47 protein-coding genes are annotated in these 57058 nt (G+C 61.2%); 26 read left to right on the top strand and 21 right to left on the bottom strand.

Going from position 1 to position 57058, the window contains the following annotated elements:
• Window positions 1-236 precede the first annotated feature (236 nt).
• The 3 genes from G494_RS23365 to G494_RS27935 all read right to left on the bottom strand — a co-directional run bounded on the left by G494_RS23365 (window position 237) and on the right by G494_RS27935 (window position 3042).
• Window positions 237-1706 carry an MFS transporter gene (locus tag G494_RS23365; protein WP_035246444.1) on the bottom strand — a complete coding sequence of 490 codons (1470 nt, stop codon included), beginning with the start codon at window positions 1704-1706 and terminating at the stop codon, window positions 237-239.
• Between the two features lie 437 nt (window positions 1707-2143).
• Complete coding sequence (locus tag G494_RS0112980; protein WP_028584892.1) at window positions 2144-2782, bottom strand: hypothetical protein; 639 nt, start codon at window positions 2780-2782, stop codon at window positions 2144-2146.
• A 128-nt stretch (window positions 2783-2910) separates the two neighbouring features.
• Window positions 2911-3042 carry a hypothetical protein gene (locus tag G494_RS27935; RefSeq protein ID WP_269746586.1) on the bottom strand — a complete coding sequence of 44 codons (132 nt, stop codon included), beginning with the start codon at window positions 3040-3042 and terminating at the stop codon, window positions 2911-2913.
• 273 nt (window positions 3043-3315) lie between these two features.
• On the opposite strand from G494_RS27935, the gene ppnN reads away from it, so the two are divergent.
• Window positions 3316-4686: a nucleotide 5'-monophosphate nucleosidase PpnN gene (ppnN, locus tag G494_RS0112970; protein WP_028584891.1), complete on the top strand. Its 1371-nt coding sequence runs from the start codon at window positions 3316-3318 to the stop codon at window positions 4684-4686.
• Window positions 4687-4820: 134 nt separating this feature from the next.
• Window positions 4821-5066 (top strand): hypothetical protein, encoded by a 246-nt coding sequence (locus tag G494_RS0112965; protein ID WP_028584890.1) that lies wholly within the window; start codon window positions 4821-4823, stop codon window positions 5064-5066.
• 71 nt (window positions 5067-5137) lie between these two features.
• Here the strand turns inward: G494_RS0112965 and G494_RS0112960 are convergent, their stop codons facing one another.
• The 4 genes from G494_RS0112960 to G494_RS0112945 form a co-directional block, all read right to left on the bottom strand.
• A complete protein-coding gene (locus G494_RS0112960) occupies window positions 5138-5611 on the bottom strand; it encodes a hypothetical protein (protein ID WP_028584889.1) in 474 nt (157 codons plus the stop codon).
• Between the two features lie 222 nt (window positions 5612-5833).
• The gene (locus tag G494_RS0112955) at window positions 5834-6646 is read right to left on the bottom strand and encodes a DUF547 domain-containing protein (RefSeq protein WP_028584888.1); all 813 of its coding nucleotides are present in this window, start codon (window positions 6644-6646) and stop codon (window positions 5834-5836) included.
• A gap of 380 nt (window positions 6647-7026) precedes the next feature.
• A complete protein-coding gene (locus G494_RS0112950) occupies window positions 7027-8028 on the bottom strand; it encodes a YhdH/YhfP family quinone oxidoreductase (RefSeq protein WP_028584887.1) in 1002 nt (333 codons plus the stop codon).
• Window positions 8029-8175: 147 nt separating this feature from the next.
• The gene (locus G494_RS0112945; protein ID WP_028584886.1) at window positions 8176-8766 is read right to left on the bottom strand and encodes a TetR/AcrR family transcriptional regulator; all 591 of its coding nucleotides are present in this window, start codon (window positions 8764-8766) and stop codon (window positions 8176-8178) included.
• Window positions 8767-9499: 733 nt separating this feature from the next.
• Here G494_RS0112945 and G494_RS23360 point away from each other — a divergent pair.
• Window positions 9500-10681 (top strand): MFS transporter, encoded by a 1182-nt coding sequence (locus tag G494_RS23360; RefSeq protein WP_161629992.1) that lies wholly within the window; start codon window positions 9500-9502, stop codon window positions 10679-10681.
• A 24-nt stretch (window positions 10682-10705) separates the two neighbouring features.
• Here the strand turns inward: G494_RS23360 and G494_RS0112935 are convergent, their stop codons facing one another.
• Complete coding sequence (locus G494_RS0112935; RefSeq protein WP_051305677.1) at window positions 10706-11557, bottom strand: SIR2 family NAD-dependent protein deacylase; 852 nt, start codon at window positions 11555-11557, stop codon at window positions 10706-10708.
• A gap of 197 nt (window positions 11558-11754) precedes the next feature.
• Here G494_RS0112935 and ilvA point away from each other — a divergent pair, with 197 nt between their 5' ends.
• Window positions 11755-13251 (top strand): threonine ammonia-lyase, biosynthetic, encoded by a 1497-nt coding sequence (gene ilvA, locus G494_RS0112930; RefSeq protein WP_035246442.1) that lies wholly within the window; start codon window positions 11755-11757, stop codon window positions 13249-13251.
• Here the strand turns inward: ilvA and G494_RS0112925 are convergent.
• The 3 genes from G494_RS0112925 to G494_RS0112915 all read right to left on the bottom strand — a co-directional run bounded on the left by G494_RS0112925 (window position 13248) and on the right by G494_RS0112915 (window position 15661).
• On the bottom strand, window positions 13248-13997 hold the full coding sequence (locus G494_RS0112925) for a UPF0280 family protein (protein WP_028584883.1): 750 nt from the start codon (window positions 13995-13997) through the stop codon (window positions 13248-13250). The two genes, ilvA and G494_RS0112925, sit on opposite strands and share 4 nt — an antisense overlap.
• Before the next feature lie 63 nt (window positions 13998-14060).
• Window positions 14061-14471, bottom strand: a complete 411-nt coding sequence (locus tag G494_RS0112920; RefSeq protein WP_028584882.1) for an NIL domain-containing protein — start codon at window positions 14469-14471, stop codon at window positions 14061-14063.
• On the bottom strand, window positions 14468-15661 hold the full coding sequence (locus G494_RS0112915; protein ID WP_028584881.1) for a homocysteine biosynthesis protein: 1194 nt from the start codon (window positions 15659-15661) through the stop codon (window positions 14468-14470). Before G494_RS0112915 ends, G494_RS0112920 begins: the two co-directional genes overlap by 4 nt.
• 317 nt (window positions 15662-15978) lie before the next feature.
• Between G494_RS0112915 and G494_RS0112905 the strand changes: the two genes are divergently transcribed.
• Window positions 15979-17247 carry a lytic murein transglycosylase gene (locus G494_RS0112905; RefSeq protein ID WP_028584879.1) on the top strand — a complete coding sequence of 423 codons (1269 nt, stop codon included), beginning with the start codon at window positions 15979-15981 and terminating at the stop codon, window positions 17245-17247.
• A 13-nt stretch (window positions 17248-17260) separates the two neighbouring features.
• On the top strand, window positions 17261-20095 hold the full coding sequence (locus G494_RS25550; RefSeq protein WP_051305676.1) for a PAS domain-containing hybrid sensor histidine kinase/response regulator: 2835 nt from the start codon (window positions 17261-17263) through the stop codon (window positions 20093-20095).
• Window positions 20096-20367: 272 nt separating this feature from the next.
• On the opposite strand, the gene G494_RS23350 is transcribed toward G494_RS25550, so the two are convergent.
• Window positions 20368-21297, bottom strand: coding sequence for a DMT family transporter (locus tag G494_RS23350; RefSeq protein WP_035246439.1), 930 nt, complete (start codon window positions 21295-21297; stop codon window positions 20368-20370).
• Window positions 21298-21351: 54 nt separating this feature from the next.
• Entirely contained in the window at window positions 21352-22785 is a 1434-nt protein-coding gene (locus tag G494_RS0112890) for an aminotransferase-like domain-containing protein (RefSeq protein ID WP_028584878.1), read from the bottom strand.
• A 313-nt stretch (window positions 22786-23098) separates the two neighbouring features.
• On the opposite strand from G494_RS0112890, the gene G494_RS23345 reads away from it, so the two are divergent.
• Window positions 23099-23860 (top strand): DUF2848 family protein, encoded by a 762-nt coding sequence (locus G494_RS23345; protein ID WP_208597677.1) that lies wholly within the window; start codon window positions 23099-23101, stop codon window positions 23858-23860.
• A 7-nt stretch (window positions 23861-23867) separates the two neighbouring features.
• Complete coding sequence (locus G494_RS0112880; RefSeq protein WP_028584877.1) at window positions 23868-24650, top strand: nitrilase-related carbon-nitrogen hydrolase; 783 nt, start codon at window positions 23868-23870, stop codon at window positions 24648-24650.
• 242 nt (window positions 24651-24892) lie between these two features.
• On the opposite strand, the gene G494_RS25545 is transcribed toward G494_RS0112880, so the two are convergent.
• Window positions 24893-25777 (bottom strand): hypothetical protein, encoded by an 885-nt coding sequence (locus G494_RS25545; protein ID WP_028584876.1) that lies wholly within the window; start codon window positions 25775-25777, stop codon window positions 24893-24895.
• 379 nt (window positions 25778-26156) lie between these two features.
• Window positions 26157-26693 (bottom strand): winged helix DNA-binding protein, encoded by a 537-nt coding sequence (locus G494_RS0112870; RefSeq protein WP_028584875.1) that lies wholly within the window; start codon window positions 26691-26693, stop codon window positions 26157-26159.
• 229 nt (window positions 26694-26922) lie between these two features.
• Here G494_RS0112870 and G494_RS0112865 point away from each other — a divergent pair, with 229 nt between their 5' ends.
• From G494_RS0112865 to G494_RS0112850, 4 genes are all read left to right on the top strand, one after another.
• Complete coding sequence (locus G494_RS0112865) at window positions 26923-28338, top strand: MBOAT family O-acyltransferase (RefSeq protein WP_028584874.1); 1416 nt, start codon at window positions 26923-26925, stop codon at window positions 28336-28338.
• The gene (locus G494_RS0112860) at window positions 28313-29383 is read left to right on the top strand and encodes a hypothetical protein (RefSeq protein ID WP_153305874.1); all 1071 of its coding nucleotides are present in this window, start codon (window positions 28313-28315) and stop codon (window positions 29381-29383) included. Before G494_RS0112865 ends, G494_RS0112860 begins: the two co-directional genes overlap by 26 nt.
• Entirely contained in the window at window positions 29380-29985 is a 606-nt protein-coding gene (locus G494_RS0112855; RefSeq protein ID WP_084456790.1) for a class I SAM-dependent methyltransferase, read from the top strand. The genes G494_RS0112860 and G494_RS0112855 overlap by 4 nt, the downstream gene beginning before the upstream one ends.
• Window positions 29986-30176: 191 nt before the next feature.
• Window positions 30177-30662 carry a DUF1269 domain-containing protein gene (locus G494_RS0112850; protein WP_028584871.1) on the top strand — a complete coding sequence of 162 codons (486 nt, stop codon included), beginning with the start codon at window positions 30177-30179 and terminating at the stop codon, window positions 30660-30662.
• Between the two features lie 73 nt (window positions 30663-30735).
• Here G494_RS0112850 and G494_RS0112845 read toward each other — a convergent pair whose 3' ends face one another.
• The 4 genes from G494_RS0112845 to G494_RS0112830 all read right to left on the bottom strand — a co-directional run bounded on the left by G494_RS0112845 (window position 30736) and on the right by G494_RS0112830 (window position 36872).
• Complete coding sequence (locus tag G494_RS0112845) at window positions 30736-32169, bottom strand: TolC family protein (RefSeq protein WP_028584870.1); 1434 nt, start codon at window positions 32167-32169, stop codon at window positions 30736-30738.
• A complete protein-coding gene (locus tag G494_RS0112840) occupies window positions 32159-35257 on the bottom strand; it encodes an efflux RND transporter permease subunit (RefSeq protein WP_028584869.1) in 3099 nt (1032 codons plus the stop codon). The genes G494_RS0112845 and G494_RS0112840 overlap by 11 nt, the downstream gene beginning before the upstream one ends.
• Complete coding sequence (locus G494_RS0112835) at window positions 35254-36321, bottom strand: efflux RND transporter periplasmic adaptor subunit (protein WP_028584868.1); 1068 nt, start codon at window positions 36319-36321, stop codon at window positions 35254-35256. The genes G494_RS0112840 and G494_RS0112835 overlap by 4 nt, the downstream gene beginning before the upstream one ends.
• 119 nt (window positions 36322-36440) lie before the next feature.
• Window positions 36441-36872 (bottom strand): DUF3617 domain-containing protein, encoded by a 432-nt coding sequence (locus G494_RS0112830; RefSeq protein WP_028584867.1) that lies wholly within the window; start codon window positions 36870-36872, stop codon window positions 36441-36443.
• Between the two features lie 746 nt (window positions 36873-37618).
• Between G494_RS0112830 and G494_RS0112820 the strand changes: the two genes are divergently transcribed.
• From G494_RS0112820 to G494_RS25540, 6 genes are all read left to right on the top strand, one after another.
• On the top strand, window positions 37619-38617 hold the full coding sequence (locus G494_RS0112820) for a phospholipase A (RefSeq protein ID WP_028584865.1): 999 nt from the start codon (window positions 37619-37621) through the stop codon (window positions 38615-38617).
• A gap of 106 nt (window positions 38618-38723) precedes the next feature.
• Window positions 38724-38960, top strand: coding sequence for a hypothetical protein (locus G494_RS23335; RefSeq protein ID WP_035246436.1), 237 nt, complete (start codon window positions 38724-38726; stop codon window positions 38958-38960).
• Between the two features lie 134 nt (window positions 38961-39094).
• Window positions 39095-39430 carry a DUF883 family protein gene (locus tag G494_RS0112810; protein ID WP_028584864.1) on the top strand — a complete coding sequence of 112 codons (336 nt, stop codon included), beginning with the start codon at window positions 39095-39097 and terminating at the stop codon, window positions 39428-39430.
• A complete protein-coding gene (locus G494_RS0112805; RefSeq protein WP_028584863.1) occupies window positions 39427-39756 on the top strand; it encodes a hypothetical protein in 330 nt (109 codons plus the stop codon). Before G494_RS0112810 ends, G494_RS0112805 begins: the two co-directional genes overlap by 4 nt.
• A complete protein-coding gene (locus G494_RS0112800) occupies window positions 39749-40039 on the top strand; it encodes a hypothetical protein (RefSeq protein ID WP_028584862.1) in 291 nt (96 codons plus the stop codon). Before G494_RS0112805 ends, G494_RS0112800 begins: the two co-directional genes overlap by 8 nt.
• Window positions 40040-40313: 274 nt before the next feature.
• Window positions 40314-42188 (top strand): mechanosensitive ion channel family protein, encoded by a 1875-nt coding sequence (locus tag G494_RS25540; RefSeq protein ID WP_051305672.1) that lies wholly within the window; start codon window positions 40314-40316, stop codon window positions 42186-42188.
• A gap of 9 nt (window positions 42189-42197) precedes the next feature.
• On the opposite strand, the gene G494_RS0112790 is transcribed toward G494_RS25540, so the two are convergent.
• Entirely contained in the window at window positions 42198-42599 is a 402-nt protein-coding gene (locus G494_RS0112790; protein ID WP_028584861.1) for a nuclear transport factor 2 family protein, read from the bottom strand.
• Between the two features lie 319 nt (window positions 42600-42918).
• Here G494_RS0112790 and G494_RS27930 point away from each other — a divergent pair, with 319 nt between their 5' ends.
• The 3 genes from G494_RS27930 to pbpC all read left to right on the top strand — a co-directional run bounded on the left by G494_RS27930 (window position 42919) and on the right by pbpC (window position 50544).
• The gene (locus G494_RS27930) at window positions 42919-43047 is read left to right on the top strand and encodes a hypothetical protein (protein ID WP_269746584.1); all 129 of its coding nucleotides are present in this window, start codon (window positions 42919-42921) and stop codon (window positions 43045-43047) included.
• Window positions 43048-43169: 122 nt separating this feature from the next.
• Complete coding sequence (locus G494_RS23325; RefSeq protein WP_035246433.1) at window positions 43170-48422, top strand: alpha-2-macroglobulin family protein; 5253 nt, start codon at window positions 43170-43172, stop codon at window positions 48420-48422.
• On the top strand, window positions 48412-50544 hold the full coding sequence (pbpC, locus tag G494_RS0112770; protein WP_051305671.1) for a penicillin-binding protein 1C: 2133 nt from the start codon (window positions 48412-48414) through the stop codon (window positions 50542-50544). Before G494_RS23325 ends, pbpC begins: the two co-directional genes overlap by 11 nt.
• Before the next feature lie 64 nt (window positions 50545-50608).
• Here the strand turns inward: pbpC and G494_RS0112765 are convergent, their stop codons facing one another.
• A complete protein-coding gene (locus G494_RS0112765; protein WP_161629991.1) occupies window positions 50609-51076 on the bottom strand; it encodes an Lrp/AsnC family transcriptional regulator in 468 nt (155 codons plus the stop codon).
• Between the two features lie 399 nt (window positions 51077-51475).
• On the opposite strand from G494_RS0112765, the gene G494_RS0112760 reads away from it, so the two are divergent.
• The 5 genes from G494_RS0112760 to G494_RS0112740 all read left to right on the top strand — a co-directional run bounded on the left by G494_RS0112760 (window position 51476) and on the right by G494_RS0112740 (window position 56843).
• Complete coding sequence (locus tag G494_RS0112760) at window positions 51476-52894, top strand: aminotransferase family protein (protein ID WP_208597676.1); 1419 nt, start codon at window positions 51476-51478, stop codon at window positions 52892-52894.
• Between the two features lie 97 nt (window positions 52895-52991).
• Window positions 52992-54446 carry a CoA-acylating methylmalonate-semialdehyde dehydrogenase gene (locus G494_RS0112755; RefSeq protein WP_035246445.1) on the top strand — a complete coding sequence of 485 codons (1455 nt, stop codon included), beginning with the start codon at window positions 52992-52994 and terminating at the stop codon, window positions 54444-54446.
• Window positions 54447-54592: 146 nt separating this feature from the next.
• Window positions 54593-55027 carry a hypothetical protein gene (locus G494_RS0112750; protein WP_028584856.1) on the top strand — a complete coding sequence of 145 codons (435 nt, stop codon included), beginning with the start codon at window positions 54593-54595 and terminating at the stop codon, window positions 55025-55027.
• A gap of 288 nt (window positions 55028-55315) precedes the next feature.
• Window positions 55316-56266 carry a hypothetical protein gene (locus G494_RS0112745; protein ID WP_028584855.1) on the top strand — a complete coding sequence of 317 codons (951 nt, stop codon included), beginning with the start codon at window positions 55316-55318 and terminating at the stop codon, window positions 56264-56266.
• A 169-nt stretch (window positions 56267-56435) separates the two neighbouring features.
• Window positions 56436-56843: a hypothetical protein gene (locus G494_RS0112740; RefSeq protein ID WP_028584854.1), complete on the top strand. Its 408-nt coding sequence runs from the start codon at window positions 56436-56438 to the stop codon at window positions 56841-56843.
• Window positions 56844-57058 lie beyond the last annotated feature (215 nt).

The following is a 57058-nucleotide window of genomic DNA, read 5'->3' as shown; positions in this document are numbered from 1 at the left end:
CCCTCCGTGCCTTCCACCCTTTTTTTGTCTGTAGCTCTTCCTGCTCCTGACCTGTGATAATGCTATGTTTGAGGTGCCGATTCCGGGGCGTCTCTGCAACTGGTGCGTGATCATGGCTGCTGTGGCGGTCTTGATCGGGCCCTGTCGTCAGGCTTGCCTGACCATGTCGTCTTGTCACGCTTGTCCGGAAAATATCCTTGCCTATGGAGTTCTTCTCCCTTGAGCGTCCCCTCCCCCTACCGGTCCTCCCCGGAGGAGACGGACTCCAGGTTTATGCCGCCGGTTTCCTGTCGAAAGAGCCAGGTGACCAGCGCACCGAGGAGTGAGGTGGTGATCAGGATGGCGAGGATGGCGGCCACCGACCACTTGGCCAGGAGCACTGGAAAGAGCAGGGCCGTGGTCACGGCCCCGACCTTGGCTGCAGAGGCGGCAAAACCGGCCCCCTTGCCGCGTATGGCTGTGGGAAAGACCTCGCCGGCGATCAGGTAGGTCATGGCATTGGGCCCCAGGTTGGTCATCAGGTTGAAGAGCATCAAGCCGGCAAAGAGCAGGAGCAGGCGCGGCTGGCCGGTGCAGCTGAGCGAGAGCGCTGCCAACAGCAGGCCGAGGCCGCAACCCAGGAAGCCGAAGATCTGGAGTCTGATGCGGCCCACCCGGTCGGCAAGCACGATGGCCAGGAGGATACCCAGCAGGAGCAACAGATCAATGCAGGCTGTCCCCCTGGCAGCCAGCAGGTCACTGTGGATGATATCTGCCAGGTTGCGGGCATGAACGGCCCTGGTGCCGAGCTCGGAGGCGAGAATGGTCGGGGTGAATATGCCGATCCCGTAGGTGCTCAGGTCCTGGAGAAACCAGGGCACGGCGGCCAGGAGAGTAGAGCGGCGATGGTCGGCGGAGAGGAGGGTGAGCAGACCCGTCTCTGAGGCTTGTTCATGATTCCTGGGGGAGGGGGCTGCTGTCAGGACCACCCGCCCCGGATAGGGTGGCTCACGTCTGAGCAGCCGTTCAGCGGCACGCTCGGCCTCCTGGATCCGGCCCTGGGAGACCAGCCAGGGAGCGGATTCGGTGACTGCAAAGCGTGCCAGGGCGACGATCACGGCAGGGGCAATGGCGGTGGCGTACATCCAGCGCCAGGCCGCGAGCGCATTGATCTCCATCAGGATCAGGGTGCCGATGGCAGCGCCGGCCAGGGCGCCCAGGGCCTGGAAGGCAAAGGCGGAGAGCACCAGTCGGCCCCGTTTGGAACTGGGGATGGACTCGCTGATGATCAGGTGGGCGGCAGGGTAGTCCCCGCCCAGGGAGAGACCGACCCCAAAGAGGGCTGCCAGGAGAAAGAGGTAGCTGGAGCTGAAGACCAGCAGGGTGAGAGCGAAGACCAGCAGGAGCATCTCGACAATAAAGACCATCTTCCGGCCATAGCGATCGGCAAGATTACCCAGGCTTGCGGCGCCGATGAGGATCCCGAAGAGGGGCATCCCGCCGACCGTTCCCTTGGCCAGGGCATCCAGACTGAACTCCTGCACCATCAGCGGCAGGGCCACGCCGGTCATGAAGACCACCAGCCCCTCAAAGAACTTGCCTGCCGAGGCCAGGGCCCAGATATACCACTGCATGCCGGTCATGGGGGTGGATGGGGCAGGGGTCCCGTCCGGCCAGGATGGCGGTTCGTCGATATAGTCCTGAACGCTTTTGCCGGGTACCGTCATCTCCGCCTCCCTCTCTGCCTGGTTCTTGTCCCCTTTTCCTGGCCGCTGTCCAGTTGCCTGGATGGGCAGGAAGGGAACCTACCACCATGGTATCAGCTTGTGGCTGTCCCTAAAAGCTTCTTTCCTTAAATTTCAGCGTCCTACTCAAAAAACATCCCCGAAATATCAACTAAATGTCAGCGGGATGTTTTTTCGCAATCCAGGAGCTTGGGGGAGATGCTTCAGTTAGGGACAGGCCAGGGGTAACTTTGGCTGCGCCAAGGGGCAAGGCAGCCTCCAGGTAGAGCAAGGAGTGTGCAGGGGGGGCAGGCCGGGAAACCGGCGGAGGCTGGGGCAGGGAAACCGGACCCAGGCGGCCGCGGCCTGGAGGGAGTGCCCGTAAGGGGCAGCCGCCGTCAGTCTTTGCTGCCGGAGTCGGGGATTTTGGGGCAAAGGCTTCAGGCCGCGGCCTGTCTGCGCAGCTCCTGGGTGAGCAGGTCGAAATCAACGTCCACAAAGGGACGATGCTCAACAATTTCCAGACAGAACGATCGCGCCACGGCGTACCGTTGGCTCAGGTGTTCGATCTTGCGTGCAATCCCTGGTGAGAGCCCGGACATCCGCCAGAAATCCCTGCCGACTCCGAACATCATGATCAGCATCAGCAGGACTATGGACCAGATCAGTCTGGAGTCAGAGCCGGTGGAGGGGTGCAGCTCGGAGAAGGAGATCAGCATGCCTGCGGTGAATCCACAGACCACCCCCAACCAACGGACACAGTCCAGATGTCGTTTCAGATCATATTTCGGATTATCCGACTGGAGGACTTCCAGGTACTTTGGGATCTGTTCCAGGGTGATGAAGAAGTGGAGCATGGTCAGGATATAGCCAAAGGTGATCCAACTGCGTACAAATTTCACGGTCTCTTCTGAGAAGCTTTCCAGCAGGAAAAAGGCTGTTCCGGTTTGCCAGGATTGAAGGAGGATGGTGAGAAAGGAGCCATAGACAATGGCCTGCACACAGCTGGTCAGGTAGGAGTTGCGGCAGACTTTGGTCAGTGTTTCCAGTTGGGGCTGACGGCTAAAGAGTCGGGTCATGGGCTCGTACCTGGTAGAGGGGAGGAGGTCAGCGCTTCGCCAGCCTCCTGGGAAAACAGCTACAGAGCAGTTCAGGTGGATTCTTCATAACTACAAGTGTAATCATCATTTTTTGTTCTTGTCTGTAATTACTTGATATAGGGTTCTTTGTCGGATTCGGGGTTGATCGTCCTTACCAAGATGCCGATATCCTTGATCATGTTATTTTTCAACCTGGCAGAGGCCGCTGGCAGGCGTAGGGCTCGACTGGTTGCGGTCATTGTCTTTCCCGGTGTAGCTGTTCCTGTGAATATAGGGTATGACTGGAGGATATTCTGCTAAATGAGATTTTTCGAACAAGATCAGGTAAGCAGCCTGGATGTGGCACGCTCCTGATTCGCCTGCCGGCTGGATAGGGCTCCTGGTCTGAGCCGTTCAAGCAAGAGGGGAGATGCTTCCTGGGCGAATCCCGGGTCTCTTGCCTGGCTTAACCGTGATCCGGCGGAATGCTCCGGGAAAGAAGAACAAGCGTCTGGACCCTGAGAGGAGGGAGAATGAAACAAGCCGTACGAGATGCCTTAATTGCACCCAATGGTCATCTGGATGTGCTCTCGCGTTTAGAGATCAGTAAACTGCTCAACACCAGCCAGGGGACCCTGTCTGCGCTCTTTCGCAACTGCTCGCTGGCCGTGCTCAATTATGGTGAATACCTGGACGATGCCAAGGTGCTGCTGGAACGCTTTCAGGACTTTTCCATCAGCGTGGTCCAGGAGGAGCGGGGCATCAAGTTGGATCTGCGCAATGCCCCGGAAGTTGCCTTTGTGGACGGCGAGATGATCCGGGGGATCAGGGAGCATCTCTTTGCTGTGTTGCGGGACATCATCTACGTGGATGACGAGATCAACAACAATCCCAAGTTCGATCTGGCCGGCAGTAGCGGGATCACCAACGCGGTCTTCCACATCCTCAGAAACGCCAAGATCATGCGTCCCCGGACCAACCCCAGGATGGTGGTCTGCTGGGGCGGTCATTCCATCCCCGAGTATGAGTATGACTACACCAAGGAGGTCGGCTACCAGCTGGGTCTCAGGGGCATGGATATCTGTACCGGCTGCGGACCTGGCGCCATGAAGGGGCCGATGAAGGGGGCAGCCATCGGTCATGCCAAGCAGCGCAACTACCATGGTCAGTACCTGGGGATCACCGAACCGGGCATCATTGCCGCAGAATCTCCCAACCCCATTGTCAATGCCCTGGTCATTCTTCCGGATATCGAAAAACGGTTGGAGGCCTTTGTCCGCACCGGTCAGGCGATCATCGTTTTTCCAGGCGGGGTGGGCACTGCCGAGGAGATCCTTTATCTCCTGGGGGTGCTGATGGCCCCCCAGAACAAACACCTGCCTTTTCCGGTGATCTTTACCGGACCAAAGAAGTCGGCCGACTATTTTCAGCAGATCGATACCTTTATCGGGGCCACCCTCGGGCCTGAGGCCCAGGAGCGTTATACGATCCTGATAGATGATCCGGTGGCTGTGGCCAAGACGGTTAAGGAGGGGATGGAGCGGGTTCGTCAATTTCGCAAGCTCAACGATGATGCCTACTACTATAACTGGCTGCTCCATATCGATTACTCCTTCCAGCAGCCCTTTGAGCCGAGCCATGAAAATATGGGCCAGCTCAAGCTGCACCTGGATCAGGAAAAACATCTGCTGGCCGCGGATCTGCGTCGGGCCTTTTCCGGGATCGTGGCCGGCAATGTCAAGGAGAGCGGCATCCGGGCCATCGAGGAGCAGGGCTTGTTTGAGATCCACGGTGATTGTGCGGTCATGGAGCCCCTGGACACCCTGCTCAGCGACTTTATCGCTGCCGGAAGGATGAAGCTGGCCACCACCACCTATAACCCCTGTTACCGCCTGGAGTCGTGAGTGGGGATGCCGTGGCGCAACAGTCATTCATGGGAAGAGCGCAACTGATGCACCCCGTGGAGGGGAGAACAGGATAACTGCAGGGTCAAAGCGGTTTGAGATGTCTTGACCCTCCAGCACAAGGGAGGAGTTCGATGTTATCTGAAAAGTTTGTCCAGCAGGACCCGGCAGCGCAGGAGGCCTATGTCCGTGCCCACTTCAGCTACCGGCCGGACCAGGGCTGGTTCAGTCGGGAGGATGAGTTCTGCGGCACCAGCGTGGCAGAGGTGATCCGGGCCCTGATTGACCTGGAAGATGCCGAGATCAACTCCATCGGTGACTGTATGAGCGGCTACTGCGTGACCCCTCCCAAGCTCAGCGATTTTGTCCGTAAACCATGATCTGCTTCTGCGGCTAGCCTTCGGGCTGTGTGGGGGGAAGGTCAGCGGCCGACGGCGGGGAACAGGGCTCCCTACTGCTGGTGGTGAACGGCGGCATCCTGGATAATGGAGACCAGTTTGGAATCCGGGGCATAGGCCTTCTGGCTAAACTCTTCCTGAAATCCGGGCAGGCCCTGGAGCAGCAGGGTGTAGAAGGCCTGGCTGTCCTCCTCGGTGAGCCGGCTGTCCTCCACCGGGACCACGGCCACGGGGCGGACCTCGATCTGGCCGTCAAGCAGTCGCAGGGCGGTGATGATAACGCAGTAGCCCTCCTTATCCTGCTGCTGGTAGCCCTCCCAGCGCCGGACCACCTCATGAATCACCGAGGTCAGCACCTCCTGCGGTCCTGGAAAGAATTCACCCTTGGCAAAGACGTTACCCAGGACCATCAGCAGTTCTTCTGATTCGATCCCTCCCATGTTGTCCCCCACAAACTGGATGACCTCTTTGTTTTCCGGAAGAATGGCTGACTGGTTTTCACCGACGATATAAAAAAAGTTACCCATGGCTGCTCCTCTGTTGCTCTACTCGTTTGGGGGTGGCTGGCAGGGCCGTTGTCCTGGATCGGCTCCCTCCCTTATCGCTGGACGCTGGACGCTGGACTGCGGCAGCCTGCCGCAGCTGGGAACGATCATGGCTGAAAACTTCCCTGGACATAGCAGATATTTGCCGTTCGCACAAGCAGAGATGATCACCCCGTGGGCCAGGGAGGGCAGGATGGGCGGCTTTCAGGGGGTATCGTTGAGGTGCCAGTCATAGTCGAGAAAACGGAGGGGGAGCTCACCGGCTGCCAGCCTGCTCTGTTCCCCAGGGGAGAGGCCCAACTCCGAAGCATAGAGGGCCAGGAACTGCCCCAGGCTGTCGGCTCCCCGCCAACCCTGCTCGAAATCGCTCCGGTACCACCTGAAGATGGCCGAGAGTTCAAGGATCCCCTGGCGGAACCGGTTTCTGCTGCGGTCCTGGAGAAAGAGCCGGGTGGACTCCTCCAGCTGCTCCTCCAGCCGTGCCCCCTGGTAGGCTGCCGCCTGCAGGGCCGGACACCCGATGCTGGCGCAGTTGACGGCAAAGTGGATCCTGGGCTCCCGGTAACGACCGTTGCCGCGGATCAGCTCGTGTTCGATCTCGTCCAGGCTCCGTTTTTTGCCCAGCAGGGGGATGAACGCCTTTTTCCAGGGAGACTGGAAAAAAGAGCCCAGCTCCCTGATGGAGCGCAGGTCCGGGTAGCGGCTCAGGATCAGCTCCACGGTCCAGGCGTTGTAGGCGTTGATCAGGAAGGCCAGTTGCTCTGGAGCAGAAAGGTGTTCAAATGCCTCCCGGCTCAACCCCTGGAGCTGGTGGAGGTAGGCGGTGAGTTGCTGCCGGTCCCTGGAAAAGCCGCTGTAATCCACCTGGGTGGCCCGGCCCTGGTCAAGCACTCGTACATGCGTGTTGAGGAGCCTATCCCAGGGGCTGTGGTCCACTGCGGCCGTGGCCTGGCTGACGAGGCTGTGGAGGGTGAAGAGGGTGAAGAGGCTGACGAGGGTGAAGAAGATGGTGCGCATGGCTGCCTCCGGCTTGCTGCAGGGAAGAGAGGGCGGCCGGGCTGCTGACCCGGACGGTCTCCAGCGTTCTTCTTAGGCCACCTTGAAAAATTGCTTTTTCTTCCAATCTCAGCGTTGCACTCAAAAATTTATCCTCGGAATATCAGATATATGCCTGCGGTGAAATTTATCGCGCGCCTTGACCTTGATCGAAAAATCTAATTTTTCAAGGTACCCTTAGTATAAGCAGCCTCTGGACCAGGGCCAAGGGGGAGAAAGGGGGGAAGCGGGCAACTGCCGGGGAGCAGCGCAGCAGCGGGAGAAGCCCTGGGTCAGGGGAGAAGAGGGGCGATCCCGGGCTGGAGAGTCCAGCCCGGGATCGTTTCGGTCAGGGACTTTTCTCAGCCGATCTTGACGATGGCCCGGCCCCGATTTTTTCCCTGGAGGATCAGGCTGATCCGTTCATCCAGGGCCTCCAGGCCGTCGAGTTCGGTGGTAATCGCCTCCAGATGGTCGAGCTTCCAGTCCGAGGCAATTCGGTTCCAGACCGCCATTCGGGTGTCCACCGGGCAGTTGACCGAGTCGATTCCCAGGAGGCTTACCCCGTTGATGATAAAGGGATAGATGGACGAGGAGAGTTCGGCTGAACCCACGTTGCCGCAACAGGTAACCGAACCGCCATACTTGGTGGTCTTGATGGCCGTGGAGAGGATGTTGCCGGCCACGGTATCGATGGCCCCGGCCCAACGGGGACGCAGCAGCGGACGACCGCTCTGGTCGTCGGCCTCTTCGATGGAGATCACCTCCTTGGCGCCGAGTTTGAGCAGGTAGTCGGTCTCATCGACGATGCCGTTGACCGCCACCACCTCGTAGCCTGCTTTCACCAGGATGGAGAGGGCGATACTGCCCACCCCGCCGGTGGCACCGGTGACCAGAACCGGGCCGTCCCCGGGGGTGACCCCGTTACCGATCATCTTGTAGCAGGAGAGGGCTGCGGTGAAGCCGGCGGTGCCGTAGATCATGGCCTCGCGCAGGCTGAGGTTCTCGGGTAGTTTCACCACCCAGTTCTCGGGTACCCGGATATATTCCTGGTAGCCGCCTGAGGTGTTCATGCCCAGGTCATAGCCGGTGATCAGCACCTCTTCTCCCACCGTAAAGCGGTCGCAGTTGCTCTCGGCCACGGTTCCTGCGGCATCAATTCCCGGGGTGTGGGGGTAGTTTCGACTGACGCCCTTGTTGCCGGTGGCCGAGAGGGCATCTTTGTAGTTGAGTGAAGAGTACTCCACCTTGATCACGACATCGCCTTCCGGCAGGTCGCTGATCCGTTTTTCGCCGATCTCCCGGCTAAAGGTCTTGTCTGCGTTTTCAGTGACAATCATTGCCTTGAAGGTGCTGTTTTCCATGTTCGTTACCTCGTCTTTTGGGTGTTTGGTCAAATATGACCAGTCGTCTTAAATTGGGGTACACTCTTATCCATCGATTGGCGGCTGGACAGGTGCTCCTGTCCGCCCTTGGTACAAGCCGCCAGCTGGTCGCTGTCTGCTGGCTCCTCAGCGGAGAATTACCTGCCTGAGCGTCTCTTGAAAGCGGAGCAACGGCTCCTGGTTTTTGTTGGCCTTCATCATCACCAGGGTGCCCAGCCAGGCGGTGCGGAGGAGCTCGGTGATCTGCTCGAGGTCTCTGTCCGCAGCAAGATCGCCCTGCTGCCGGGCCTCTTCAAGACAGGCCCTAATGGGCTGGTACTCACGCTCAAAGGCTGCCGCAGCCTCCTGGGCAATGGTCGCACTGGCATCGGCCATCTCCAGGGTAATGTTGCCCAGGAAACAGCCAAAGGAAAATTGGCCTCTGGCGATGAACTGTTTGATCTTGAGTTGGTAGAGATTTTCGATCCGTTTCAGCGGCGGGGTGGCCGCGTCAGCCAGGATATCCTTCATTACCGTAAGCTCCAGCTCGGTAAAGTAACGCATAGCCGCAACCGCAAAGTCCTCCTTGGAGCTGAAGTAGTTGTAGAAACTCCCCTTGGGAATAGCCGCGGCATCGGTAATCTCCTTTACCCCGGTTCCGTTGTAGCCCTTGGCGTAGAGAATTTTCAACCCTTCGCGGATGATCAGCTCTTTTTTCTCCTCTTGTTGTAGGTTCATGGGGTAACAATATGACCAGTCGTCTTAAAGGGCAAGGGAAATCTCGACCAGGGAGGGATCTTTTTTGAAAAGTGTCGATTCTACAGGGGCTTGTCTCGACCGACAGCGGCCGCAGACGATGACCAGGGTGGCCAAGAGGGCAGCCAGGGCCCCATGGTGCTGAACAAGGCCTTGGAGCTGATCTGCAGCAGGGGGCCGAGCAGGGAGTCGACCGTGGCCAACAGGCGGAAGCGGCCCGGTCTCCTGCGCAGAAAGTCCGTATTTCCTGGAGAAAACCGGCGGCAGCGCCTATATATCCGGGAAACACGGTCATGGCACCGCTGGCGTGGGCACTGATCAGGGCAAGCCTGGCATAGACCAGGACCGGAAAGGGGAGAAAACTACCGGTTTCGGCTATGAAGGGTATCTTGAATAATTAGATTTTTCGATCAAGGTCAAGGCGCGAGATAAAATTTTAGTGGAGGCATATAGCTGATATTCCGAGACTAAAGTTTTGATCGCAACGCTGAGATTGGAAGAAAAAGCCATTGTTCAAGGTAGCCTGGAGTTGGGTAGAGCTGCCAGAAAGGCGGCAGCGTCAGGGCGATCCATGCTATCATGGCTGTTCTTTGGCCCTGGTCGGGCTGTTGCATTCGCCGCCCTCTTCCTCTGAAGCAGGGCGGCCTGGGCGAGGATGCCGCATCCTCGCCCTCAAGAGGGGGGTGCCGAAATCAACCAGGGAGATGAGGGAATCATGAGCCGTGAACACGCCACAGCTCTTCCGTTTTTGGGACTGTGTAGCATAACCTTTGTCCTGGTCTGTACCAGCGCGGTTTTATCCGACCTCCACTGGTATCTGCAGAGTCTCCGGTTTTCTCCCAGGGAGGCAGGGTTGTTGATCGGGCTCTTTCCCCTGACCTCGATCTGCATGTATGCCGGGGGGAGTCGCTATATCACCGCGGATAGAGGGAGCGTTCTGATGCCCCTGGGGCTGGTGCTGACCAGTTGCTCAATGCTGGCCTATCTCTCTGCCGACTCCCTGGTGACCCTGGCCCTGATCAGGATTCTCGGCGGGATCGGCTCCTTTCTGGTGATGGCCTCCTGCATGGCCATCATGGTTACCCTGATTCCAGCCAAGAGGAGCGGCCTGGCCTTCAGCCTCTACTCGGTCGCCATGCTGCTGCCCTATGCGCTGATGCCGGCTATCAGCGAAGCTACCCGGGGCTGGTTCCCCCAGCCGGCACTCCTCTACGCCCTGAGCGGCGTCCTGCTGCTGCCTGCCGCCGGTCTGGCGGCCCTGGGGAGGCGGTGGTGGAGTCGGTCCCATCCTTCCCCGGCGGCTGAGCCGGACACAGAGGGGGAGCCCGTTTCCCCCCGGCGTAACCTCCGCCACCGGCCAGTGTACCTCATCCTATGGCTGAACAGCAGTTACTTTTTTCTCTTTTCCTCCCTGTTCTATCTCCTCAAGGGCTATGCCGCAGCTCAAGCTACCCAGGGTTCCGGCTACTTCTTCACCATCCAGATGAGCATCATGGTCCTGCTCCGTTTCTTTGGGAGCAGCATCTTCGACCGTTTTGCCAAGGAGGCCCTGATTCAGCTGGCCGTGGTGATCACCTCCCTGGGATTCGCTTGCCTGGCCCTGGGGGTGAGCGGTGCCGGCCTCTTTGCCAGCGCCCTGTTGTTTGGTCTGGGCATGGGGCTCTGGGTGCCGCCCTTGAACGCCCTGATGTACCTCCACACCCCACCCCAATATCGAGGGTATAACGCCAACATGATGCTGCAGGTGATGCACATCGGTTCCTTTGCCGGCGTCTATGGCGGCTCCTGGCTGATCACCCTAGGCGGCTATACCACCCTCTGGCTGACCATCCTGGCGCTGCTGGCCCTGAATCTTGGGCTCAGCCGGGTCCTGAGGCAATACCCGCTGCCGGGATAACAGCGTTGATGTGGCAGGGGCGGTTCAACCGTCCTGTCGGGGCATGGTTCCGTCCCCGTCACCGGTCAGGACCTCCAGCAGGGCGGGCAGGGCAATGCCGCTGTACTCCTGGAGGAAAAAACCCCGGCCGCTGCGCAGGGCCAGGTCGGAGAAGGTGTTTTCCTCGATGTTGACATCGATGATGGTCCCGCCCTGCTGAAAGACCATCATGGCCACCTGGTTGGGCAGGTTGGTGGCTCCCGAGGTGCCGACGATGATCAGCAGGTCGGTCTGTTGGGCTGCCTCAAGGGCCGAGTTGAAGTGGTAATGATGCTCGTTGTAGGACTCGTCAAAGAGGAGGATGTGGGGTCTGCTCATGGCATCGCAGTGGGGGCAGCGCAGGTGCTGACGGTCGTTCTCGTTGAAGGGCTCCTCCTTGGCCTTGCCCGGCACCTCAGGCGGGATGGGGTAGACCCGGGGGCTGCACTCCCGGGAACAACGCATGTACATGGCGTTGCCGTGGATCTGCATGGTCTTTTCCGGGCTGTTGCCTGCGCGCAGGTGGAGGCCGTCCACGTTTTGGGTGATCAGGGTAAAGCGATCGCCCAGGGCGGCCTCCATGTCCACCAGGGCCAGGTGGCCGGGGTTGGGCTCTGCCTGGAGACAGACCCCCATGCGGTAGAGGTACCAGCGCCAGACCTCCTCGGGGTAACGGCAGAACATGCTGTAGGTGGCCATCTCCTGGGGATGGTACTCCCTGGCACCAAAGGTCCAGTACCCCTCTGGGCCGCGAAAGGTGGGGATGCCGCTCTCCGCGGAGATGCCTGCCCCGGTCATTACCGTGATCTTTCCCTGGTGGCCGAATTTCTGTACAGCATCGATCAAGCTCTGGTCCATACGCTTCCCCCGAATGGTTGAGGCAATTGAGAAGGTGAGGGATATTGGCCGTGGTATCTCTGCCTGATCCCTGGTAGGTTGTGGCTGCCTGGAGCCGCATCAGCTCGGCTGGCTGCCGCCAATCCTGCTCTTTTCTCATATAGAACCACGAATCAGGGGTATAGACAATTGGAGATCATCCGCTCGTGAAAAAAATAATGAAACAAATCCTGACCTCCAGGGTCTACGAGGCCGCCATCGAGACCTCCCTGGATGAGGCCGAGGCCCTGTCCCAGCAGCTGGGCAACCGTATCCTGCTCAAGCGGGAGGATCAGCAACCGGTCTTCTCCTTCAAGCTCAGGGGGGCCTACAACCGGATCTCCCAGCTTTCCCTGGCCGAGCGGCGCAAGGGGGTGATCACGGCCTCGGCCGGCAACCATGCCCAGGGGGTGGTCTTTGCCGCCAACCAGCTGGGCATCCGGGCCGTGGTGGTGATGCCGGTGACCACCCCCCTGATCAAGATCAAGGCGGTCAAACGCTATGGCGGCGAGGTCACCCTCCATGGCAACAACTTTTCCGAGGCCGCCGAAAAGGCTGCCCGGCTCACCCGGGAGAGCGGCATGGTCTTTATCCATCCCTTTGACGATGAGCTGGTCATCGCCGGCCAGGGGACCATCGGAGATGAGCTGCTCCGCCAGAATCCGGGGCCCCTGGACGCGGTCTTCATCCCGGTGGGCGGCGGCGGCCTCATCGCCGGGGTCGCGGCCTATATCAAGGAGCTGCGGCCCGAGGTCCGGATCATCGGGGTGGAGCCCAGAGACAGCGATGCCATGGCCCGTTCCCTGGAGGCGGGCAAACGGCTGCTCCTCCCTGAGGTGGGGGTCTTTGCCGACGGGGTGGCGGTCAAGCAGGTGGGCAGGCTGACCTTTACACTCTGCCGCCGCTACGTGGATGATATCATCCGGGTGAGCACCGATGAGCTCTGCAGCGGGATCAAGGCCATCTACCAGGCCACCCGCTCCATCGTCGAGCCGGCCGGAGCCCTGGGCATGACCGGCCTGCTCAAGTATATCCGCGAGTCCGGCTGCAGCGACCAGACCCTGATCGCCATCAACTCCGGGGCCAACATGAACTTTGAGCGGCTTCGCTATGTGGCCGAACGCACCCTGATCGGGGAGCAGCAGGAGGCCCTGTTTGCGGTGACCATCCCCGAAACCAGGGGCAGCCTCAAGCGCTTTTGCCATGACCTGGTGGGAGACCGCAACATCACCGAGTTCAATTACCGTCTCTCCTCCAGGGAGCAGGCCTATATCTTTGTGGGGATCTCCATCAGCCACGCAGCGGAGCGGGCCGAGTTTGGCCGTCGACTGAACGCAGCCGGCTACCATAACCTGGATCTCACCGACAACGATCTGGCCAAGAACCATATCCGCTACATGGTCGGGGGCCGCTCCACCGAGGTGGGGGGGGAACGACTCTTCCGCTTCTGGTTCCCCGAGACCCCGGGAGCCCTGGTCCGTTTTCTCGATGGGGTCGGCGGGGAACGCAACATCTCCCTGTTTCATTACCGGATGCAGGGGGGGGATTTCGGCCGGGTACTGATCGGCCTGGAGGGTGGCGGTCGGGGTGAGGGGGAGTTGGAAGGTCGTCTGGATCGACTGGGCTACCGCTATCAGGAGGAGACCGCTAACCCGGCCTACCGCCTCTTTCTTTAAGGCTGGCCGCTGAAGTCGGAGCGTCGATCACGGGTGATCTTGGCGACCAGGGCCGGGTCGCTGCTGCGGACCAGTCGGGGCAGGCTGCCCCAGATGCCGATCTTGCCGCTCTTGACCGCCAGGATGCCCTGGACCCCGGCAATGGCTCCGGCCCGGTTGAGCACGCTTTCCAGGTCCTTGGCCGCACTGATGGAGTTGGCCACCAGGGTGGCCACCGAGTCGGCCAGGGCCGCCTCCCTGGCCGTAACCGTGGCCAGGTCGCAGTCGCCCAGGCTGAGGGAGTGGCCCATGGTGGAGGAGGAGGAACAGATGGCCAGGGGGAGTTCTTCGGGGCGCAGGGCAAAGGCCAGCCCGCCGGCCAGAACGCTGCCTGGGTAGATGCCGATGGTGATCGCTTCCCGGGAAAAGAGGGCGATATCGCCTCCGTTCTCGACGATGGCCTCCCCGCAGCCGGCCGCCATGGCCGCCTCGACTCCGAGCTGGGCCAGGGTACCGGCCACCGAGGCCATGGGGCCCAGCCCGGTCAGCTCGGCAGCGCGGCCCATTCGCCGGGCAATGGCAGGGGCCTGCTCCAGCAGGGGGATGGGGCTGAGGGCGGACTGAAAGGCCGGCTGCTGCCTGATGTAGGCCTCCAGTTCCCGGCGCTGGGCCATGATGGTGGCAGTGATCAGTTCAAACTGATCACTGCTGATCCGCAGGTTGGTGTCTTTCCAGGAAAAGCTGCGAAAGGTGCGGGGTGTGCGCATGGGGAGCTCGCCGGCGGCGGACCTGCGGCACCAGCTGCAGAGAGCGGCTGGTGCCGGGCCTCCTTAAAAGGCGGAGGTGCAGACCCCAAAGGGGCAGTTGGTGATACAGGAGAGGCACTCGATGCATTTCTCCTCGGTAAAGGCGACCGTCCGGGTGGCCTGGTCGGCCAAGTGGAGCGCCCCGGTGGGACAGTGGGTCAGGCAGTTGCCGCAGTGGGTGCAGCGCTCGCTGTCCCAGTGGACCGCCTTGCTGCCTGCGTGGATGACCACATCAAAGCCCTTGAGGAACTCGTAGGCCTGCTCCAGGTGTTCTTCGGTACCGGTGATCTCCAGGGAGAGGTAGCCCTCCTCCTCGGGGGTGACCTTGGCCCGGAAGATATTGATGGTCAGATCAAAGTTTCTGATCAGCTCACAGACAATGGGTTTTTCGGTCTCACTCTTGGGGAAGTAGAGGTATACTTTTTTGGTGATCATTTGTTCGGTCCTGTAATCTCTAAGCTGTTCATACCCTGGTGCAGGGGGAGGCGCTGGCTGGGTTCGGAGAGCAAAAAGCTGCCGTCTTCTATCTCGGCCTTGAGCAGATTACAGATCTTCAAGGCCTTGTGATAGGAGGAGATGGAGGAAACCGCCACCTTGCGTCCATCCAGTTCGACCTGACCCGAGCGCAGCTGCTCATAGTTGAACCTGGCCAGGACCTTGCCGGTCTTCTGGGGGTAATCGCTTGCATAGTCAATCACGCAGGCAGAGATATCGCGATCACGCACCGTGGTGCGCTTGAGGATCTCCGGATTGAGGATCGGAATGGGGATCCCCACTCCCAGGGCCAGGGTACAGCCATAGCCCTTGAAACTGGCGCCGCGGACAAACTCGGGGAGCATCTGCTTCATGTCGCCACTCAGGCCCAGGGTGCCGGCACCCTCCACCGGGACCTCGTTGGCTCCCCGTTCCACCTCCGAGCAGTGCTGGGTCCCCTGGGCATAGACAATGCCCCGGGCCCCGGCCAACCAGACCGAGGTGCCCACTCCGATGGTCTGGTAGGTGGGATCGTTGAGCAGGGGCGCCAGCTGACCGGCGGAACAGTAGGTCATGTTGCGCATCCTGGGCTTGAGGATGCCCAGGTAGGTGTGGATGGTCTTGTCCGAGCAGTTGACGGCCACGTTATAGTTTTGATAGCAGTTGCGGGGGTTGGTCATGATGGCCTGGTTCAGGTCATTGATGTCGAACATGGTCCTGATCTCCCGCCGGGGATAGTCGTCGGTGCCGTAGGAGAGACCGAAGAGCTGCAGCTTCTTGCCGGCCACCAGATCTTCGATCACGTGGCCGCCGCCGTAGCGGAATTCGCCGGGGAAATACATGTTGGCCGGATCGTTCTGCCTGAGCTCCGTGGCGCCCAGGTAGACGTCGACCGCGGCAATGCCGCAGTAGGCCGGGACGTCGGCGATCCAGGCCTCGGAGATCCGCATCTTTGGCGTACTGTGGCCAAAGTTGAGAAAACAGCCCGAAGAGCACATCGGACCAAAGGTGGCGGTGGTGACCACATCGACCTCTTGGGCAGCCTTGTCCAGGCCGTGTCGGTCAACGTAGTCGATCACCTCTTCCGCAGTGAGGACAACGGCCTTGCCTGCTGCGATTTTTTCGTTTATTTCTGCATATGTTTTTGTCATGATGGGAGTGCTCCGCAATGATACCTGACTCAAAAATTGAAGGTCCCACTATAGGACGTCTGCCGGAAAACAGCAACCATCCTCTGGGGGGTAAAAAAAAAAAGGAACAGCCCGGAAAGCGCGGCCAGGGAATGATCCGGGGGCTCGCCTCGGCCCGGAAATCCCGAAGCCTCCGGGGCCATTGCCTGGTGCGGCGCTCTGGGGTATGGTAGCTGCTGCCTCTCTTTGGCTAGAACCATCGATCACCCTCCTCAGGGTACGTTGGAAAAACAATTTTTTTGACTACCCTTTATCCTCGCCTGAAAAGGAGCGTCTTTATGTTGTTGTCTCACCGTCGCGGTATCCACCTCCTGTTCTCCCGGGGACTGCTGCTTGCGCTGCTGCTTTCCCTGGGCGCCATCTCTGCCTGGGCTGCCGCCAAAGACGCACCCGAGGCGGCCGGCGGTACCTTCAGGCAGTGGCTCACCGAATTCTATCCCCTTGCCGCGGAGCAGGGCGTCAGCGCCGCGGTCTATAGCCAGGCCTTTGCCGGGGTCAGGGAGCCTGATACGCGGGTCCTGGAAAAGGCCCGCTATCAGCCGGAGTTTACCACCAAGATCTGGGATTATCTCGATGCCCGGGTCACTCCCCTGGCCATCCAACAGGGACAACAGCTGGGTAACCGCCATGCCCGTACCCTGGCGGCGATCAAGGCCCGTTTCGGGGTGCGCCCCTCGGTACTGCTGGCCATCTGGTCCATGGAGAGCAACTATGGCGCGATCCTCACCAGGACCAAGCGTCTGCACGCCGTACCCCGTGCCCTGGCCACCCTGGCCTATGCCGATCCCCGCCGGCAAAAGTTCGGACGCAGCCAACTGCTTGCCGCGCTTCAGATACTCCAGGCCGGTGATATCAGCGCAGCTGAGATGCTGGGCTCCTGGGCCGGCGCCATGGGCCATACCCAGTTCATCCCCAGCTCCTATCTGGCCTATGGGGTGGACCTGGACGGAGACGGCCGACGGGATATCTGGAACTCCATCCCCGATGCCCTGGCCACGGCCGCCAACCTGCTGGCCAAAAACAACTGGCAGTCCGGCAAGACCTGGGGCTATGAGGCGGTGGCGCCGCCCGGTGACCAGACCGGTCTGGTGGGCACCACCAAGACCCTGGCCCAGTGGGAAGAGCTCGGTTTTCGCCGTCCCCAGGACCAGGCCTTTCCCAGGCCCCAGGATCGGGCGGTGCTGAAACTGCCGGCCGGTCCCAAGGGCCCTGCCTTTCTGATGCTGAAGAACTTTTTTGTGATCAAGCGCTACAACAACTCCGACTTCTATGCCCTGGCCGTGGGCATGCTCGCCGATCGGATCGCCGGCTACCCGCCCCTGGTCCAGCCCTGGCCCCGTCCGCCCTGGTCCCTGACCATGACGGAAAAGTATGAGCTTCAACAGCTGCTCAAGAAGAGGGGGTTCTATCAGGGGGTCATAGATGGGGCCATCGGCTCCGCTAGCCGCAGGGCCATCCGGGCCTTCCAGCAGCAGGCCGGCCTGGCAGTGGAGGGTAAGCCTTCCCGGGATGTGCTGCGTGCCCTGCGGCGACAACCCTCTTCTTAAGGAGACCTGCTCCATGGCGGTGAACGATGCGACCCCGGCTGCCCGGCTCGAGCAGCTGGAACAACGGATTACCATCCTGGAGAGCCGGGAAGCCGAGCTCCGCAGAGAGAACCAACGGCTGCGGCGCCATACCCAGGCGTATCGTTCCATTATCCGCAACACCGCGGATGGCTACTGCTTGGTTGATGGCAGGGGCAGGCTGCAGGAGGTCAATCGGGTCTACTCCCGGATGAGCGGTTACAGCCGCCGGGAGCTGCTGGCCATGGAGGTCGGTGAGTTGGATCCCCTCTGTGCAGCCGAGCTTCTTCGTCTCAGCGCACACCAGCCCGGGGGAGAGGGCTACCATCGCTTTGAGAGTCGGCATCGCCACAGGGACGGGGAGTTCTATGATGTGGAGTGCAGGCTGATCCGAATCAAGGAGAGTGATCTCTGCATCCTCTTTACCCGGGACATCGGCGCTGCCAAGCAGACCGAAAAGGAGCTCCGGGAGAGTACCAGCTATCTGGAGAGCATCTTTCGGGCAGCGCCCACCGGGATAGGGGTGGTGGTCAACCGGGGCATCGTCCAGGTCAATGACCGTTTCCTGGAGATGACCGGCTACTCCAGGGAGGAGATCCTCAACCAGGAGAGCACCATCCTCTATCCCAGCAGGGCGGAGTATGAGTACGTGGGACGGGAGAAGTACCTTCAGATCAAAGAGTTTGGTACCGGCACCGTCGAAACCCGCTGGAAGACCAAGGATAACCGGATCATCGATGTCCTGCTCAGTTCCACCCCGCTGGAGCGCGGGGATCTCTCCGCGGGGGTCACCTTTACTGCCCTGGATATCAGCAAACGTACCCGGGCGATCAAGGCCCTGGCCCGTGCCGAGCAGCGCTGGCGTCATATCCTGGTGCATACCCCCCAACTGGGGGTGAGTCTGGACAGGGAGGGGACCATCCTCTTTGCCAATGATTTTCTCCTGGAGTTGAGCGGCTGGCAGCACCAGGAACTCTTGGGCAGGAACTGGTTCAGCCTCTTTCTTCCCCCAGAGAGCCGGGAAGAGGTTGCAGCCTGGTTCCAGGGACTGTTGGCGGTCCATCCCGGCCAGGACTACTCCTGCCGTGAATATGCAATCGTGACCAGAAACGGGCTCAGGCGGAATATCAGCTGGTCCAATGTGGTCAGCCGTTCCCCGGACGGCAGGGTCCTTGAGGTGACCTCGTTGGGGGTGGATCTCACCGAACGACAGCGGGCGGAGCAGAAGGTCCGGGAGACGGCGGAACGTTTTCAGGGCCTCTTTGGGGCGATCAACGATGCCGTCCTGGTTCATCCCTACCGCGCTGAAGGCTTTGCCCCCTTTGTCGAGGTCAATGATCTGGCCTGTCGCCGTTATGGCTACAGCCGTGAAGAGTTTCTCCAGCGTACCTTCCTTGACCTCAGCCTGCTGACTACCCGGGCCGACGACAGCCCCATCTCCACCCGGGAGCGCCTACTTCAACAGGGCCACTGCATCTTTGAAGACCAACACCTGAGCAAGGAGGGTGACAGCTTTCCGGTGGAGATCAATGCCAAGGTGGTGGAGATGTCCGGGCAGCCGATGATCCTCTCGGTGGTCCGGGATATCTCCGGGCGTAAGCAGGCGGAGGCGGAACGGCAGCGACTGGAGGCCGAACTCCGTCAGGCACAGAGGATGGAGTCCATCGGCCGTTTGGCAGGTGGGGTGGCCCATGACTTCAACAACATGCTCAGCGTTATCCTCGGCTACAGCGAGATTGCCCTGGCCGAGCTTGCTCCGGAAGAGCCGCTCCATCGGAACCTGAGCCGAATCCAGCGAGCAGCGGCCCACTCGGCAGATCTGACCGGTCAGCTCCTCACCTTTGCCCGCAAGCAGACCGTCTCCCCCAGGGTCCTGGACCTCAATGAAACCATCACCACCATGCATGGCATGCTGGAGCGGCTGATCGGCGAGGAGATCTCCTTTGAGTGGCTGGCTGGCGAGGATCTCTGGCCGGTGAAGATGGATCCCACCCAGGTGGATCAGGTCCTGGTCAACCTCTGTCTCAACGCCCGTGATGCCATCCAGGGGATCGGTACCATCATGGTCTCCACCGCCAACAGCACGGTGGAGGATGAAGAGAGGCAGCGCACCCTCGGCGTTCCCCCGGGGTCCTATGTGCTCCTCCGGGTTGCAGACAGCGGCAAGGGCATGGCCGCAGGCGAGGTGGATCATATCTTTGAACCCTTTTACACCACCAAGGAGGTGGGCAGGGGCACGGGCCTGGGTCTGGCAACGGTATATGGGATTCTCAAGCAGAATAACTGCCATGTCCGGGTGAGCAGTGATCCTGGTCAGGGTTCGGTCTTTGATATCTACCTACCCAGGGTCGGCGAGTCGGTTCCTCTGCTCGCGGCCGAGGGCTCCGGAGCAGAGGTACAAGCGGGCGGGCAGACCATCCTGGTGGTGGAAGATGAGCCGGCGATCCTCAACATGGTGACCACCATTCTTGGACGCAAGGGCTACACCGTGCTCAGCGCCTCTGCTCCGGCTGAGGCCATCCGGTTGGTCCGGGATCGCGACCAGCCCCTGCAGCTGCTCATCACCGATGTGATCATGCCGGAGATGAACGGCAGGGAGCTTGCCGATCATCTCCTCGACTCCAGGCCCTCCCTGGAGATCCTCTTTATCTCCGGATACACCGCCGATGTGATCTCCAGTCAGGGTATCCTGGAGGAGGCGGTGAATTTTCTCCAGAAACCCTTTACCCTGGAGGAGCTGTTGCAGCGGGTGGGGGCCATCCTGGAAAAAGGGGATGCTCCGGCCGGGCCGGAAACCGGGATGGCAGGGGGTGATGAGAGGGTACCCTGAACAGCGAGAGCTTTCGATCAGGATCACGGCCCGGGACTTGGCTTGTCCCGGGCATGGTTTGATATCCCGAGGTAAAAAAATCAGGATAAGGTAGAGACCGGAAGAAAAGGCAACTCTGCACGATAGCCTGGAGGGTACCTTGAAAAATGAGATTTTTCGATCAAGGTCAAGGCGCGCGATAAATTTTACCGCAGGCATATATATGATATTCCGAGGATAAAATTTTGAGTGCAACGCCGAGGTTGGAAGAAAAAACAATTTTTCAAGGTGGCCTAGAGTCGTTTCCTGACCATGGGGGCAAACACGAGCCTGCCCAGGGGGCGAACCAGCCCCGGCTTATGGACCATGATCAGGTTGCCGGCCAGGATTAAAAAGACCCCCAGGGCTGCCGAGCCGCTCCACTGATAGCCCTCCCAGATGGTGGAGATCAGGAGGGCGACGATGGGAAAGAGCAGGGTGGCGTAGGCGGCGCGGTCGGCGCCGATCCGCCCGACCAGGGCCAGGTAGCAGCCAAAGGCGATGACAGAGCCGAACAGGGCCAGGTAGCAGAGGGAGCCCAGGTAGAGCGGGGTCAGCTCAAGGGTGAAGCTCCTGCCCGTAACCAGGGCCGTGGCCAGGATGGCCAGGGTGCCGTAGGCCATGCCATAGGCATTGGACTGGATGATGGGCAGCCGGTTGCTCTTCTGGTTGTAGGCTGAGGTGATGTTGCCAAAGGAGGCCAGCAGGGTGGCCAGGATGCAGAGCAGGCCGCCGCGGACCCCGTGGTTTTCCAGGGTAAAGGAGCTGATCTCCGGTCTGAAGACCAGGATAATGCCGCTCAGGCCGAAGAGGGCGGCCAGGGCCACCTTCTTCTCCACCGGCTTTCCCAGAAAGATGGCGCTGTTGATCACGTTCATCACCAGGATGGTGGAAAAGAGCACCGCTGCCAGGCCTGAGTTGATGGAGAGTTCGGCCAGGTAAAAGAAGAGATAGTTGAAGCCGAATAAAAATCCCCCCTGCATGGCCATGAAGAGGTGCTGCCGCCCGGAAAAGCGCATCTTGAGGTGGAATATCATACACCAGCAGAAGAGCAGCAGGCTGGCCAGGGCAAAACGATAGATCACCGAGACCATGGGATCCACACTGCCCAGCTGCAGCTTGATCCCGATCCAGGTCGAACCCCAGATCAGGACAGTGGCGGTGTAGAACAGCAGGTCTTTCATGGCAGGTACTCCTTGCGGCCCATGGGGCGGATGGTTGTGATGTTCTGTGGCCCCTCAGGCTGCGGCCAGCTCACCCAGGCGACTGATGGCCCAGTGATGCTCATCGGACCAGAAGGCCGCGTTAAGGCGGAGACAGTTGCTATGGTTTTGGCTGGTGGAAAAGACCGCCCCCGGGGCAAAGCTGATCCCCAGCTTGATGGCCCGCCTGTAGAGGTCGATGGTGTCGACCCTGGCCGGGAGTTCGACCCAGAGGGTAAAACCTCCCTCCGGTCGGCTTATCCGGGTGCCCGGCGGAAAGCAGTGGCCAACGGCAGCGGACATCTGCAAGACCTTGGTTCGGTAGGCGCGGCGGATGGAGCGGAGGTGATGTTCATACCCTCCGCTGTTGAGGAACTCGGCCACTGCCAGCTGGGTGGGGCTGGGCGAAGCGATATTGGTGGTCAGCTTGAGCCGGAGCAAGCGTTCCTGGTAGCGGCCAGGGGCCACCCAACCGACCCGATATCCCGGGGCCAGGGTCTTGGAGAAGGAGGAGCAGAGCAGCACCCTGTTGTTTCGGTCCCAGGCCTTGGCCACAGAGGGGCGTTGATCGCTAAAACTGAGGTCACCGTTGATGTCATCTTCAATCAGGGGAACATCATGCTCCTCCAGGAGCTGCACCAGCTTTTGCTTTTTCTGATCACTCAGGCAGATGCCCAGAGGGTTGTTGACGTTGCTGATCACCAGGCAGGCCTGGACCGTTTGCCGCTCCAGGGCCTGGCCGAGGGTGTCCAGATGAAGCCCGGAGCTGGGTGAGGAGGGGATTTCCAGGACCCGTAGCCCCAACTCCTGAAACATCTGAAGGAAGCTGAAATAGATCGGTGTGCCCACGGCAATGGTGTCTCCGGGGCGACAGGTGGAACGCAGGGCCAGAAAGACCGCCTCCGAGGCGCCGGTGGTGATGATCAGCTCATCCGGGTTCAGGGTGCAGCCGGCAGTGATCATCCGCCTGGCAATCTGGCTGCGGAGGCGCAGGCTGCCCGCGCCGGTGGCATAGTTGACACTCTCCTGGAGCCGCTGGCGGTTGACAGTGGCCAGCAGACGGTTGAGCTTCAGCGCCGGGATGAGTTCCGCTGCCGGGATGGCCGCTCCGAAAGGAACCTTGTCCGGCTCCAGGCTGTCCAGCATGATCCGGGTCACCAGGCCGGTGGAGGTAATCTCCAGGGGGGTGACGGCATGGTCAGCCAGATCCGGTTCCTGGGGCAGGGCCGGCAGGCGGGGGCGGACATAGTAACCGGCCTGGGGTCTGGCCTCGATCCGGCACTGATCCTCCAGCAGGCTGTAGGCCACCTTGACCGTGTTGATGCTGACCTTGAGCTGGCGGCTGAGGCTGCGGATCGAGGGAATCCGGTCACCGGTACGGAAGGACCCCTGGTCGATCATGGCCCCAACGCTGTCCGCTACCTGCCGGTAGAGTGGAGCCGCTTCTCTGTCTGCTTTGCGGATGATCATGTCCCGGATAGTACCTTGCTTTGCCTTCCATGCCCAGATACAATCGTCTCGATGGGGAAAGGGTACAGTTTCTGCCGGGCGACCGGGAGAAAGGTACAGCTGGCCCCGGGGAGGTGGCGGCAGACAGACACCTTCCTCCGGCCTTCCATCGACCTTTCTTTGGCAGCCAGCCGGTAGTGCTGATCCGGGCATATTGTAAAAAAAAAGTCGACAAAATGTGAACGTTGTGAAATGATTGCAAGGATCTCAGCAGGATTCCTCTGTTTTACTGGTTTTAGACACTGCATCCGGGGAGAGCTCAACTGCAGGCTCTGTGGAGAGCCGACGACGGTTGGTGATCGGCCGGATCAACCCCCAGGCGGAGAAAGGGAGAAAGCGTATGTTTTCCTATCAGGCAAGCGTTGAACACCGGGACGGCGCCACGACCTCGGTGGCTCTGAAGATGGACTGTTGTGTGGCTGCCGGCTATAGCGGTCGTAACCAGGCCGCTGTCCAGGCGCATATCCAGGAGCTGCAGCAACTCGGGGTGGCCCCCCCCCATGCCACTCCGGCCCTCTACTGGATCAGCCCCAATCGTCTGACCAGCCATGAACGGCTGGTGGTGGTGGGTGAGCAGACCAGTCCCCAGGTGGAGTTCTTCCTGGCTGCCGACGGCAACGGGACCATCTACCTGACCGTGGCCAGCGATCATAGCGACCGGGAGCTGGAAAGCGTCTCGGTGGCCAAGTCCAAGCAGGTCTGCGACAAGATCCTTGGGGGGCGCTTCTGGGAGCTGGCCGAGGTAGCCGCCCACTGGGATGAGCTTGAGCTCAGCTCCAGAGTGATCGAGGATGGTCACTGGCTGGACTACCAGGAGGGAACCCTGGCAGAGATTCTCCACTACGATCAACTCTGGAACCTGATCTATGAGGATGCACCGGTGGAGCTCTCCCCCTGCCTGTTCAGCGGCACCATTCCGCTCATCCCGGCTGGCCCGGTTTACACCTCGGCCTGTGAGATTCTGCTGAAGGATCCCGTGCTGCGGCGGGAAATCCGTAAGGTCTACGGGATAACGGTCCTGCCGGACCGGAGTTGAAGCCGCGATGAAGATAGCGATCATCCAGATGGAGGTGGTGGCCGGGGATCGTCAGGCCAACTACCTGGGGGTCCGTCGCCTGGTGGAGCAGGCCCTGGCCCTGGATCCGGCCATCGACCTGCTGCTCCTGCCGGAACTCTGGTCAACGGGCTATGCCCTGGCAGAGCTGGAGCGGTTGGCCAGCAGTCAGGGGGAGGATGAGGCCGGATTTCTCGGCGAGTTGGCCCGGGAGTATGGGATCTGGTTTGCCGGCGGCTCGGTGGCTGCCAGGGTGGAGCAGGGGATTGTCAACCGGGCCCAGATCATCAATCGCCAGGGGGTGCTGGAGGCGGTCTATGACAAGATCCACCTGGTCCCCATGCTGGACGAGCCCCGCTACCTGGTGGCCGGCGAGCAGCGTCTGCTCCACCGGATCGAAGGCCTGAACTGCGGCTTTGCCATCTGCTACGATATCCGCTTCGGTCCGCTGCTGCGTCGCTTGGCCCTGGACGGGGCCCAGGCCATGATGGTCGCTGCCCAGTGGCCGCTGGTCCGCCTCAGTCACTGGCAGACCCTGCTCAGGGCCAGGGCCATCGAGAATCAATACTACCTGCTGGCTGCCAATAACTGCGCCCTGGGTGCACCGCCCTTTGCCGGTCATTCCGTGGCCCATGGTCCGGACGGCTCCATCCTCTGGCAGGCAGGTTTTGAGCCGGAGATCAAGGTGGTGACCATCCAGGCCGAGGCCGTTGAGCGGGTGCGGCAGGCGGTACCGGTGTTTGCCGATGCCAGGCCCGAACTCTACGGATGATTGTGGTCCTGATCATCTTGCCCCGGCGTGGTCTCTACCTCCCCCTTTGGTTCACTGAGCGAGCAGGGCTTGGGGGAGGCCATTGGGGTCGGTTAGCGGGATACCCTTGAGCGGGATCCGGCCGGAGAAGAACAGGCTCCGGCCGGCAAGAACGAGGGGAGGGGAAGAATTTGATATTTAGAGGATAAAATTATGGGCGCAACGCCAGGATTGGAAGAGGAAGCAATCTTTCCGGGTACCCTTTAGTCCTCCTCAACGGCCGGGAGTTGCTCGGAAAAGGTTTTGGCTGCGAGCTCCTCAACCAGGGACCCGATCTCCTCCATGGCTGACTCAAGGGCAGCATATGTTGATGCGCCCTGCTCCTCCTCTTCCCCGAGCTGATCAAGATGATGCTGAAAAAGCTTGTTCATCGGGTTCTTGGCCAGGGCCAGTTGACTGTTTCCATGGTGGCTCAGGACCTGTTCCATCTTATGGAACAGCTTGGCAAAATCCATGGGCATGCCCTCATTCTTTCCCTGGGGCGGCTGAGCCTGGCTGCCTGGCTCGGCTGGAAGTGGAGAGGGGAGCTCTTCCCGGAAAGGGCCTTCCTGAATGCTCTGTCCCTGGCTGGTCGCAGCGGTACGCTCTGAGCGCAGTTCAGAGGATCTCTGGTAGTGGATGTCGGCTGTAAAGGAGGCGACCGAGTCATAGCCGCCCATCTCAAGGGCGCTATCCAGGGCCCCGGAGATATCTCCCTGACCCATCTCTGCGATGACCCCATCGAGTCCTGTCAAGATGGCTTCAATGTCCTTCAGTTCATCCTCGTTTAGATCGCCTGCCACGGAAAAGGAAAAACTGTGGCCAGATGCCAGGCTGATCTCTCTCTGCTGCTGGCTGAAGAGTGCTGTTCCTGCTTCGGTCTGGACAAGGCCCTTACTGTCATAGAGGAAGGAGTCCATCTGGGAAAAGCTGCTGGAGTTCAGGGTGACCTGATCTCCCTCTTTAGTCTGGATGACGAGGCCTGTTTCGAGACGTTCATCGGATCTGAACGATTGTTCGCGGACATAAGTGGAAGTCTGAAAGTCGCTCAGGCTGTTGTGGCGGGAAGGTACTGCTGTCAGGGGGGCTTGGGCTGCCATATTGCTCATGCTATTCCTCCGTGAATGGCTGAGTTCAACGCTATTGTACATTCTTATCGGCTGGCCTGGGCTGAACCTTAATGATTTTTCGTTTTTTTTTCGTTTTATTTCACCTTGGCTGTTCACTCCCTCCAGAACAGCAGCTTGCTTGGCGACGGATCGGAGGATAGGCGCAGCAGGCCCCCCTTTGTTGCCGGAGAGTGCCTCTCCCGGCTGGCTGGATGGCTGGATAGGGCCGACAGAGAGGTTCATCGTTCTGCCGGCTGTACCCTTAAGGGGCTCAGCCCGGGCAGGTTCTGGCTCTTGCCCTTGAGAGGATGGGTATCCGGCAGGCCGCTGTCTGCTCAACCGGCCAGCTGCAGAAATGGGTCGTGGTGACGGGATTGGTCTAGAAGGAAGAGGCGGCCCTGGAGGCCTGGTCATAGAGACCGGACATCAGCCGCAGCAGTCCGGCGGCCTCGCTGATCTCACTGCCGTCCTTGTCCAGGCTGCGATAGGCCGAGGCCAGACATTTTTCCCGGATCTCCCGGTAGCGGCTGCAGGCCTCCTTGCCGGCCTCGGTGGTGGAGTAGAAGATCTCCTTACCCCGCTTCTGACGTTCTACCAGGCCGCCTTTGACCAGTTTTTTCAGGGAGTAGTTGACCGTGTGCTGGTCTTCGATGTGGAGCAGGAAGCAGATATCCACCGGCCGCTTATGGCGGTTGCGGTGGTTGACGTTATGGAGCACCAGGACATCCAGGGGGCTGAAGTCGGCATAGCCTGCGGCCTGCATGCAGCGGATCAGCCAGCGGGAAAAACAGTTGTGGGCAGTGATCATCCCATATTCAAGTTCGCTCAAAGGCCAGGTATCCGGGGCGGTCAGGTGTTCCGAGGAGACGATGGCTGCAAAGGGGTAGAGCTCTGTCAGTGATGGGGCATCACTCATGATGGTTCCTCCTCCGGGTGGCTTGGTGGGCAAAGGTCGCAGTGTACCAAGCTCTTGGAAAAGGTCCAGCCTAAAAGTAGGGTGGTCGTCTCGGCTGGAGGCCGGCAGACCGCCTGCCCGTTTTCCCTCGGCCCAGGCAAGGTTTGAAAAAGCAGGCCCCTGATGGTATGGTACAGCGATTCTCCCTCCCAGGTCCTTACCTGCCCCATCCAGGAGCCCGGATAGCACCATGGTCTTTAACTCCCTCACCTTCCTCCTCTTCTTCGCCTTGGTGCTGGCGCTGCATCATCTGCCGCTCTCCTGGACCTGGAAAAAGGGCCAGTTGCTCCTGGCCAGCTATCTCTTTTATGCGGCCTGGAATCCGCCCTTCACCCTGCTCCTGCTGCTCTCCACTGTCACCGACTTTCACTGCGCCGCCGCCATCCACCAAAGCCGGAGCAGTACCGGCAGACGATTCTGGCTGCTCGTCAGCCTGGGGCTGAACCTGGGGTTGCTGGCGATCTTCAAGTACGGTAGCTTTCTCCTCGAGAACTGGACCCTGTTGCTGGCGCAGTTCGGGATCGACTTCACCCCCCTGGCCCCGGACATCATCCTGCCGGTGGGAATCTCCTTTTATACCTTCCAGTCCCTCTCCTACACCCTGGATGTCTACCGCAGGCAGTTGAAGCCCTGGCCCTCGTTTCTGGATTTTGCCATGTTTGTCAGCTTCTTTCCCCAGCTGGTGGCTGGACCCATTGTCCGGGCCGCGGAGTTCCTACCCCAGTGTGTGCTGCCCCGGCGGGCAAACCCGTGTCAGTTCTCCTGGGGGGTGACCCTGCTGATCCTGGGGCTGGTCCAGAAGGTCATCCTGGCCGATCTTCTCCTTGCCCCCCTGAGTGACCGGGTCTTTGCAGCAGCCTTCCAGGCCGGCTGGGCAGACGCCTGGATCGGCACCCTGGCCTTTTCCGGGCAGATCTTCTTTGACTTCAACGGCTACTCCACCTGTGCCATCGGTACGGCCCTCTGCCTCGGCTTTGTCCTGCCCGATAACTTCCGGGCCCCCTACGGGGCCATCGGTTTTCGGGACTTCTGGCAGCGCTGGCATATCTCGCTCTCCAGCTGGTTGCGTGACTATCTCTACATTCCCCTGGGCGGCAGGAGCAGCCGCCGCGGCCGGACCCTGGTCAACCTGATGCTCACCATGCTGATCGGCGGCCTCTGGCACGGGGCTGCCTGGTCCTTTGTCTTCTGGGGCGGTCTCCACGGCCTCTATCTGCTGGTCGAACATCTGCTCAGCCCCTCCTTTCAGGCCAGCGCACTCAGCCGCTCCAGCCTGGTTCGCTCCAGCCTGGCCCTCCTGACCTACGGCCTGCTCTGCCTGACCTGGGTCTTTTTTCGGGCCGAGGGCTTCAGCGCGGCCTGGCAGCTGCTCCTGGCCATGGTCTCCTTTCAGCCGGCCACCCTGATCTCTGCCGGAGAAATCTGCCAGGTGCTCACCCTTAGCCTCTGCCTGTTGGCCTTTCACTGGTATCGGCGGCAGCGCAGCTTTGAGGAGGTCTTTGCCTCCTTTCCCTGGCAGGGACGGGCCCTGCTGATCGTTCTGAGCCTCCTGGCCCTGTTGGTCAGCAGCGGAGATGATCGTGCCTTTATCTACTTCCAATTTTAAGATGAGCAGCTCAAAACGATCCGGCAGAGAGGCTGCCGCTACCGCCGCTGCCAGACTGCCCCGGCAAGACTGGGCTAGGATCTGGCTCCTTGTTGTGCTCCTGGTGCTGGTCATCGCCTTTGCCTGGGAGGGCTTCTGGCGGGCCCGGGGATTTGTTCCCAACCTCAGCGATGATCTTGGGATATGGGCCATGGTCAGACGGCGCGTCTCCCAACAGGGGGACGGGGTGGTCCTGGTGGGGGCCTCCCGGATCCAGCTGGGGATCAATCCCCAGGCCTTTGCCGAGGTGAGCGGGCAACGGCCGCTGATGCTCGCCATCGACGGCAGTTCACCCCTGCCGGTGCTGGAGGAGCTGGCTGCAGATCAGCGCTTTTGCGGCTTGGTGCTGGTCTCTCTGACGCCCATGCACCTGGCCCAGCCCCTGGGGCGGGATCGAGCCGTGAAGTGGGTGCGCAGGTATCCCCGCCAACAGTGGTCCCAGCGGCTTGAGACCCGTCTCTCCATGGCGGTGCAGGGGCGGCTGGTCCTGCGCAGCACCAGCCTGGCCCCTGAACAACTCTGGCAGCACTGGAGAGAGGGCAGCCGGCCCACCATGTTCTATGCACCCATGCAGCCGGATCGCTCCAGGGCAGCGGATTTCTCCCGGGTGGATCTGGAGCGGATGCGGCGTTCCAGGGCAGAGCGAGAGGCGGAGCTCCATGGGCGGGTCGCCTCCCTGTCGGGGCTCGCCTTTGAGGAGAGGATCGCCCATCTCCGCAGCCTGGCGGAGACTATCCGGGAGCGAGGGGGGCGGGTGGTCTTTGTTCGTTTCCCCTCAGACGGGGCAGTCCTGGCGTTGGAACAGCGGGACTGGCCCAGGGCCAGATACTGGGATCCCTTTGCTGCCCGGGTGGGGACCCTGGCGATCCACTTTCAGGATGATCCCCGGCTCAGCCATTTCACCACCCCGGACGGCTCCCACCTGAGAGGGGAGGATGCCGTTCGTTTTAGCCGGATTTTGGCTGGGATCCTTGAGGAGGAGCACATCCTCCGGGACAGGGAATGAATAGAAGCAGAGATACCACCAGGAGAAGGATTGCCATGAAGGAAGAGAAGACCGGTCGGACCATTGCCGCCTATATCCCTGCCCGTGCCAGGATCCTGGATCTGGGCTGCGGCTCGGGCAGCAACCTGGGGACCATCCTGGCCCATGACCCCGGCTGCAGGATCACCGGAATGGATCTCTCCCAGGGCCTCCTGGCCCTGGCCCGGGAGAAGTACCCCCAGGTCCGCTTCCTCCACCAGGATATCCGTTTTTTCCCGACCGGGTCCCGCTATCAGGTGGTGATCGCCTCCTTCTCCATCGTCCACCTGAACGGGGACGAGACCCGCAGGCTGCTGGCACGGATTGCGGAGGTACTGGTGGAAGGTGGCGCACTCTACCTGAGTTTTATGGAGGGCGAGGGGGCTGGTTTTGAGACCACCAGCTTTTCGGAGGAGGAGATCTACTTTAACTTCTACCGGAGCGCCGAGCTGACGGCCCTGTTGCAGGGGCATGGCCTGGAGGTCAGGGAGATCCTCCGCAACGGCTACGAGGAGACCGATGGTTCGGTGACCACGGACGTCTTCCTCTTTGCCTGCAAAACAGGAGCAGGGCAGCAGTCCTGAGTTCGGGAGCTGGGCCATCAACAAGGCACCCGCTTGTTATTGGCTGAAATTGTAAATTATTTATTGACATTAATCGAACATTTAAGCTTCACTAAAGGTAGTGTACGTCAAGGTGATCAAGAGTAACCATCTAGGCTAGCTTGAAAAATTGCTTTTTCAAGGTGGCCTCTAGAGCCAACAAGGAGCAGAGCATGAGCGATCTAGTGGTAATCGGTTTTGACGATGAGCATACGGCCTTTGCAATGCGGGCGGAGCTGATCAAGCTGCAGAAGGACTACCTCCTGGAGATGGAAGATGTGGTGGTGGTGACCAAGGGGGCAGACGACAAGGTCAAGCTCCATCAGGCGGTCAACCTCACGGCAGCCGGTGCGGCCGGCGGCACCTTCTGGGGGCTCTTGCTCGGGATGCTCTTCCTCAACCCCCTGGCCGGTGCTGCCGTGGGCGCGGGTGCCGGCGCCCTCTCCGGCAAGTATACCGACATCGGCATCAATGACCAGTTCATGAAAGAGCTGGGCGAGACCTTTACCCCGGGTTCCTCGGCGCTCTGTGTGCTGGTGCGCAAGGCCACCCCGGATAAGGTCCTGGAAGAACTCAAGGGCTTTCAGGGCAGGGTGCTGAAGACCTCGCTCAGCGCGGATCAGGAAGAGACCCTGCAGAAGATCCTGGATCAGGGCTAGGGGGAGCAACCCTCTCGCCGCAAATATCGGCCAGGAACGGCTGGTCACGGCCTGCCGTTTCTGACCACCCGCCTTACCGGCTGGCCGTTGCCTTTCCCCCGGCCAGTCGCTCCAGTTGCTGGAGGGCCAGGAAACGCTCTGCCAGCGCTCCCTGCAGCTCGGCCTCACTCTCTGCCAGCTTCCAGCGCGCCTCAAATTCCACCTGGTCCAACTCCAGCTGCTGCGCCACCTGATCCCGGGCCAAGCTGAGCAGTTGCAGACGATAGCGTCTATTTTTCTTTGCCAGGCTGAGCAGGGCATCGGCATGGGCCAGGGCGCTGTACTGGCTGGCGATCTTATTCTCCACCACCCGGGCGGTATTTTCCTCCAGCTCCAGGGCCTGGATCTTCTGCTGGCGGCTGACCAGGCGCTCGGCCTTGCTGGCCCCGAAGTCGAGCAGGTCCCAGGAGGCCCCCAGGCCAACCAGGCCGAAGTTTTCCGAGATCAGGGGCGCTCCCTCCTGATGGATCACACTGCCAAAGGCATAGATCTCCGGGTAGTCAGCCTGCTTCACTGCAATGATCTGCTTTTCCGCCAGGGCGACCTGCTGGCCAGCCTTGGTCATCTCCGGGTTATAGCGGCGGGCCGCCTCCAGGTAGGCTGCCAGGCTTCTTCTCGGCGCTGGCTCGGGGAGCTCCTGTTCCACCCTCAGCTCCCCCTCCACCGGTCGGCCGATGAGCAGGTTGAGGGCATAGACCAGTTGCCGCCGTTTATTCAGCTCCTTTTCCAGTTCCATCCTGGCCTCCAACAGCTCCACCTCCAGGCCGGTCAGGTTGGCAGCCAGCAGCTCTCCCAACTCCACCGCATTGCGGCCATGGTGCAGGCGACTCTCGCCATAGCGGATCTCCGCCCTCCTGGCAGCTATCTCTGCCTCTGTCACCTGGAGGGCACAGTAGCACTGCTCTACCTTGGAGCCGATGCTCTGTCCCAGGGCAGCCAGCCCGGACAGGGCCATCTTTTTTTCAATGCGGGCCGCAGCAACCCCGGTGTGGATGCGGGGCAGCATGGAGAGGGGTTGGATTACGGTGCCATGGAGGACAAAGGGCCAGGAGCTGCCCTGAACCAGGGGGATATCGGCTCCAGGCAGGGGGCTGAGAAAGCCCAGGGGCCCTGAGGCGCCGCCCACCGGCTCCAGGAGGAAATCCAGTTCACCGGTCCTGATGCGGATATCAGGGGGGTTACTGTTGTAGGCCCCAAAGCCGCCAAGGCTTACCTTGGGGAACTGTTTGGCCGCCATCTTGTCGATCAGGGCCTCTTTTTCCTCCACCTGGGAGCGGGCGATCTTGAGCAGGTTGTTTTGCTCCAGTGCCAGGCTGCGGGCGCGGTCCAGGCTCAGCAACTCCTGGCCGGCCAGTGCGTTTGCCGGCAAGCTGCAGAGCGCAGAGCAGATCAGCGCCAGGAAGAGCGCTCCCGGCTTCAGGATCCAATACAGTCCGTGGCTGGCCCTGGCTCGGGGCTTACTCTCCATCGCCGCCCCCCTGCTCTCCCTTGACTTGAATAAGTTCCAGGCGTTTGGGCATGATCTGGTTGTAGGCCACCGGGATGACCAAGAGGGTCATCACCATGGAAAAGAGTACCCCCACCGCAAAAACCGAGGCCAGGGGGGCCCAGAGGGGTGAGCCGGAGAGCATCATCGGGACCACGCCCACGGCCGCTGCCAGCGAGGTGAGGAAGATCGGTCGCATCCGCCGCAGTGCTGCAGCCACCACCGCCTCCTCCACAGCCATGCCCTCCAGGATCAGCTCGTTGGTATAGTCCACCAGGATGATGGAGTTACGGATGACGATGCCGATCAGGGAGGCAATGCCGATGGAGGCGGTGAATCCAAGGGGGTTGCCGGTGAGCAGCAGCCCGGTGGCCGCACCCAGGATAGTCAGGGGGATGGCGAGCATCACCAGCATGGTCTGGGTCACGTTGCCGAACTGGATCAGGAGAATCAGGAAGATCAGCAGGCTGGAGATGATCAGGGACTTGCCCATCTGAGCAAAGGTGGAAACCACATTTTCGTGTTCACCGCCGATGGTGAGGCGGTAGCCAGGGGGCAGGGGGATGGCCCGGATGGCTGGCAGGGCTTCGCGGAGGATGGACTCCGGGTAGGCGCCCGGGCAGGCATGGGCCAGGACCGCCAGGGTGCGGATGCCGTTGCGGCGGCTGATCTGTCCGGTGGTCCAGCGGGGCTGGATGGTGGTGAGCTCTTCCAGGGGCAGGATGGCGCCGCTGACCCTGGAACGGAGATAGAACCGGCCCAGGCTGGTAAAGTCGTGACGAATGCGCTCATCCAGGCGGAAGATGATGGGCAGGGAACGCTCACCGTCATAGAGGGTGGAGACCTGCAGTCCTTCGATTCCCACCCGTACCATTTGGGCAATGGTGCTGGTGGTAAAACCGCGGATGTTGGCTGTGTCGGTGTCCACCTTGAGGTTGGCAAACCAGGCGGGCCGGTAGTCGGTCCGGACCAGCCTGGTGCCCGGGGTCTGGCTGAGAATGGCGGCAATCCTGGCGCCGATTTCCTCCAGCTGGGAGACCTCATAGCCGGCCACCCTGATTTCCAGGGGAGCCGGTACCGAGGGCCCCTGATCAAACATCTGGAGGTTGATCCGGGCCTCCGGAACCAGGGTCTCCAGTGGGGCCTGCAGTTCTTGGACCAGGGCCACCGTGGCCTGGGGAGAGGAGGTGTTCACCAGCAGACAGCCGTAGCTTTTACGTGGAAACTCCGGGGCAAAGGAGTAGTAGACCCGGGGCGGCGAGGTCCCCACAAAGGCGGCAAAATCCGTCACCCTCGGGTCGGCAGCGATCAGCTCCTCCACCCGGCGCACCGCATCATCGGTTTGGACCAGGCTGGAGCCCAGTTCCAGGTCCACCTCGATGATGCACTGGGCCCGTTCCGCCGCCGGAAAGAGCTTCTGGTTGGTGGCCAGGAGCAGCAGGACCCCGGCCGTGATCACCAGCAGGGCCGTGACGGCCACCGCCAGGGGATGACGAATGGTCAGGCCAAGGGACTTGCCGTAGCCCCTCTTGAGCAGCCCTAGGACCCGGCCCTCCTTTCCTCCGCCACCCTGCTTGATACCGCTATGGATAAAGGTGGAGCAGAGGTGGGGGGTGAGGAGCATGGCCACCGCAAAGGAGACTGACAGGGCCACGGCCACGGTGATGGGCAGGGCCAGGATGAATTCTCCCACTGCACCGCTCAGTACCCAGCCCAGGGGAGCAAAGGCGGCGATGATGGCCAGGGTGGCGGTCAGAACCGGGATAAAGAGTTCGGTGGCGGAACGCCAGGCTGCCTGGTAGCGATCCAGGCCCTGATCGAGTTTTTCCACATAGTTATCGGCGATGACCACCGCGTCATCCACCACCATGCCCAGGACCACGATCATCGAGGCCAGGGAGACTTCGTGGAGGGGAATACCCAGCAGGTTGAGGAGCTGGAAGGTGACGGCAATGGTCACCGGGATGGCCATGACCGCGATGGCCGCCACCCGTATGGGCAGCAGCATCATGATCACCATGATCACCGCAGCGATGGCGATCAGGAACTCGCGGATGAAATCATCCACCGCCTCGGCCACGATGGCAGGTTGATCGTTGATAAAGGTGAATCGCAGCCCCGGAGGCAACAGCGGTCGCAGCTCCTCCAGGGTACGGCGGACCTCACTGCCGTAGGTCACGATATTGAAATCGGGCTGCATCTCCACGCTGAGGAAGAGGGCCGGGGCCTGGCCGCCGTTGATGCGGAGATGAAAGTCCGGGTCACTCCGTCGTTGTTCCAGGGTGGCCAGGTCGCCGATGGTGACCTCCCGGCCGTCCGGCCGGACCAGTACCCGCTGCCTGCGGATGGACTCGATGGTGTTGTAGGAGCCGCTGACATGGAGCGGCACCACGGACCGGCTGAGCTCCAGCTTGCCGGCCGGGCGGACGCTGTTCTGTTGGCGGAGGACCGCGATCACCTCTTCCAGGCTGACCCCGTAGCGGACCAGGGCCTGGGAGTCGGCGCTCACGTAGATGGCCTGGGGCTGATAGCCAAAGATGGCCACCTTACCGGTGGCCTCCAGGGCGCGCAACCCATCGGCCACCTTTTCCAGGGAGCGCAGCAGGGTCTCCTGACTCTGTCCGGGCAGGTCGGCTCCGATCAGGAGGGCCACCACATCGCCGAAGTCAGAGTTGACCACCGGTCCGATCACCCCGTCCGGCAGGCTGGTGAGGCGCAGTTGGGCCAGGCTGATCTGCAACTCCGACCAGAAGCGGTCGGTATCCTTGACCCACTCCTTGAGGGTGACGGTGATGACCACCTGGGAGTGGCTGGAGTCGGAGGTGGTCTTGAGCTGATCGATCTCCTCCCTGGCAAAGAGGTGTCGTTCCAGGGGTGCGGTGAGCTGCTCTTCCACCTGTTGGGGTGTGGCTCCCGGATAGAGGGCCACCACCAGACCCTGGTAGATGGTGATCTCCGGGGTGGCCCGACGGGGCATGGTCAGCAGGGCGTGGATGCCGGCAGCAAGGAGAATCAGGCTGATCACCACCACCACCCGATGTCTGAACAGGGCATGCTGAATCAGGTTCACTGCGCCTCCCTGGCCGGGGAGAGGCGAACCACCGTGCCGTCGGAGATCCGGTTCTGTCCCCTGATCACCACCAGCTCCCCTGCAGCCAGGCCGGCGGAGATGATGACCTCGCTGCCATGGAAGCCGGCAACACTGATCTGGCGACGCTGGACACTGCGCCGGTCCCGGGTCAGGAGGTAGAGGTAGGTGTTTCCTTCGGGGCTCTGCAGCACCGCCTCGGGAGGGATGGTGAGGATGGTCTCCTCCCCATCGAGTTGGAGCGCTGCCAAAACGATCATCCCGGCTCGCAGTGGGCCGCTGGAGTTATCCAGGCTGCATTGGGCCGTGTAGGAGCGGGTGAGCTGATCTGCCACCGGCAGCAGCTCTTCGACCCTGCAGCTGCGCTCGACCCCGGGCAGGGCAGGGAAGTGCATCTCCAGTTCCTGACCCCTGGCCACCCTGGAGGCCTGCTGCTGGGGGATGCTCAGGGCTGCGGTGAGCTGGTCGACCCGGACCAGCTCCAGCACCGGTGCGCCCGGACCGACCACGCTGCCGGGTTCGATCTCTCTGCGGGCAAGGATTCCGTCCCGGGGGGCAGTGAGCACCGTGTCTGCCACCCTCTGCTCCATGATGGCCAGGCTGGCCCGGCTCTCTTCAAGGGCTGCCTCCATCTTGTCCATGTCGTTTAGGGTGAGACTGCCCCGTTGGTAGAGGGCGGCCAGACGGTGATGTCTGCGTTGCTGTTCCCGGAAGCGGGCCGCCGCAATCAGGCGACTGTTGTTGAGATCCCGGGCATCGAGACGGGCCAGTTCTTCACCCTGGTGTACCCCCTCGCCCTCCTTCACCCACACCTGCTGCACCTGTCCCGAGACCTGGAAGGCCAGCCGGATGGTGGCGGCAGGGTTCAACAGGCCTGAGACCGCGATAACAGGCGGGCGCCTGAGCTGATGGGGGGGGCGGACCTCCACCATCGGCGCCTGCCCGGGGCTGGGGTCTTTCTGCTCATGGGAACAGCCGCCCAGGAGGGTGAGCAGGCAAAAGAGAGCGGCAAGGGCTGCCCTGGGGGCAAGGAAGGTGGCGGTCATAGGCGAGGAGGGTTCATGGACGATAATAATGGGGAGGAGGAACCAGGGGCCATGGACGGTGTCCGTCCATGGCCCGATCGAGCACGCAGCGCTCGGTCGCGCTCGACCGCGAGAGGATGCTACTGGCAGCTACCGAGGCGTTTGCCCTGCCAGCGGGTAGAGACCTTCATGGGGCCGCCGGGGTTGTCCATGGTCATCTCCACGAAGCCCGAGACCGTGTTGCCCTGGCCGCGAAGTTCTCCCTTACCCCTGCTGATGATGCCCTCTTCCCTGCATTCCAGCTCAAAGCTGATCCGATCACCGTCGACCTTTCGTTTGCTTATGGTGCAGTTGCCGCCATCCACGAAATCAGCCAGCGGATCCTGGCTCGCCTCTTCCGGGGTAATGCATTCGCTGCTGACTTCAACCACCGGTTGCGGCAGCGACGACATCTTCAGGGTGTGGCTGAACTCCCACTTGCCGCTTTGCATGCTGAACTCGCTGGCCAGGAGCATGGGGATGGTTGAAAAAAAGAGACCGAGACCTGCGCAGATGGAGATCAATGTTTTCATAGTCTTTCCTTGAATGTCATGGGTTGGGGAAGGGGCCACCCTCAGGAAGATGGTCGCAGCGGCTAAAGGGGCCGGACAGGCAGCGTAGCTGGACCTGCCGACCGAGTTAACTCTAGCAAAACAAAAATAAAAATACCAGGAAAGCGACAGAAAGCGACAGAAATTCCTCAAGGCTCTCTTACGAATTTTCTGTTTTTAAAGTTAGCTATAAAAAAGAATGTTGCCTTTTCAGCAGCTCTGGCCAGGCAGTGAGGGGGCCGGCTGAGATACCTGGTGGCTGGCGGAGAACATCCTCTCGCCAGCCAGGGTCGTTCTGCAGCAAAGAGTGCTGCTTCAAGGAGACCGCGCTCAGGAGTCCTGCCGGGCTGGTCTCCCCCCTTCAGAAAGGGCGGCTCTCTGTCAGGCATCCAATGATTAGTCATAAAAAAACTTGTATTTTCTCAAGTGATTGCGCACAATTCAAACAGGGTGCCTCTCCAGGTTCTGTTGCTCCAGATCTGGGCCGAAGCTGCGACCGACCCTCTTTGTCGCTCAGGTCGCTCAGGTCGCTCAGATCGCTGGGGACGCCCCAGAGGCCAATGCCCTCCAGGTTCCCTGCAAGAGAGCGGTGTAGGAGACTGTTAAGAGAGGAAGAGCAAATTTTGTTATTATCTAATTTTAGGAAAAGAGTTATGAGAGAAAAATGTTCAATTTGGAGAAAGAGTCCTCGGCTCAGGAAGACCCTCAATCCCGCTATGGGGGGGATCATGATGCTGCTGCTTGCCGGCCTCATGCTCCTGCCTGCTGCCGGCTGGAGCGGTACCCTGGAGAGTTGTATGACCGAGGCCATCGACTCGGCTGAATTTGAAACCATGACCGTGGCCCAGTTACGCTTGAAGTGCCAGAAAGAGATCTCCACCGGCGCCTACGTGTTCCAGGAGAAGGTGGGGGAAAAGCCCCAACTGGTCAAGGAGCGGATTCGGATGGATCGCGAACATGTGCTCCAGCCCTTTACCCTGATGACCCACAAACCCAACTACATGCTGCTGGCAGCCTATAATAACTCCGGTTATGACGCCACCCTCTACCGGCAGGAGTTCAATGAACCGGATTTTGATTTCGACGATACCGAGGTCCAGTTCCAGCTCAGTATCAAGTTTCCCCTCATGGTCGATCTGTTCAACGATACCATGGATATCTACGCAGCCTATACCAACCGCTCTTTCTGGCAGTTCTACAACAGCGATGAGTCCTCCCCCTTCAGAGAGACCAACCATGAACCCGAGATCTGGGCCCAGTTCCACCCCAACTGGGAGATCCTCGGCTTCACCAACACCTGGAACTCCTTTGGTATTGTCCATCAGTCCAACGGCCGGGGGGGCATCCTCTCCAGGAGTTGGAACCGGGTCTATGCCTGGATCACCTTTGAGCGCGACAGCCTGGCCTTCAGCGTCAAACCCTGGTATCGGCTGCCCGAAGACGATGATGACGATGACAACCCGGACATCACCGATTACCTGGGTCACTTTGAGCTCTCTGCCTCCTACAAGTGGAACGAGCATGTCTTCAGCATCATGTCGCGCAACAACCTGGAATCCGGCTTTGAACGGGGAGCCGTGGAGCTCAGCTGGAGCTTCCCCATCCTGGACTACAAGTTTCTTAAGGGCTATGTCCAGTACTTCAACGGTTTTGGAGAGAGCCTGATCGACTATGACCAGCGGGTGAACCGTATCGGTCTGGGTATCTGCCTCTCTGACTGGCTCTAAGTGCCGCAGAGAGACCTTCAGGGTGCTGTCGACTGAGGACCGCATCCTTTAAGGGCGCCTGGGCGCACGCACCAGGCGGCCCGCAACCACAAGCAAGGAGAACACGATGATCAAAAAAATGGTGGCGGCTGTGCTGACCGTGATGCTGGCCATGCTGGTCGGCTGTAGCAAGGATGAGCCCGAGACGGCTGTGGAAAAGGCCAAGGCATCTGCGAGCATGGCTGCCGAGGCAAGCAAACAGGCAGCCCATGACGCCGTAGAGGGGACCAAGGAGGCGGCCCATGATGTGGGGAACGCAGCCAAGGAGGCGGTCCACGATGCCCAAGAGGCGATGAAGAAGTAGGCCACCTTGATCTTCAGGGTGGTCAGTAGTCCTCTCTCCGGCAGGCACGGCTGCAGCAGGGACCGGCAATGGGGTCGGCCCCTGTCGGCTGCAGGGAGGCGACCTGCCGGTTGCAACCTACAAGGAAATGAACCATGACCGCTGAAACCAAGCAGGACCTTGACCAGCTCAAGGAAGAGATCGGTCGGCTCAAGGATGATCTCAAGGAAATGACCGCACTCCTGGGGAAGATCTGTAAAGACCAGGCAGCCGCTGCCCAGGATCGAGTCGAGCAGAAGAGCGAACAGGTGTTGGACTCGTTTTCCCTGGCCGAGCTCAAAGAACAGTTGGCTGCCCTGAAAGATGAGGGAGAAGAGGCGGTGGATACCGTCAGGAAACAGGTGGAGAAGTATCCGGCCGGTTCACTCCTGGCGGCCATCGGGCTGGGGGTCATCATCGGTAAGCTCCTCTCCCCGGGAAACAGGCGATGAGCAGGGTGAGTCTCTCTGATTATCTCATCGCCCTCTGTGATCTGGCAGAGGTGGAAGGCAAGGCCCTGCAAGAGGGGTTCCGGAGCTTTCTTGCAGCGGAGCGACAGGGGGTGGAGGAGCTGCTCTACCGCAGCAGCAGGATCATAGCCAGGCGTTGGGCAGCGCTGCTCTGCCTGTTGGTGGCCCTGGGGTATCTCTCCTGGGGCGCCTACCTGGTCTGTGCAAGCTATATCTCCCCTTTGGCCGCCCCCTTTATCATCGGCAGCCTCTGGCTGCTGTTTGGCCTGTTGTTTGTCCTGGCCGCAAGGGTGGACGCCAATGAGTGATAGCTCCTGTCAAGAGAGCCAGCGCTCCAGGGCAGAGCTGCTGGCCCTGCTCACCGGCGCCGAGAACAGAGAGGGCTTGACTCGGGCAGAGGCCAGGGCCAGGCTCAGGGCCTTGGATCCGGGTGTGGATCTCAGTCCCCTGCTCCATTCTCTTCGCAGCGGAGATCCCCGGGAGGCCCTGGCCGCCCTGGCTGCAGAGCTGTCCCTTGCCGCAGCACTGCCTGTTCTGCAGCGCCGCCTGACTAACGGCCTGCTTGAGCTGCTGAAACAGGGCCTGGGTTAAGCCGGCCATGGGCAGTTGCCCCGGTCTCTGCCAGGCTCTGCGCCATAAACCTGCTCCCCGGTGACCAAGGTGCCTTGAAAAATTGCTCTTGGTTCCAATCCCTGCGTCATCATGAAAATTTTCTCCCCGGGATTTCGGTCATCTGCCTGGCTAAGCTCTCTCCATGCCTCGGAGTCTGCCGCTTACCTGACCTTGATCGGAAAATATCATTTTTCAAAGTACCCGCAAACGACCCTTTAGCTATCCTTTAAGTATCCATAAGGAGGTATTGCATATGAGATATCGTCGAACGCTCTTTCTGTTGCCCCTCCTGCTGGCCAGTCTGCTTCTGGTCGACTCCCTGCAGGCACGTAACCTCCACGATACCTTTATCCTGGCCCGCCGTTCCAGCCCTGAGGCGGTCTGGCATTCCTTTATCCAGGTGTGCGACACCTATGGAAAGATCGTCAAGTCCCAGGGCTACACCAAGGAGAATCAAAAGGTGCTTGCCGGGCTGTCGCGGCAGTTGCGGATGCTCTTTGATATGCGGCAGACCCCGCCCTCCATGCAGGATACCGAATCCCTGGAGGCCAGCATCTACATGCGCGAGGCCCTGGCCCGCTTTCGACCGCTCAGGCCAGGGGAACTGCCCAAACGGGAAGAGGCCTTCAAGGACATGAAAGATGGCTATTATCCGAGCTGGAGCCCGGATGATTCCGCCATTGCCGTGGTCTATGTGGACAGCGGGCCCGAGGCCGGATATTTTCAGTTTTCCCAGCGAACCCTGGACAGTGCGGCCCGGATGTATGAAGACACCAGGCACCTCTCCTATGTGGATGCGTCGGTCAAGGGGCTGCACGATGCCTACTTCCTGACCCCCGGACCCCTGGTGCCGCTCTCCTGGGTGCGGACCCTGCCGATCTGGATGGAGTCCCAGTACCTCAATCAGACCATCTGGCAGTGGTGTGCCCTCTTTGTCCTCCCCCTGCTGGCCGGCCTGCTCCTCTGGCTGTTTTTCCGGCTGATGAGTTGGCTCTCCGGCAATTGGAACCCGGTGCTGAAACACATGTTACGCCTGCTTGAACCCCTGTTGACCATTGTCATGGCCATGGCAGTGGTGGAGTTTTTGGAGGATCAGATCTTTGTCACCGGGATTGTCCTCCGGGTGCTCCAGTTTCTCCAGTGGGCGGTCTCCCTGGTTTCCGCCATTGCGGTGGTCTTTATCGTGGGTAACTTCCTCACCGAGACCATCCTCTGGTCCAATCGGGACCGCCTCCAGACCATCGATACCCACCTGCTGCGCTTCGGGGTACGGATCGGGGTGATCCTGGTGGCCACCATCGTGATGATCGAAGGCCTCTATATCCTGGGGATTCCCTTTGCCACCGTCCTGACCGGGGCCGGGGTCACCGGTCTGGCCATTGCCCTGGCGGCGCGGGAATCGCTCTCCAATATCTTCGGCTCCATGATGCTGCTTCTGGACAAGCCGTTCAAGGTGGGCCAGCGGGTGCGGGTGCGGGGCCACAACGGCACCGTGGAGGAGATCGGTATCCGCTCCACCAAGATCCGGCTGCTCAACGGTCATCTCACCGCCATCCCCAACGAGGATGTGGCCAAGGCCGACATCGAGAATATCGGCGAACGGCCCCATATCAGGCGGAGAGCCAACATCACCATCACCTACGACACCCCGCCGGAAAAGATCGATCAGGCCATCGCCATTATCCGGGATGTGCTGGCAGTGAAGGAGGACGACCCGGAGAGCAGCTACTGCAACAGGGTGATCAACGCTGATCCGAAAAATCCGCCACGGGTCTTCTTTAACGAGTTCAATACCGATTCCCTGAATCTGATGATGGTCTACTACTACAGTCCCCCGGATTTCTGGAGCTATCAGGAGCACAGGCATTACATCAACCGGGAAATTATCCGTCGCTTCAACGAGGCAGGGATCGAATTTGCCTTTCCGACCCAGACCCTCTACCTGGCCGGCGATAAGAACCGGCCCCTGGATCTCAATCTCTATGACCGCTTGGCACAGGCAGGGGTGGAGGTTTTCTACCCGGACGCAGAGAGCGACAGCAGCCAGGGGAGGGTGTCGGACAAACCGCGTCTTCCCAAGGAGATGGAGGCACTGACTCCCCTGGATCGGGCGCCGGTGGAGGATTGATTCCCCCTCTCAGGCCTCTCCCTCGGCAATGAGCCTGGCTACCATGCTGGAGTCCAGGTAGGCGCGAACCCGGACGATTTCCTGATCAAGAAAGGTGACCACCCAGCAGTAGCGGTTGTCGAAATCCCAGCCAGCCTTGGCCTGGGACAGGGCCCTGAGTTCAACCGTGGCCGTGTTGCCATCCAGATAGAGATGCTCCAGGGAAAGGCGAACCGGCGCGGTCAGGCAGGGGGTGAGGCGCTGGAAGGTCTTTTGGCGAAACTCCTCCCGGCTGGTGTAGTGGCCGGCCAGGGGGTGGCTGCCCATCACGGTCCAGTCAACCCTGGGGTGGACGTGGGCAAAGAAACCATCGGCGTCTCCTGATTCGAGGTGGCTGAAGATGGTGCGGACGGTCTCCGTTGTCATGTTCATAGCGGTCTCCTGGCAGGTGTCTGAGCGTCTTCTTGGTGGATGGGGTTCGGGAACGACAGGGTTTTCTTGAGGATACCTCGAAAGATGATATTTTTCAAAGCAGCCATAATATATAAAAAGATGATCTTGGCCAGGCATCCTTTGCTGTCATGCCCGGCTGTTACCGTCATGGATCATGGCCGGGCGCTACCGCGCTACTGTCATGCCCGCGGAGGCAGGCATCCAGGTCTTTAGGGTAATGTTTCATCTCCATGGAGGTATCTTGTTAGGGCGGTGCAGTTGTTCCCTTGGGTCTCTCCGTCAAGGCGGAGAGGCAGGGATGCTGATTGTTCTCTCCCTGACTGGATTCCTGGATTCCCGCCTGCGCGGGAATGACGACTACGAAAGCGGCTGCACCCCGGCAGTGAGCGTCGATGCACGCCTCTCGATGGATGAGACCAGCTTCTGACTTGTCTATTTTCCGGGCCATGCTACATTGACCGGATGCACCGCCTTCGCTGCCGGCCCGGTGGCCCGGTTGATTCCTGCGCCAGGAATGATCCTGAAAAATATCCATGGAGAACTGTCCACATGCCTAAATCCTTCACCCTGTTCCCGACCATCCTGGCCATCCTGATCATGGTGGCCGCTGTTCTCCCTGCTCCTGCCATGGCCCGGGAGTATCCGCTCTCGGCCCTGGCAGAGGAGGCGGCAGCCTATGGGCGAAACCTCGCGGCCGCGGCCAAGGCCCGTAATCGCTCCCAGGCCGAGATCCTGGATCGCGCTGCCGGGATTATGCTCGAGGCAGGTCAGTGCGGTGAAGCCCTGGGTCTTTATAAGCATACCTTCAGCTTCCCCTTGGAAGGGGGCGCAGGTCCCTGGCTCAGCCTGGCCCAGGCCGCCTCTTGCGCCGAGCGCTGGGATGAGGCCAGCATGGCCCTCTACCGAGCCTATCTCCTCAGCCCTGATCCCGGCTTGGCAGGGAGCACCTTGCGCAGCCTGGCGCAGAGCCTGGAGCGAAGGAGCAACTATGCCCGCAACTGGGACCCGGCCGCCCTGGGTGCCTATCGCCTCCTGCTCGAGATCCAGCCCGGCCAGGAGCTCAGGGAAAAGATAGCGCGTTTGGAAGAGCGCCGGACGGTGCTCAGGTTCCAACAAGGCTCGGTCAGGAACCAGGGGCAGCAGCCTTCGCTCTGTCTGGAGTTCAATCTCCCCCTGAGCACGGACTCTGGGATACGTTATGCGGACTATATCCGGGTCGAGCCGGACATCCAGTCGGATTTTGTGGTCAGCGGCCGGGAGCTCTGTATTCCTGCTGCAGCCTATGCGACCAGCTACGGGATTACCCTGCGCGAGGGGCTGCCCGGCAAGACCGTTTCCCTGGCCAAGGGCCGGGAGTTTACCCTGAAGACCGGTCACCGTTCCCATGCCCTCTGGTTTGACCAGCAGGCCTATGTCCTGCCTAAATCCTCAGGATCAGCCATCGGCCTCCACTCCATCAATGTCAGCCAGGCAGGGCTGCAGCTCTACCGGGTGGACGAACGCAACATCCTCAGCGATTTTGTCCGCTCCAAGTTTCGCCGTAAGCTGGACCAGTACAACCTGGATCGGATTCGCGACTCGGTGGGCGAGCAGGTCTGGGAGGGCAGTGTCGCCATTGAGGCTCCCCAGGATCTCGTCCACACCAGCGGCCTGGTTCTGCCCGAAGAGGTCCTGGAGCGACCCGGCCTCTATGTCCTGGTGGCCGATGAGGCGGGCAGCGAACCCGATCGCTGGCAGGATCGGGCCAGCCAGTGGCTGGTGGTGAGCGATGTCGGCCTCACCAGCTATCGGGGAGAGGACGGCCTGATCGTGGTAGGGCGCAGCCTGGCCCAGGCCGTGCCGGTGGCAGGGCTTGAGCTCGCTCTCTATGCCCGCAACAACCGTAAGCTGGCTGCAGCGGTGACCGATCAGCATGGGGTGGCACGGTTTGCCCCGGGTCTGCTGGCAGGAGAGGGCGGCCGGGAGGCGGTGTTACTGGTTGCAACCGGTGTCGGCCACGGCTTGAGCTTTCTCCAGCTTGACCGGCCTCCCCTGGATCTGAGCGACCGGGGCGTGGGCGGCCGGATGGTCCCCGGCCCCATCGATGCCTATCTCTACGCGGAGCGCGGGATCTATCGGCCCGGTGAAGAGCTCAACCTGGTGGCCCTGGTCCGGGATCGCGGGGCCATGGTGAGTAGCGGCCTGCCCCTGACCCTGCGGTTGCTGGCCCCGGATGGCAAGGTGGCCCTGGAACGGGTCTTGTCCCAGGATGAGTCGGGCGGTTATGCGGCCTCCCTCACCCTGGCAGAGGCCGCCCGTAGCGGAGAGTGGAGGGCCGCCCTCTACCTGGACCCGGAGGAGAAACCGCTGGGTATGCTCAGCTTTCAGGTCCAGGCCTTTGTCCCACCCAGGCTGGAGGTCTCCCTGAAGCCCCTGGGCCCCATCCGGCCCGGGGCCGCTGCAGGGGTTGAGGTCCAGGCAGACTATCTCTATGGGGCCCCTGGGGCGGGCCTGGAGGTCCAGGGGAGTATGGCCCTGGTTCCAGATCACCATCCCTTTGCAGCCCATAGGGATTACTGGTTCGGCCTGGTGCCGGAGCTGGATGATGGCCGGAGCAGTGCCGGCTCCAGGCTCCCGCTGGCGGAACTGGAGGAAATGAGGACCGATCCCCAGGGACGGGTCCGGCTCGACTGCAGCCTGCCTGAGCAGCCATTGGGCCCGGAGCCGCTCAAGGCGGTGGTCCGGGCCAGGGTGGCGGATGTGGATGGTCGGGCGGTCTCCGGAAAGACACAGCTGCCGGTCCGCCATCTGGACCGTTATCTGGGGCTCAGACATGGGGGCCGGGAGCAGGCCTTGCCGGCGGAAAGCATGCTCAAGGTCGACCTGATCGTCCTCGATGGTGCGGGAGAGCCGCTCGCTGCCAGTGGCCTCTACTATCGTCTGTTCAGGGAAGAGCTTGACTATCAGTGGTTTCGTAAGGGTGATGACTGGGGCTATGAGCGGATCCTGAACGATCGTCTCCAGGAGCAGGCCGCCATCCCGGATCCCGGCGACGGCCATGCAGCTTTTCGGCTGCAGCTCGCTGTCGGCAGCTATCGGCTGGAGGTCTATGCCCAAGATGATACCCTGCTGGCCTCCAGCCGTGTCCGTGCCGGTGACCAGCCGGCCCTTGGCACGGCTGCGCCTGACGCGGTCCGACTGGAGCTGGACCGGGCCTGCTATCAGCCCGGGGAAACCGCCCGCTTGCGGATCAGCGCACCCTATGGGGGTGAGGCGAGTCTGACCCTGGCCGGTGCCGTTATCCATGAACTCCGCAACTTTTCCCTGGACGCCGGTACCCATGAGCTGGAAATCCCGGTGCAGGCCGACTGGGGAGCCGGCTGCTATGCCCTGGTCACGGTCTATCGTCCCGGGGCAGGGGATAAACGCGGTCCAGGGCGGGCCGTGGGCATACGCTGGATCGGCATCGATCCCGGGACCCAGCGCCTGAGCGTGGAGCTGGGAGGTCCTGAAACCAGCAGACCGCGGCAGGCCGTGCAGATTCCGGTGCAGGTGAAGGGGGCTGCTCCGGGTGAAGCCGTTGCCCTGACCCTGGCGGCCGTGGATGAGGGCGTGCTCCAGTTGAGCGGCTTCGCGGCTCCGGACCCTCTGGCCTACTTTTTCGGCAAACAGCAGCTGGCCACCGAGGTCCGTGACCTCTACGGTCAGCTGATCAGCGCAGGGGAGAGCACCCCCCTGACCCTGCGCAGCGGTGGCGGCGACCAGGGACGCAGGGGCGCGGCCGAGTCCAATCTGCGGGTGGTCTCTCTGTTTTCCGGCCCGGTGAAGACCGATCAACAGGGCCGGGCGACCGTTTCCCTCCGTCTGCCTGATTTTAACGGCCGCTTGCGGCTGATGGCCGTGGCCTGGAGTCCCACCGGGATGGGCGCGGCCAGCCGCCCCCTCCTGGTCAGTGATCCGGTGGTGGTTGCGCCCTCCCTGCCGCGGTTTCTTGCCCAGGGGGACCTGTCCACCATCCAGGTCCTGCTGGACAACCTGGATGGTCCGGAAGGGGTGTACCAGCTCGACTGCAGCGCCTCCGGGGCCATCGTTCTTGCAGGGGAGGCCAGTCAGCAGCTGGTGCTGGAGCGGGGCCGACGCAGCCGGCTCAGTTTCCCGCTCAGGGCAGCGCAGATCGGCAGCGGCATGGTGCATCTCCGGCTCAGCGGGCCCCGGGGCTACGGCTATGAGGGGGACTTTGCCCTCAATGTCCGTGGTCAATACCTTCCCAGGCTGAGCAGGACCTTTTCCCGGCTGGATCCCGGGGAGAGCTTCACCCTGGATCAGCGGCTGAGCAGGGGGCTGCATCCGGAAAGCGTCGAGGCCACACTCAGTGTCGCTGCCCGGCCCAACCTTGATGTCCCGGGGCTGCTGGCAGCCCTTGACCGCTATCCCTACGGCTGCCTGGAGCAGCTTACCAGCCGGGCCCTGCCCCTGCTCTATGCCGACACCCTGGCCAAGCGCTGGCAGGCGGTACCGGGAGGCAGTATCCAGGGGCGGATCAACCAGGCCATTGAGCGGGTTCTGGGGAAGCAGCGTTTTGACGGCAGCTTCGGCCTCTGGTCGGACCAGGATCCTGCCGACCCCTGGCTCTCCGCCTATGCCATGGAGTTTCTCAGCCGGGCAAGGGCCGAAGGCTACGAGGTGCCGGAGTATTTCTACACCAGGGGGATCCAGGGGCTGGTCGAGCAGATCAGCCAGGCGCGTCAGCCCCGGGCCGAGCAGTTTGCCGCCCTGGCCTATGCCCACTACCTCCTGGCCAGGATCGGACAAGGGCGGGCCGAGGATGCCCGTTACCTCTTTGATCACTATCTCCAGGGGGCCTCTTCGGGACTGGCCGTTGCCCAGCTCTCAGCGGCGCTTGCCCTCCAGGGTGACCTCAGCCGAGCCGGGCAGGGCTTTGCTGCTGCCCTGCAGTCTGCCTCCAGGGAGTCGGAAAGGGGAACAGAGGACAGCCGGCAGAGTTACGGCTCCCGGCTGCGTGATCTGGCCGGAGCGATCCAGCTGCTCCTGGAGACAGGCGCCCAGCTGGCCGACCCTGCCGGGGCCTGGGAGGAGTTGAGCCGGCTGCTGGCCGAGCGAAAGCATCTCTCCACCCAGGAACAGGCCTGGCTGGTGATGGCGGCCCTCGGCCTGGAGCCGGCCGAGCCCCTGCAGCTTGAGCTCAACGGCCGGGGCAGCGGCCAGGGGCAGGACTTTTTCCTGCTCAGACAGAGCGGTCAGGAGCTGCTCTTGCCCAGTCGAGTGACAAACAGGGGGCCGGACCCGGCCTGGATAGCACTCACCGTCCAGGGGACCCCCATCGAGGAACCGGCTGTGGAGCAGCAGGGCTACACCCTGAAGCGTAGCTGGTACACGGCCCAGGGGCAACCTTTCAGCTGGACCAGCCCCTGCCGACAGGGAGATGTCTTGATGGTGGTCCTGGAGGGCACGGTGGCTGGAGCCGGCAACCACCGCGGCCTTGTGGTTGATCTCCTGCCTGGTGGCTTTGAGATCGATCAGCCATCCCTGGATCCGGACCAGGGGTCTGCTCTCTTTCCCCTGGCAGAGAGCAGCCCCAGCCGTTACCAGGAGAGACTGGATGACCGCTACCTGGCGGCCTTTGACAGCGAGGCCCTGGAAGCGGCAGTCAACGATCCCGGCCTGCGCACCTTTCGTCTGGTCTACCAGCTGCGTGCGGTAACCCCGGGCAGCTACATCCTGCCGCCGGCCGAGGTGGAGGATATGTACCAGCCCTGGTACCGGGCCGGGACCGCCGCCGCCAGGGTCCGGATTGTCCCTTAAGCCGGTGCCGCGTTTCCTGGCCGCGGTCGCACTGCTGGCGCTCCTGCTGGCAGGCTCTGCCTGGCTGCTGGAGCTGTCCCTGCCCTCGCCCCTGCCCGGGGAACTGGCCTGGTCCACCAGGGTGGTGGACCGCCAGGGCAGGGTGCTGCGCCTCTTTAGCGTGGATGATGGCCTCTGGCGGCTCCCCGCCGATCTGGAGTCCATAGACCCCCGATTGATCCGTTGGCTGCTGGCCTGTGAGGATAAGCGTTTCTGGTCCCACCCCGGGGTGGATCCCCTGGCAGTGGCCCGGGCCGCGCTCCAGTGGTTGAAGAGTGGCCGGGTGGTCTCCGGGGCCTCAACCATCACCATGCAGACCGTTCGCCTGCTCAAGCCGCGCCCCCGCACCCTTGCCTCCAAGCTGATCGAGATGGTCCAGGCCCTGCGTCTTGAGCGCAGCCTGGGCAAGGAGGAAATCCTGGAGCTCTACCTCAGTCTCGCTCCCTATGGCGGCAATATCCAGGGCATCGAGGCGGCCGCCTACTTCTACTTCAAGACCAGTGCCGCCCACTGCACCCCCTCCCAGGCAGCCCTGCTGATCAGCCTGCCCCAGTCACCGGAAAGTAGACGACCGGACCGTCACCCCCGTGAGGCGAGCCAGGCCAGGGCAGCGGTGCTGGCCCGCCTCAAGCGGGCAGGGCTGCTCAGTGAAGAGGAGCTCAGCCTGGCCAGGGTTCAGCCGGTGCCGAGGCAGCGTTACCCGGCCCCCTTTGCCGCGCCCCAGTTGAGCCAGCGCCTGCATCGGCAGCAGCCCGGTGTCCGGACCATCACCACCACCCTGGATTACCCACTCCAGCTTCGGGCAGAGGCCATGGCCGCCCAGCTGCAGCAGGGCCTGGCACCGGGTACGACCCTGGCCCTGCTGGTGGTGGAGAATCGCAGCCGTGAGCTCCTGGTCCATGTCGGCTCTGCTGACTTTCAGCACTGTCAGCTGGACCTGAGTCGGGCCGTCCGTTCCCCGGGCTCCACCCTCAAACCCTTTATCTATGGTCTGGCCTTTGAGCAGGGGCTGCTCCATCCGGAGAGCAGGATCCTGGATCGTCCCCAGCGTTTCAATGGCTATGGACCGACCAACTTTGACGGCAGTCACCATGGCTGGATCCCGGTGCGTCAGGCCCTGCAGCAATCCCTGAATATTCCGGCCGTGCAGGTGCTGGCCCGGGTGGGACCCCAGCGCTTGCTGTCACGGCTGGCCAGCCTGGAGCTCAAGCTTTTCCACCGAGGTGCTCCAGGGCTCTCCCTGGCCCTGGGCGGGGTCGGCTCTACCCTCCATGACCTGGTTGCCCTCTACTGCGGACTGGCCAATCAGGGGCACTATCAGCCGCTCCGGATCCAGCCCCTGGAGGCCAAACACAGGGGAGTCGGTCAGGGGGCGGGAGCGCTGCTCTCCCCCCTGGCGGCCTGGTATCTGGATCAGATCCTCCGGGAGATGCCCCTCTCGGCCCCGGAGCGGGGAGCCTGGGGCCGGAGGAGCAGGCTGCGTTACAAGACCGGTACCTCCTACGGATTTCGCGATGCCTGGGCCATAGGCTATGACCGGGAGTACACCGTCGGGGTCTGGCTGGGACGGCCCGATGGCGGCTATGGCCAGGGGCTCAGCGGAGCCAACTCGGCTGTGCCGGTGCTCAGACAGGTCTTTGCCGCCCTGCCGGTCAGCCGCCTCCACCCCCAGGAGGCGGCACCGCCGACAGGCGCCCTGCTGCTTGGTCATGCTGAGCTGCCGCCGGCTCTGCAGTGGTTTGGCCGTGAACGGCCGGGAAGTGATCGTCCTGAGCCGCCCAGGATCTCTTTTCCGGTGGATGGAAGCCGGCTCATCCCGCTACCAGGCCAGGGTGGGCCGGGCCGACTCAGCCTCAAGGCCCGTGGAGGGACGCCTCCCTATCACTGGCTGGTGAACGGCCGTCCCCTTCCCCATGCCGGCGGTGGCAGCGGAGGAAGCCAGAGCAGCCCTGAGAACAGATCGGTTCCGCGGATATCCTATCTCCCCCAGGGGCCGGGCAGGGTGCGGATCACCCTGATCGATGCCAGGGGGAGGCGCGACTCTGTGGCGGTCTGGCTGGAGGGCGAGGCTGTGGCGGATTGAGAGCGACGAAATCGACCATGTTCCCCTTGACGATCCCCTTCACGCTCCTGTTTACGATGGTTACTTAGGCAGGGCCCGCCGTTCCCCAGTCGTACCTTCGTTTGAGAAAATCAAGGGTCAGGGTGGTCTCAACCCGGGTGACTCCCTGGATCCGATTGATTCTGCTGAGGATCAAGGCGTTGAATTCGTCAAGGTCCTTGGCGATGAACTCCGCATCGATGCCGGTGTGGCCGCCGGTGGTGGCGACAATAAACCAGAGCTGATCGATCTCCCTGAGTTGAGCTGCCACCTGCTCGATGTGGGTGGGTTCAGCGCTGATCCTCAGGTGACCCACCAGGGTAAAACCCAGTTTGATGGGGTTGCTGACCGCCACGATCTGGATGATCTCGTTCTTGATCAGCCGGTTCAGGCGGCTGCGCACCGTTCCCTCGGAGACGTTGATCTGTTTGGCGATCTCTATGTTGGATATCCTACCGTCCTCTTGGAGCAGACTGATAATCTCACAGTCGACTCGATCTAGAGGTTTTTCCATCTTTTTCATGCTGTTCCTCTGTGTTGGCGACCCGGCAGGGGTAACCGTCCGGGCCTGCTTTGGCCCTGGCTGTTCCTCCGCCGGAGCGGCTGCAATCCCTGGCGAACCTGAGTCTGCTCTCTGCTATCCATTGAAAATTGCCATGTGTGCACAAATATTGCCATGATTTTTTCGTAATACGTAAAAATAAAAAACGAATAATCCGAATTTCGAAATATAGCTTGACTTGGCCTGTTTCCTTCTTTATGCTCCATTAAAAATACGAATAACTCGTTTTAGATGGAAAAAATTAACTGATATCGAAATAACGAGGGAGAGGGGAAGGGCCGCTCCGCCCGCTGTTCACAGGCGGTATGATCGGCCCTGCTCCCCAGGACAGCGCTATAAAGGAGCAGCGAGATGACAAGGGCAAGAGATTGGCTCGATTATGAGGTCGAGGAGATGGTCTCCCGGGATAGAGACAGCCTCTGGCATCATCTGAAATCCCATACCTGCTTTGAGGATCGGGAACAGATGATCGTGGTGGCAGGGGAGGGCTTGCGGATCCGGGATATCCGGGGCAATGAGTTTCTCGATGCCACCTCAGGGGGCGTCTGGAGCGTGATGGTGGGCTATGGTCGGGAGTCCATTGCCCGGGCCGTCTACGAACAGTTGAAGGTGATGCCCTACTTTGCCGGGGCTTACGGGAATATTCCCTCCATCAAGTTTGCCGCCAAGCTGCTCGAGCTGCTTCCCAGGCTGGATAAGGTCTACTTCTCCAACTCCGGCTCAGAGGCCAATGAGAAGGCCTTTAAGATGGTGCGCCTGGCCTCCAGTATCGATCCCGGCCGTCAGGGCAAGTACAAGATTCTCTACCGGGATCGGGATTACCACGGCACCACCCTGGCCACCATGAGTGCCGGCGGCCAGTTCGAGCGCAAGCAGGGCTTCGGCCCCTTTGCAGAGGGCTTTGTCGAGGTTCCCCACTGCCTCTGCTACCGCTGTCCCCATGACCGCTCCTATCCGGACTGTGGGATCGCATGTGCCCGGGCGGTCGAGGAGGTGATCCTCAGGGAGGGGCCCGAGACCGTGGGCGGCTTTGTGGTGGAACCGATAACCGCCGGCGGCGGCATCATCCCGCCGGTCAGGGAATACTTTCCCCTGGTCCAAGAGATCTGCCGCAGACACGGGGTCTGGCTGATCATGGACGAGGTTGTCTGCGGCTTTGGCCGCACCGGCCGGTTTTGGGGGCATGAACACTTTGAGGTGGATCCTGATATCGTCACCATGGCCAAGGGGCTGGCCAGCTCCTACGAGGCCCTGTCGGCCACGGCGGTGAAGCAGGAGATCTATGATATCTTCCTCAATGACCCTGCCAAGCCCGAGGAGGCGGCCAACTTTTTCAGGGATATCAGTACATATGGCGGCTGTACCGCTCCCATGGCCGCAGCCCTGGAGAGTACCAGGATCATAGAGGATGAAGAGCTGGTGGAGAACAGTCGGGAGATGGGGGCGCTCCTCTTGGAGAAGCTCCAGGCCCTGACCAGTCTGCCGGTGGTGGGGGATGTGCGCGGGGTCGGCCTCTTCTGCGGCCTTGAGCTGGTCCGGGATAAGGGGACAAAGATCCCGGTGAGTGAGGCCGAGATGGCCCGGCTGATGGCCAATATCATGGCCGAGAAGGTGATTGTCGGTCGAACCAACTCCAGCCTGCCCGGCTTGAACACGACCCTTTACCTGGTTCCCTGCCTGACGGTCTCGGCAGAGGAACTCGATACCATCGTTGCAGCGGTGAGCAGGGCGATAGAGAAGACCTTTGCAGCCTGTCGAGCGGCGGCATAGTCGCACAGGCAGAAGGCTGGACGGATTTTGCTGGATGTTTTTTCAGGCCCGCACAGGGGGCAGGGTCATAAACGGTCATAAACAGAGAGGGATGACAATGAGTATCACGGTAATGAAGAACTATATCAACGGCGAGTGGCAGGATTCCGGAGCCGAGGTCTTTGGAGAGGTCCACAACCCGGTGATGGGTGAGCAGATCGCGGCTGTCCCCTACGGGACCCGTGGAGACGTGGATCAGGCAGTACAGGCGGCAACAGCGGCCTTTCCCGAGTGGCGGCAGACGCCGCCCCTGGCACGGGCCAGGTACCTGTTTCGGCTCAAGGATGCCTTTGAAGAGGAGTTTGAAGACATTGCCCGGGTTCTGACCCGGGAGCAGGGCAAGGCCATCGATGAGTCCAGGGGCGAGGTCCGGCGGATGATAGAGAACATCGAGCATGCCAGCGGGGTCACCACCATGATGACCGGCTACTGTCTGGAGGATATTGCCCAGGGAGTGGATTCCTCACTCTTCCGCCAGCCCATGGGGGTCTTTGCCGGGATTGCGCCCTACAACTTTCCGGCCATGGTGCCCTGGTGGTTTATCCCCTATGCCCTGGTCAGCGGCAACACCTACGTGTTGAAGCCCTCGGAGCAGGTGCCCATGACCCAAAACCGGATCTTTGAGCTGATCGATGAGGTTGGGTTTCCCGAGGGGGTGATCAACCTGGTCAACGGTTCCAGAGAGGTGGTGAACGCCATCCTGGATCATCGCGATATCCAGGGAGTCTCCTTTGTGGGCTCGACCCCCACTGCCGAGTATATCTATGAGCGCTGCGGAGCCACCGGCAAGAGGGTCCAGGCCCTGGGCGGGGCCAAAAACATAATCGCGGTCATGCCCGATGCCAATCTGGAGGCCGGGATGCCCTCCCTGATCACCTCCTTTTTCGGCTGTGCCGGTCAGCGCTGCCTCTCCGGCTCGATCCTCTCGCCGGTGGGTGAGGGGGCGGACGCCTGCATCGAACAGTTTGTTGCCGCGGCCCGTGCCATGAGCGTGGGCAACGGTTTGGATGAGAGCACGGCCATGGGTCCGGTGGTGAGTGAGGCCCACCGGGAGCGGGTGCTGGCCTACATCGAGAAGGGCCTGGCAGAGGGAGCAGAGCTGATCCTGGACGGCCGCGACTGTAGGGTGGAGGGTTATCCCCGAGGCTACTTTGTGGGGCCGACCATCTTTGATAAGGTCACCCCGGAGATGACCATTGCCAGGGAGGAGATCTTTGGTCCGGTGGTCAGTATTGTTCGGGCAGAGAGCCTGGATGAGGTCATCGAACTGATCAACAGCCGTAACTTTGCCAATGCGGCCTGCATCTACACCCAGAATGCCAAGGCCGTGCGGGAGATGCGTTATCGGGCCAACCCGGGGATGATTGGGGTGAATATCGGGATCGCCGCACCCATGAGTTTCTTCCCCTTTGGCGGCTCAGGCAACTCCATGTTCGGCGATATAAAGGGCCATGGCCGGGAGATCTTTCAATTCTTCACCGACACCAAGGTAGTGATCGAGCGCTACTTTTAGTCCTCCCTCCGGCTCGGGTCGACAGCGCGGCTGAGGTGGCCGCGCTGTTGACCCTGAGAGAACGGGAGAGGCGGCCTGTCGTCTTAGAGCACCTCCTGCGAGGGAGGGGGCGGCAGAACAGTTGAACAAAATGAGATGAGGATAAGATGGTCCTGACAAGTTTTGGCAGTATTCTCGGTTTTGCCGAGGAGTTGGAAAAGCAGCACCAGGAGTATTGTCTGCAGGCAGCAGTCAACCCCGGCTGTGACCAGTACCATGCGCTTTTCACAGGCCTGGCCAGGGGCGCTAAAAAACGGGTGGCCGAGGTGCAGCGGATCCGGCGGGAGAATGTCTCGGAGATGGTCCTGGCAGGGGTGGAGGGGCTCCGGCGAGAAGCCTTTTTCCTGGAACCGGCGGATGGCTCGGCCTTGGCCGCAGAGGAGGTGATCAGCACGGCCCTGGCCCTGACGGATCGTTCCATCGGCTATTATCAGCAGGCCGCAGCACAACTGAAGGACCAGGCAGATGTCTCCCGGGCCCTCAAGACCCTGGCCAAGAAGCACACCAGGGAGCGAGCCACCATGGCTGCCCTTGGCGGCTGATAAGGGGCTGTAACGGAGGTGGAGGCGGGCAGAAGAAGACCTGAGGGTACCTTGAATTGATCGAGGGCCTGAACAGGCTGCTTGGGAGAAGAGGGGCTGTCCGCAGAGCGGATGGCCCTTTTGTTTGCCTGCAGCTGAAGCAGCTTGTGGCCTGCTGATATTTACGGTATGTGATAGCAGAGAGCCGCCCAGCCTGTGACCGGTGAGCGGTGAGTGATAGTCTGTCCTGCCAGGAAGAAAAAAGATCCTGGCCGACCATACCAGAAGGTACCACCCCTGAGAGCAAATATGACCCAGCAGCAGAAGAGCGCCCAGATCAGCCCCCGAGAACACCTCCAGGCCATGAGCCAACGCTACCCGAGCGCATGGAAGGATATAGATCTCCTCCGCCAGGAGAGGGACCAGAATGGTCCTGACTGGCCGGATTGGTGTTTCTGTCCGCTGGCCTGTAGTCATGGGGTGCTCAGCCAAGGAAGCGCTGCCGGTCAAGGGCAGGAAGGAGATGTTGCCACAGTAGCCGGCCTGGCAGGCTGGCGGGTCAGCCAGTCGGTCTACCGCTTTGATCCGGCTCTGTCGGCGGCCCTGGCGGCAACATCGATCAGGGATGTGCCGTCGGAGGTCTTATACCGTTTGCCCGAGTGGTGCGTTTATCTCGAGGCCCTTAACCTCACCTGGATGGGCAGGCGGCTGACAGGTTTTTTTGTCCACCTTGAGCGCGATGCCAAGAACCATCGTTCCGAGTTGCGTCTTTTGCTGGCCTGCGCCGGAGCAGCTCCAGGAGAGTTGGTCCCTGTGACCATCCCCCTTGACCAGGGTACCCTGGGCAGCGCCGTGGAGGCTACCCTGAATGGGGTGAAAGAGAAGATGTTGCGCCACGCTCCTGCCCAGGGGGCGGAAGCCATGGCCGAGCAGGCGGTTCAGGTGATGGCTGATGGGCTTCAGCCCCTGCTCTCCCTGGTGGTGTACCTCTGTTCAGATCAGGTGGACCTGGTCGGGGAGCAACCCGGGCGGCCGGAGCCGGTCAAGACCAAGAAGGGCTGGAAGTTCTTTCCACCCGAGACCCCGCTGCTGCTCGAAGTCGGCTATGCCAGCGGTCAGGTACTCCGCTCCGCCAGGCAGGCCGGTGGCCCAGGCGCCGTCAAGCCGGTGAAGGCCCATTGGCGGATCGATTGCACCGCGGGTGAACCGGCAAGCACCGCCGTACGCTGGATGGGCCCGCTTCCACCCACAGCCGCCTGAGGCAAACAGCCCGGCTGAAGCCCCTTAGGGCTTCCCGTCTTGGTTTGAAGCGGCTAGTGTATCCTTAGTTTTGGTATTCTTAGCTTTGGTCCGATTCTGAGTTGATTTTTCGTTCCCCCTGAAGCCTGCCCTGCAAGCCTGGGAAGCGATCCTGCCTTTGGGAGCGTGTATGGATAATCTGGTGCTCTATATCTTTATCGTCTGTGGGCTGGCCGGTATTGCGGTTCAGCTGCTGATCCTCAAGAAACGGCACCGTAAAGACTACTGCCAGTTTCTCGGCCCCATCCTGGCAAAGAAAAAGCTTCAGCTTATTTCCTCTGTTTTCCCAGGATGGTTCGCTGTCGGCCCCTTTCCCAAGGTGGAGGTCGAATCAGGCCGGCCACAGAGCAACCTCCCCCTGCTGGGCAGGGGAGAGTATAGCCAGTACCGTTTGGTCACCGTGGCCGATTCCAGCGGGCGGCAGTATACCCTCTGGGCCCTGCTTGAGTTCGAGCTGTTTGAGTTGCGCCGGGTCCGCTGGCGTGTGGGGCAGGGCGATACGGCTCCAGAAGAGGCAGAGGACTTGCTCGAGGGATAACAACCTGACAGGTGAAAAAAACAAGTCAGCTGCGAAAAGCCCCCTTCTTTCTCCCATTGTCTTTTCATATCCATTCGCCCCACTTGCCCTATTTGCCCCACGCCCCCTCTTCACACACACATTTCCAAGAAGAGACGACATCTATCCTGACACAGGGGGCTTGCGTCTTCACCTAGGCGAGCCGCCTGTGTCAGGAGAGATGGACTCAGCCTTCG

The sequence above is a fragment of the Desulfogranum mediterraneum DSM 13871 genome (assembly GCF_000429965.1).
GTDB lineage: Bacteria > Desulfobacterota > Desulfobulbia > Desulfobulbales > Desulfobulbaceae > Desulfogranum > Desulfogranum mediterraneum.
Note: the sequence above shows the minus strand (reverse complement) of the source record. Positions and strands in the feature narration are given on the sequence as shown.

What these genes read in the sequence shown, in the direction of transcription:
- G494_RS23365 (WP_035246444.1), bottom strand. Translation starts at nt 1,706, where the DNA reads ATGACGGTACCCGGCAAAAGCGTTCAGGACTATATCGACGAACCGCCA.
- G494_RS0112980 (WP_028584892.1), bottom strand. Translation starts at nt 2,782, where the DNA reads ATGACCCGACTCTTTAGCCGTCAGCCCCAACTGGAAACACTGACCAAA.
- G494_RS27935 (WP_269746586.1), bottom strand. Translation starts at nt 3,042, where the DNA reads ATGACCGCAACCAGTCGAGCCCTACGCCTGCCAGCGGCCTCTGCCAGG.
- ppnN (WP_028584891.1), top strand. Translation starts at nt 3,316, where the DNA reads ATGAAACAAGCCGTACGAGATGCCTTAATTGCACCCAATGGTCATCTG.
- G494_RS0112965 (WP_028584890.1), top strand. Translation starts at nt 4,821, where the DNA reads ATGTTATCTGAAAAGTTTGTCCAGCAGGACCCGGCAGCGCAGGAGGCC.
- G494_RS0112960 (WP_028584889.1), bottom strand. Translation starts at nt 5,611, where the DNA reads ATGGGTAACTTTTTTTATATCGTCGGTGAAAACCAGTCAGCCATTCTT.
- G494_RS0112955 (WP_028584888.1), bottom strand. Translation starts at nt 6,646, where the DNA reads ATGCGCACCATCTTCTTCACCCTCGTCAGCCTCTTCACCCTCTTCACC.
- G494_RS0112950 (WP_028584887.1), bottom strand. Translation starts at nt 8,028, where the DNA reads ATGGAAAACAGCACCTTCAAGGCAATGATTGTCACTGAAAACGCAGAC.
- G494_RS0112945 (WP_028584886.1), bottom strand. Translation starts at nt 8,766, where the DNA reads ATGAACCTACAACAAGAGGAGAAAAAAGAGCTGATCATCCGCGAAGGG.
- G494_RS23360 (WP_161629992.1), top strand. Translation starts at nt 9,500, where the DNA reads ATGAGCCGTGAACACGCCACAGCTCTTCCGTTTTTGGGACTGTGTAGC.
- G494_RS0112935 (WP_051305677.1), bottom strand. Translation starts at nt 11,557, where the DNA reads ATGGACCAGAGCTTGATCGATGCTGTACAGAAATTCGGCCACCAGGGA.
- ilvA (WP_035246442.1), top strand. Translation starts at nt 11,755, where the DNA reads ATGAAACAAATCCTGACCTCCAGGGTCTACGAGGCCGCCATCGAGACC.
- G494_RS0112925 (WP_028584883.1), bottom strand. Translation starts at nt 13,997, where the DNA reads ATGCGCACACCCCGCACCTTTCGCAGCTTTTCCTGGAAAGACACCAAC.
- G494_RS0112920 (WP_028584882.1), bottom strand. Translation starts at nt 14,471, where the DNA reads ATGATCACCAAAAAAGTATACCTCTACTTCCCCAAGAGTGAGACCGAA.
- G494_RS0112915 (WP_028584881.1), bottom strand. Translation starts at nt 15,661, where the DNA reads ATGACAAAAACATATGCAGAAATAAACGAAAAAATCGCAGCAGGCAAG.
- G494_RS0112905 (WP_028584879.1), top strand. Translation starts at nt 15,979, where the DNA reads ATGTTGTTGTCTCACCGTCGCGGTATCCACCTCCTGTTCTCCCGGGGA.
- G494_RS25550 (WP_051305676.1), top strand. Translation starts at nt 17,261, where the DNA reads ATGGCGGTGAACGATGCGACCCCGGCTGCCCGGCTCGAGCAGCTGGAA.
- G494_RS23350 (WP_035246439.1), bottom strand. Translation starts at nt 21,297, where the DNA reads ATGAAAGACCTGCTGTTCTACACCGCCACTGTCCTGATCTGGGGTTCG.
- G494_RS0112890 (WP_028584878.1), bottom strand. Translation starts at nt 22,785, where the DNA reads ATGATCATCCGCAAAGCAGACAGAGAAGCGGCTCCACTCTACCGGCAG.
- G494_RS0112880 (WP_028584877.1), top strand. Translation starts at nt 23,868, where the DNA reads ATGAAGATAGCGATCATCCAGATGGAGGTGGTGGCCGGGGATCGTCAG.
- G494_RS25545 (WP_028584876.1), bottom strand. Translation starts at nt 25,777, where the DNA reads ATGAGCAATATGGCAGCCCAAGCCCCCCTGACAGCAGTACCTTCCCGC.
- G494_RS0112870 (WP_028584875.1), bottom strand. Translation starts at nt 26,693, where the DNA reads ATGAGTGATGCCCCATCACTGACAGAGCTCTACCCCTTTGCAGCCATC.
- G494_RS0112865 (WP_028584874.1), top strand. Translation starts at nt 26,923, where the DNA reads ATGGTCTTTAACTCCCTCACCTTCCTCCTCTTCTTCGCCTTGGTGCTG.
- G494_RS0112855 (WP_084456790.1), top strand. Translation starts at nt 29,380, where the DNA reads ATGAATAGAAGCAGAGATACCACCAGGAGAAGGATTGCCATGAAGGAA.
- G494_RS0112850 (WP_028584871.1), top strand. Translation starts at nt 30,177, where the DNA reads ATGAGCGATCTAGTGGTAATCGGTTTTGACGATGAGCATACGGCCTTT.
- G494_RS0112845 (WP_028584870.1), bottom strand. Translation starts at nt 32,169, where the DNA reads ATGGAGAGTAAGCCCCGAGCCAGGGCCAGCCACGGACTGTATTGGATC.
- G494_RS0112835 (WP_028584868.1), bottom strand. Translation starts at nt 36,321, where the DNA reads ATGACCGCCACCTTCCTTGCCCCCAGGGCAGCCCTTGCCGCTCTCTTT.
- G494_RS0112830 (WP_028584867.1), bottom strand. Translation starts at nt 36,872, where the DNA reads ATGAAAACATTGATCTCCATCTGCGCAGGTCTCGGTCTCTTTTTTTCA.
- G494_RS0112820 (WP_028584865.1), top strand. Translation starts at nt 37,619, where the DNA reads ATGATGCTGCTGCTTGCCGGCCTCATGCTCCTGCCTGCTGCCGGCTGG.
- G494_RS23335 (WP_035246436.1), top strand. Translation starts at nt 38,724, where the DNA reads ATGATCAAAAAAATGGTGGCGGCTGTGCTGACCGTGATGCTGGCCATG.
- G494_RS0112810 (WP_028584864.1), top strand. Translation starts at nt 39,095, where the DNA reads ATGACCGCTGAAACCAAGCAGGACCTTGACCAGCTCAAGGAAGAGATC.
- G494_RS0112805 (WP_028584863.1), top strand. Translation starts at nt 39,427, where the DNA reads ATGAGCAGGGTGAGTCTCTCTGATTATCTCATCGCCCTCTGTGATCTG.
- G494_RS0112800 (WP_028584862.1), top strand. Translation starts at nt 39,749, where the DNA reads ATGAGTGATAGCTCCTGTCAAGAGAGCCAGCGCTCCAGGGCAGAGCTG.
- G494_RS25540 (WP_051305672.1), top strand. Translation starts at nt 40,314, where the DNA reads ATGAGATATCGTCGAACGCTCTTTCTGTTGCCCCTCCTGCTGGCCAGT.
- G494_RS0112790 (WP_028584861.1), bottom strand. Translation starts at nt 42,599, where the DNA reads ATGAACATGACAACGGAGACCGTCCGCACCATCTTCAGCCACCTCGAA.
- G494_RS27930 (WP_269746584.1), top strand. Translation starts at nt 42,919, where the DNA reads ATGCTGATTGTTCTCTCCCTGACTGGATTCCTGGATTCCCGCCTGCGC.
- G494_RS23325 (WP_035246433.1), top strand. Translation starts at nt 43,170, where the DNA reads ATGCCTAAATCCTTCACCCTGTTCCCGACCATCCTGGCCATCCTGATC.
- G494_RS0112765 (WP_161629991.1), bottom strand. Translation starts at nt 51,076, where the DNA reads ATGGAAAAACCTCTAGATCGAGTCGACTGTGAGATTATCAGTCTGCTC.
- G494_RS0112760 (WP_208597676.1), top strand. Translation starts at nt 51,476, where the DNA reads ATGACAAGGGCAAGAGATTGGCTCGATTATGAGGTCGAGGAGATGGTC.
- G494_RS0112755 (WP_035246445.1), top strand. Translation starts at nt 52,992, where the DNA reads ATGAGTATCACGGTAATGAAGAACTATATCAACGGCGAGTGGCAGGAT.
- G494_RS0112750 (WP_028584856.1), top strand. Translation starts at nt 54,593, where the DNA reads ATGGTCCTGACAAGTTTTGGCAGTATTCTCGGTTTTGCCGAGGAGTTG.
- G494_RS0112745 (WP_028584855.1), top strand. Translation starts at nt 55,316, where the DNA reads ATGACCCAGCAGCAGAAGAGCGCCCAGATCAGCCCCCGAGAACACCTC.
- G494_RS0112740 (WP_028584854.1), top strand. Translation starts at nt 56,436, where the DNA reads ATGGATAATCTGGTGCTCTATATCTTTATCGTCTGTGGGCTGGCCGGT.